This is a genomic window from Acinetobacter sp. YH12106 (genome assembly GCF_013418995.1).
Taxonomy (GTDB): Bacteria; Pseudomonadota; Gammaproteobacteria; order Pseudomonadales; family Moraxellaceae; genus Acinetobacter; species Acinetobacter pseudolwoffii.
This window is the reverse complement of the sequence record NZ_VPAV01000007.1, coordinates 1-57,671: the sequence shown is the minus strand read 5'-3', so window position 1 is coordinate 57,671 and position 57,671 is coordinate 1. Positions and strand designations below refer to the sequence as shown.

The following is a 57,671-nucleotide window of genomic DNA, read 5'->3' as shown; positions in this document are numbered from 1 at the left end:
AATTACCGCGGCATATCATGCATGAAGAACGTGGCATCAAGCCGGTCAATGATCTGTGTGATCGCTTAAAAGTACCGACCTATACCAAGCAACTGGCGTTGGCAGTATGTAAAGAGCATCTGAAATGTCATCAGGCATTTAATCTCAAACCCGGTACTTTATGGCGATTATTGCAGCGTCTGGACGTTTTACGTCGTCCCGAGCGTGTCGAAGCTTTTGTACAGGCCTGTGAATGTGATTCACGTGGCCGTTTAGGACTGGAAGATCGTGCCTATCCACAAGCACAATATGTACTTGATGCCATGCAGATAGTACGTGCCATTAAAGCACAAGACCTGCCTGCCGATATTCAAGGCCCGGATATTGGCGAAATGCTGATTGAACGGCGTATTCAGGCACTGGGTGAACTTAAAGCCCAACAAACTGTATCTATTGAATAAAGACAAAGCACCCGAGGGTGCTTTTTTATTGCTTCAATCATTTAGTGCAGAGACCCAGCCCTCTAAAGAGCTTAAGGAAAATCAAATCCCGATCAGGAAATATCCGCCGGGAAACTAATCACTTGCTCCAGTTTCATCTGATTGGTCGCGATCATAAGCAAGCGGTCAATTCCCAAGGCAATCCCTGAACATTCCGGCATATTCGGTAAAGCCGCCAGTAAATACTCATCAATAGGCATGATATACAGCCCAAGTCTGGCCCGCTCTGCATTATCCGTCTCAAAGCGTGAGCGCAAAACTTCAGCATCAATCAGCTCATCATAGGCATTGGCCAATTCTAAACCTTCGATATACAACTCAAAACGTGCAGCGACCAGTTCCCCATCTTCATCGATTCGGGTTTTCGCCAAAGAGGCCATTTCAGGCGGAAAATCGGTCAGGAATACTGCGGTATCAAAACCGAGACTCGGCTCCACCATATGTGAAAATAACAGGTCGATATAGCCGAGCCGATCCTCACCCAAATCCAGATTTAGACCGACACGGCGACAGCAGTCTTTCAGTTCCTGCAAGGTCGCTTGCAATGGATTAATATCCAGACGATCCATAAAGGCATGTTTATAGCTCAAAATGGTTGGACGGATTTCAGCAAAACGTGCTTTAAGCGTCACATTAAGCAGATCGGCTACTTCGAACATCAAATCTTTTAAGCTAAAGCCCGGGCGATACCATTCCAGCATGGTAAACTCGCTATTGTGCTTACGCCCATGTTCATCATCACGGAAGACTTTACAAATCTGGTAAATAGGCCCGCTGCCACTGGCCAATAAACGCTTCATGGCAAATTCAGGTGAGGTCTGTAAATAATGCGTATATGCTTTAGCCAGTACATGGCGCTGCGCCTGTACTGAAGCCAAATGCACATCGGTCACACCGGCTTGAGATAAAATTGGTGTTTCGACTTCTAATACATCCCGCTCAGCAAAAAATTGACGGATTTGTGCATATAAGGTGGCACGTGCACGCATGGCATTCAGGTCACACGTCGGCTGATAAGTGCTATTCATGCTTTTGGCCCACCATGTGCAGCCCATTCACGACGCAGCGGATAGGTTTTTCTTAAATGATCAAAAGCCTGCTGATCCACTTTGCCATCCTTGACACAAGCACGCAGATTTTGATCATCACGGGCAATATCATAAATTTGCGTTAAATATTGCTTTAGCACCATTTTTAAATTCTGATTTTGGAAAAACTGCTCGCAGACCGGAAGCTGGGTTTCGAACTGTTTATGTGCTGCAAAAGCAAAAGTTTGACAGAAAGCGTCATAGATCATTTGAGTACCACGCGCCTTGCCTTCCAGGCTATAACCGGCAATATGCGGCGTCACCAGCGTCAGCAGATCCAGAAGCTCTGCTGAAATAACCGGTTCGTGTTCAAAAACATCTAAAATCACGGTTCGTTGTGTCGCTTTAAGATCCTGGATCAGGGCGGCCTCTTCAATCACTGGCCCACGTGCAGAATTAATCAGAATTGCATCAGGCTGCATTTGCGCCAATGTAGCCGTATTGAATAAATGGTAAGTTGGATAAAGACCCGTTTGAGTTAAAGGGACATGAATCGAAATCGCATCTGCTTGCTGCAACAATTCATTAAATTCAACTTGATCAACCTGCGTTCTTTGAACCAAAGGATCATAGCCAATCACGCGCCAGCCCAAAAGTTTTGCCATATAAGCCAGACGGGTTCCAACATTACCCAAACCGACTATACCCAGGCTAAATGTTGCATTGGCATCTACTAACTCAGGACGTACATGCAGTAATGCGGTAATGACATATTCAGCCACAGCTTGTGCATTACAGCCGGCTGCATTGCTCCACTGAATCCCATGCTGTTCCAATGCAGCAATATCCAGATGATCTGTACCAATAGTGGCACTGCCTACAAACTTGATCGAACTATTCTGTAGCAGTGCTTCATTGACCTGAGTCACTGAGCGTACCAATAATGCATCTGCATCCTGAACATCCTGTGCCATTAAGCTACGGCCTGGACAATGACGAATGTCTGCAAATTCAGAAAAGAAATAATCGGTAAATGCCAGATTTTCATCTGCGACAATTTTCATAATGAGATCCATATGATGCTTGGGCATATGATAGCGCGTTGATGTCTCTGACTCTATATTTGGCACATGCGTCCATTTTTCAAGTTTTAAGCTATGAGCTGGTTATTGATGAATAAAGTATTGAATCATTGCTGCCTAAAAAGAAAAACCCCAATCTTTCGACTGGGGTTTTTAGAATTTGGCGGAAGCGGTGAGATTCGAACTCACGGAGGACTCACACCCTCGTCGGTTTTCAAGACCGGTGCATTAAACCGCTCTGCCACGCTTCCTTGGCCGCCATCATATAAATAAATCGGATTTTTGGCAATAAAATTTAGCAAAACTTTTAGCAAAAGCTGTTCATTCAGTTAAAAATCAGTCGAAACAAAAGCTGAAATGTATTTTTATTTAAAGAAGTTAATACTTAAACGATGCCAAGAGGTATTTAATTCAAGATAAAGCAACGACATGAATCAGAATTAGCTTGATAATGAATATAAAAATAAAGGCATAAAAAAACCCAGTCAATTGACTGGGTTTTTAGAATTTGGCGGAAGCGGTGAGATTCGAACTCACGGAGGACTCACACCCTCGTCGGTTTTCAAGACCGGTGCATTAAACCGCTCTGCCACGCTTCCATGGCCGACATGATATAAACAAAAATCACGCTTGGCAAATATTTTCATGCTTTCACTGCATCAATTGCACAAAATAAAATCAATTCCATTAATTTGCTGAATTTTCTGGTTTTTCATAACGAATTGAATTGATGAACCAGCGTTTCTTTCCAGAAGGTGTCAGCACTTCAGCCTCATCATCTACCTGCTTGCCCAACAACGCACGTGCCATGGGCGAACTGATCGAGATATGCTGCGGATGATGATCATAAATTTCATCGACTCCAACAATACGTAAATTTTTCTGCTCGCCTTCTTCATTTTCAATCTCGACCCAAGCTCCAAAATAGACCTTGCCTTCCTGCTCTAGAGAAAAATCGATGATTTTTAGCTCTTCAAGACGCTTGCCTAGGTATCTGACACGGCGGTCAATCTTACGCAAAATTTGCTTGTTATATTGGTAATCGGCATTTTCCGAACGGTCGCCGAGACTCGCTGCCCAGTTCACTTTTCTGGTGATTTCCGGACGCTCTTCATGCCAGAGATTCTTAAGTTCTGCCACCAATTTATCGTGTCCACCACGGGTGATTAAGTTGGATTTCATACGTCGTGCTGATCAAATTTTCAGTGTATTAACTTACAAACAGCTTATTTTATTTACCATTTCAAAACAATGAAAAAATTCAAAAAAAAATCACATTATATTTCAGTATCTTAAAATTATTTTTAATAATAATTTGTGTACAAAATTTGACAATCGTTTTTTAGATCATTAATATGCCACCTACTTCCGGAAATGCTTACTTTTTAATCTATGTAGTTTTTCTACATAATGATGCGTAAATCTCTTGTCATTTTGAATGACGTCATGACTGCCCAACCCTTATTGAATTTATCAAACTGTTAAAATTTCTGGCTATGTTGGCTGTGATTTTTAGGGCATAAATTACTTGTAGCGGAGACAACATGCACAGTAGTTCATCCACTGGGTCGAGGCTTTGCCTACGATCTGTAATTTCTTCTCTCCCTTTGAAAGCACTTGTACTGAGCACTGCATTTATTCCCTTTCACAGTATCAATGCAAGTAAGACCACACTTCAGTTTGATCATGTGGTCAATAGCAATAAGCTGACCGTGGTTGCAGTCGAAAATCCGACCACCGTATTTCAGGATGGACAACATCTGCATGGCTTCGGTTATGACCTGGTGCGCAACTATGCCAACAGTCTGAATGTGAAACTGGATTTTAAAATTGTCCCGAATAATGCCACTGCACTGCAATGGGTTGCTCAGGGCAAAGCCAATCTGGCCATGACCACCACCGATTTAGGTGAAATTGAAAATAAGCGCCTGACTTCATTCTCCGCCACCTGTGGTGATCAGTCTATTTTGGTGAGTAATGGCTTGAATACCAATTTAAATCTGGTATTTAAATCTGCCACAGATCCCTTGAGCCAGACTGCTAGTGCTTTTATCTGTAAAGGCAAACAAAGTGGTGCCATCAAGCAGCTTGCTTCATTTTATAATCAGAATGTGGTGAAAGAGGAATCTTGGACAGCCATTCAACGTGATTTGAGCAACCGGTTACCGATCTATAAAGCAAGCTTTAAACAGACAGCGCAGCAATATGATCTAGATTGGCATTTATTAGCTGCCATTGGTTATCAGGAATCTTATCTGAAACCGAACTCAGTCTCTCCGACAGGTGTTCGCGGTTTGATGATGCTGACCAATAGCACTGCTAAAGCAATGGGTGTGAGCAATCGTACCGATCCAGCCCAAAGCATTCAGGGTGGTGCCAAGTATTATGATCAAATGCTGAGCCGCTATGAGCATATTCCTTATCCAGATCGCAACTGGTTTGCACTGGTCGCTTATAATATGGGCCCAGGTGCAGTGAATCAGTTACAAAAACGCATTCAGTCACAAGGCAAGAATCCAAATAACTGGGTCAACCTCTATGCCTATCTGGATCAGAATAAAGCCAATAACGGCCGCTATCGTCAGGCAGTACAATATGTAACCCGTATTCGTGCTTATCTGGAACACATCAAGACCACACCACAATTGGTGAATATCTAAGGTCTGATGAGCTGGATTTTATTCTATCCGGCGATAAAAAAGCTTACCTCAAAGGTAAGCTTTTTTTGTGCTCATTTCAGCTGATGTTCAGCAAAATTAAGCCGTCGTATTTTCAAGTACTTTCTTGAATAGATCTTTTTGTTCCTGACTCGGTTTGGCAGTTTGAAGTGCCATCAATTGAGACATATCACCCTGTACTTTGATTTTACCGGTCATAAATGCCTGCATGGCTGCGGCCATATCAAACTCCAGAAAAACTTTACGTAACGTTTCGCCGTCCATATTCAAAGTCGTTTTGGCATTTGAAGACAAACCTTTTTTAATTGCTCCACCATCTAAAGATAGTTCAGTATTACCTGTAGTGTCCGCTACAACCAAATTAATCGCCAGGTTCGCCAAAGCTGGTGGCAAGTTTAAATCGCCAGCTTGCGCAGTAAGTGTTTCTACAGTTGAAAACCAATCATCAGTTAAAAAAGCAGGCATGATCTTTCCTCAAATTATTTGTTCATTTGTGTCGACTATCCAGACGACATCATGTTGAAGCTATTATGCTCGTGCTTTGTTATATCATGATCATTAGCGCAAAGGCTAACGAATTTTGTACGCGTCGTTCAATTTTTGTAGTTCTATTTTTATTTGTTTTTCATACAGACATCAACCCGAAGGCTGATATCTGCGTACTGAAATTATTCTGCGGCAAAGCCCAGATTGACCATATTAATCCGGCGTTTCTCGCCTTCCAGCGCTTCTTCAGTCGAACAGCTGTCTTTGAAATCAAATTCGCGCTGGCTGTCCAGCACTTCAAAGTCAAACAATTCACGATCGACCAGCTGTGATGGCGAGACATTTTGCAATGCACCAAAAATACTGTGCAGACGTTTTGGATGTGCCTTATCCCAATCACGTAACATGTCATTGATAATTGCGCGCTGCAGGTTCGCCTGAGAGCCACATAAATTACATGGAATAATTGGAAATTGACGCATTTCTGCATATTTGATGATGTCTTTTTCTTCCACATAAGCCAGTGGACGAATCAGAATGTTCTTTTTGTCAGAAGACAACAGTTTTGGTGGCATGGCCTTCAAGCTGCCGCCATGGAACAGGTTCAGGAAGAAGGTCGCCAGAATATCATCACGGTGATGCCCCAGCGCAACCTTGGTCGCACCAATTTCCTGGGCAAAGCCATACAAAGAGCCACGGCGCAGACGCGAACAGACGGCGCAATAAGTCTTACCTTCCGGGGTCAACTTTTTGGTGATGCTGTAGGTGTCTTTTTCCAGAATGTAATACGGAATGTTATTTTCTTCTAAATAACGTGGTAATACATCTTCCGGGAAGCCTGGCTGTTTCTGATCCAGATTCACCGCCACGACATCAAAGTTGATCGGTGCGATACGCTTGAACTGCAACATGATATCTAACAGGGTGTAACTGTCTTTACCACCTGAAATACACACCATGACCTTATCGCCTTCTTCAATCATTTTGAAGTCACGAATGGCATGTCCGACCTGGCGACGCAGCTTCTTCAACAAACGATAGTAGGCTGAGCTTGTTGGCAGTTCAGGTTTGAAATTAAATCCTTGTTCGGACTCAACTGGCGAGTACATAGACGAGATTCACCCATAAATAAAAATACCGCGCAATTTTAGCCGATTCAGGCCCGCATCGCATCAAAAGAATTTATTTTCATGCAAATGTCATATTAGTTTCATTTTCATGTTTTATTTAGATTGATATATTGAACGTTTCAGTTCAATTAATCAGCAAGATGCCTAGTTTTTGGACTTTTCCACAGTTGTCCACAAAAGTTGTGGATAACTTTGTGGATTGAAACGCACTTGACAAGTTCTTCGTCTCAAAAGATAAGGCTTTTCTTTAAATTGATCACTTTTTAACCAATTTAATTATTAATAAAAATCAACTAGTTAAACCTGTCAACCCTAAGGTTTTAAATTAAATCATATTTTTTTTCTAACTCTAAAATGTAAAAAATGGCTTGCACTTACAAACTCGTTTATAAATGCAGCGTACAAGTCTTTTCATTCCGTAATTTTTTGTTAAACTCATCATTAAATTTTTCTCGATTGTGTTTACCTAATATAAACAATGAAAATAAATTTGCGTGTTTTGGGGTGTCATGGGATCAGTGCTGTGCTATTGGCGAGTTGTTGCCAGTTGGTCTATGCCGGTCAAACCATTTATCAGTTGCGCGATAGCAATGGCAGCACCTTATTAACCAATAAGAAAAGTCGCTATAACCATCTTCAGGTTGAAAAGAAGACCTATTATCCAGACAGTAATATTCATAGTTATAGCAATTGGGGTTCCAGTGAAGCTTCGGTCTTGCCGAGCTATAGTAGAAATAAAAATGCTTATGATTCGATTATTCGCCAGGCAGCGCAAACCTATGGTGTCTCTGAAGGCCTGATCAAAGCCGTGATGCATACCGAGTCCGGTTTTAATGTACAGGCTCGTTCTCCAGTCGGTGCACAAGGCCTGATGCAACTCATGCCGGCGACAGCACGTCGTTTTAATGTCAGCAATGCCTATGACCCGCAGCAGAATATTATGGCTGGGGCCAAATATCTGGCCTGGTTATTGAAACGCTTTAATGGCAATACCACCTTGGCACTGGCAGGTTATAATGCCGGCGAAGGCAATGTGGCCAAATATAAGGGTGTGCCACCTTTTCGTGAAACTCAGGACTATGTCCGCCGTGTCAGCAGCCGTTATCAGAACTTGTACGCACAGGGACTGGGCAGCACCAGTGGTACATATACCGCTTCTTCTGATACTGGTCGTGTCATTGCCAGCTCTGCCAATTATTCAACTGAAACCACGACGGCGTCCAATGTTCAGGCAGCAAAATATCAGCGTCAGATCATTGCACGAGCAGATGGTAGCTTCACTGATGCACCGATGGGTTCTTATGCCACTGCCAATGCGACAGCATCTGCAAAAATATATTTAAGTGAGTAATTTTGAAACAGCTTTGTTTTTAAAGACCTATCTTTCAATATGGACAAAAAACATACTGTCTTTTTGTAGCGAATTGCTATTTTTTTCTTGAAATCTTATCGATTTCACCTCATATTGATTTCAATGATTTACATTCAATAATCAGATTATTTTTCTGTAATAAGAGGATTTCTCAATGATGCGGATTGGTTTGTTCTTGCTAACCAACCTCGCGGTACTGGTTGTAGCTGGCATTATCTTGTCACTCTTCGGTGTCGGTAGTTACCATGGCGCAGGTGGCTTGAATCTAGGCAACCTGTTGGTCATCTGTTTCGTGTTCGGTATGGTTGGCTCAATGATTTCCCTGTTCATGTCTAAATGGATGGCGAAAAAGACCACGGGTACTGAACTGATTGACCCGAATGCACCTCGTAACCAAGCTGAAGCCTGGTTGCTCCATGAAGTTGCACAACTTTCTCAGCGTGCAGGCATTAAAATGCCGGAAGTGGGTATTTTCCCATCTTATCAATCCAATGCCTTTGCCACTGGCTGGAATAAAAACGATGCTTTAGTAGCCGTATCGACTGGTCTGCTTGAGCGTATGAACAAAGACGAGCTTCGTGCAGTATTGGCGCATGAGATTGGTCACGTCGCCAATGGTGATATGGTCACTCTGGCACTGATTCAGGGTGTTGTGAACGCCTTCGTCATGTTCTTCGCACGTGTCGCGGGTGATTTTATTGACCGTAACGTTTTTGGTCGTGAAGAAGGTGAAGCACCGGGTATTGCCTATTTTGTAATTACCATCGTACTGGATATCGTATTCGGTATTCTGGCGTCGTCGATTGTGATGTGGTTCTCCCGTCAGCGTGAGTATCGTGCCGATGAAGCAGGTGCGCGCTTGGCAGGTAAACAGGCTATGATTTCAGCATTATTGCGCTTACAGGCAGAGTCTGAAATGCCAGATGCCATGCCGAAAGAAATGAAAGCATTTGCGATTTCTGCGGGTAAAGAAGAAGGTTTTAGCCTTGCTGCATTGTTCCAGACGCATCCAAGCATCGAACAGCGTGTCGCTGCATTACAACAGCTTGATTGTGCTTAATCTAAAACATGCACAAGTAATACCCATATTAATTCAAAAAAGCCTGCAGTAATTGCAGGCTTTTTTATTGGATTCATTCGCGTATTCTTTAGCTCAATTTAATCAGCTGATCCATTGATACAGCGCCATAATGCCCCATCCGATCGCGAAAACAAACAGGATCAGGAATATGGTGCCCAAAATATCCGGGATATGAATCCAGATCCAGGCCACTACAGGATTGCGCCAAAATACAGATTGCTGCTGTTTGCGTTCTAGGCTTTCATGCAAAAAAGGGTGTACCACATGTCGATCACTGTGAATCTGATATTCTTCACGAATATGAACATGCACCACATCAAGCGCCTTGCGACTGGGACGAATAAAAATATCAAAAATGGTGCCTGCCACTGGAATAAATCCAACCACCGCATCCATCACCGCCAGTTTCATGACCGGATTCAGCTTGGCACTCGGCACCCCAATCTGTTTGGCCTTATGAATGGCATAACAGGTCAATACAAAACCGGCGATATCTCCAGCGACCGGAATCGTACTCAGCGCGGCATCTGCCCCTACCCCTTGCTTGGTAAATGGAATACGTACCACTGAATCCATCATGTTGGCAAACTTGGCCAGATCACGTTCCAGACGAATGACCTCTTGTTGACTCAGTTTTGTTTTTTGTCCAGGCTCAGGCATATGTGATTCCAAAAATAGGGCTGACTTTCATCAGCATAAATTATTTTGAGACCAAAGTTGTAGCAATCTGTGAATTAAAACAATAATTTGGAAGCAACAAATAGATAAATAATCACACCGGTGGCATCACAAATAGAGGTCACCAAAGGTGCAGAGGCACTGGCCGGATCCATCTTAAACTTGTTCAGAATAAAAGGCAGACTCATGCCGATCAGGCAGCCCATCAGCACAATGCCGAGCATACTGATCGCCAGAACCACAGCCACCATGATATCCCCTCGGACATAACCCAACACCGAGACAGCCAGTGCCATGGTACCACCCAGACACAACGCCACCAAGGTTTCCCGGCTGAGCAGGCTAAACCAGTCTCTAAACTCTACATCACCGGTGGCCAAAGCACGCACCATCAAGGTCGCCGACTGCGAGCCGGCATTACCACCACTGCCCACCAGCAATGGCAGAAAAAAAACCAGAACAATATGCGCGGCAATGGTCTCTTCATAATGTGCAATGCCAATGCCGGACAATAGACTGCCAAAGACCAGAATCACCAGCCAAGATACGCGCTTCTGGTACAATGTAAAAATAGGCGCAGTTTTTAAACTTAACTCAGTTAAGGGCTCAACCGCCCCTGACTTTAAAATATCCTCGGTGGTTTCGGCTTCCATGATGTCCATGGCATCATCATAAGTGACAATTCCAAGAATTTTTTTATGCTCATCGACAATCGGCAAAGCCATAAAATCATAATAGGTTAAAGTTTTTGCGACGTCTTCTTGGTCATCCCCAATCTTGGCGTAAATCACATCTCTTTGCATGATCTCGGCAATGCTGGTTTCAGGACTGGCCTGAATCATCTGCCTTAAAGAGACTACCCCGATCAGCTGGTCCTGCTCATCAACAATATAAATCAGATACAGGGTTTCCTGATCTGCGGCCACCACACGCAACATTTGGATAGCGTCATGAATCGACAGATCCTGATGCAAAGAAACAAAACTGGAGCTCATCAGCGCACCAGCAGTCCCTTCAGGATAAATCGCCAGATCTTTTAGGGTTTGCCGACTCGCTTCGGACAATTTTGCCATGAGCTGCTGCTGCAGCTGTGGAGAACATCGTTTATAAACATCGACAAAGTTGTCCGAATCGAGCGCATTTAAAATCGCAATAATCTGTGCGACCGGTAATTGCTCAGCCAGACTGACTTGTTGGCTGAGTGGCATAAACTCGAATACCCGGCTCGGTTCTTTGAGTTCCTGAAAAATCCGGATCTGTTCTTCTAACTTCAAACCTTTTAAAATACTGGCCTGATCGGCGACATTCAGCTCATTTAATAAGCCAATCGCCATAGCATGGTTTTCAGAACGGATCTGCTGTTGAATATGCTGTATTTTTTCTGAAATTTTCGGCATAGGCAGTCCATGGTTATAAGCGCAAAGGCGTGGATTTTAGCATCATCCTCCGAACATTACCCCTGCTCTCAGTGCATCTAAATCATCACAGCCGGATTGAGTCAGGCTATGGATTGTTTTTCTGAGCGCACGATCATGAATCAACCGGTTCTTTTTTAGCCATTAAACTTCGAATCATCACATACATAAAGGGAATAAAAATTAGCACCAGCACGGTTCCAAAAATTACGCCGCCGAATACACTGACACCAATTTCCTGACGGCTTACCGCACCTGCTCCCGTGGCAAAGACCAAAGGTAAAATTCCGGCGCCAAAAGCCAAGGAAGTCATCAGGATCGGACGCAGACGCAGGGAAGCACCTTCCAATGCTGCCTCCACCACCGATTTTCCCTGTTGCTGTGCCAGCGAAGCAAATTCCACAATCAGAATGGCATTCTTACAGGACAAGCCAATGGTGGTCAGCAAGGCAATCTGGAAATAGATATCATTCGGGAAGCCAGCCAAATAACTGAAAATAATATTGCCGCCAATACCAAGAGGAATTGCTGACATTACCGCCGTTGGAATACTCCAGCTTTCATACAATGCGGCCAGACACAGGAAAATAAAACCTATCGAAATCAGATACAGCCAGATGGCCTGATTATTGGACTGTTTTTCTTCAAAGGATAAACCGCTCCAGACCACATCTACACCGTCCTGTTCAGCAATCAGCGCCTCTACATCCTGCATGGCCTGACCGGAGCTGCTGCCTTGAGCCCGATCTGCTTCCATCTGTAGTGCGGTATAGCCCATGAAACGGTTGACCACTTCCGGACCACCACTCCAGTCCACTTGCGAGAAGTTACTAAAAGGCACCATTTGATTCTGGTCATTGCGGACATGCCATTGTGCCAGATCTTCCGGCTTGGAACGAAATTCGGCATCGCCCTGCATGATCACCCGTTTAATCCGGCCGCGATCAATAAAGTCATTGATATAACTGCCACCCCAAGCGCTAGATAAGGTGCTGTTAATTGCCGTTTGGGTCAGACCATTGGCCATGGCCTGTTTTTGGTCAATATTGACGCGTAGTTCGGCTTTTTCAGGATTAGAACGTTTACCCAGATTTTCAAAGCTTGCATAATTGCCAGCCTGAGCTTCCAGTGCCTGAAATTGCTGTTCCAGATACTGCCGGCCATTACCATTGATATCCCGAATCCAGAAATCCAGACCATCGGTTTGTCCCAGACCATTGACTGACGCGGGCATGGATACGTTGATTTGTGCATTAGGGTTACTTTGAAAATGCTTCAAAGCCCGTTCACGAATCGCGGGTGCGGTATTGTCCTGACCGGAACGTTCATTCCAGTGTTTTAATGCCACAAAACCGGTGGCCAGATTCTGGCCAGTTCCCGAGAAATTGCGGCCATAACGAATCATCACCAGACTGACATTGGCCTGTTCCTGATCCAGAAAATATTTACGAACCTCTTCTCCGACCTGAATGGTATTTTTCATCGGAGCACCTTCCTGCACTTTGATTTGCAGGCTTAAAATCCCCTGATCTTCACTCGGCAAAAAACTGGTTGGCAAAGCACGGTAAAACAGTGCAAAGACACAGATCAAGCCGGCAAAAAGCAGTAAACAAATGACCTGATGCTGAATCGTGACTTTGGAAAGATGCAGATAACGATGCTTTAAATGATCCAGCTTCTGGTTAAACCATGCCGCCCATTTTGCCGGTTTCGGATTCGGTTTCAGAATGAGCGCACACAGTGCTGGGGTTAGAATCAAGGCCACCAATAAGGATAAGGACATGGCCGCAACCAAAGTGATGGAGAACTGTCGGTAGATCACCCCGGTAGAACCGCCAAAGAACGCCATCGGAATAAAGACTGCGGTTAGAACTAAGGTAATTCCGACCAATGCCCCACTAATTTCCTGCATGGACTCTAACGCCGCCTCTTTGGCAGACAAATGCTGTTCATGCATCAGCCGTTCCACGTTTTCTACCACCACAATCGCATCATCAACCAATAGTCCAATAGCCAGAACCAAAGCGAATAAGGTTAAGGTATTGATACTCATGCCCAGTGCATACAGCACTGCCATGGTTCCCAAAATCACCACCGGCACCGTTACGGTAGGAATCAAGGTGGCACGCCAGTTCTGCAAGAAAATGAACATCACCATGATAACCAGAATGATCGCTTCGATCAGGGTTTTGACCACCTCTTTAATCGACTCTTGTACAAAGGGCGTATTGTCTCGTGGATAGGCAATTTTATAGCCTTCGGGCAATTGCTGGGAAATACGGGCAACTTCAGCTTTAATCAAGTTTGAGGTGGCAATGGCATTGGCACCTGAGGCCAGAGAAATCCCAAGACCTGCCGAAGGATAACCATTGTTGGTGCTATAAGACTGATAACTTTCAGCACCAAGTTCGACCCGTGCAATATCTTTTAAATAAATAAAACTACCGGCACGATCCGATTTGACAATAATATTCTGGAATTCTTCAACGGTTTTTAGACGGGAACCCGAGGTGACTTTAGCATTCAGGTATTGTTCATCCACTGCCGGCAAATCCCCAATCGCGCCCGCAGCCACCTGAGTATTCTGAGCTTCAATGGCGGCACGAACATCGCTTGGCATCAGCTTATACTGTTTGAGTTTTCCTGGATCCAGCCAGATCCGCATCGCATATTGAGAACCAAAAACATCGACTTCACCAATGCCTTCAATTCGGGAAATGTCCTGCTCCAGATGTGTCATCAAGTAATCAGAAAGTTCAATATTGTTACTGCGGCCGGACTCATCATACAGGCTGATCACCATATGGGTATCGCCGAGAGATTTAAACACGTTAACGCCCTGGCGTTGGACATCTTCCGGTAAACGGTTCAATACCCCATTAATCGCATTTTGTACCTGAACCTGTGCTGTATCGGGGTCGGTACCATTTTCAAAGCTGATGCTGACCCGGCTGCGCCCTGAAGAATCACTACTCGAACTAAAATACAGTAAATGGTCAATCCCTTTAATCTGCTGCTCCAGCACCTGGGTCACGCTTTCTTCCACAGTTTCCGCAGAAGCGCCACTATAGGTTGCTGCCACCGTTATCCGTGGCGGGGCAATATCCGGATAACGTTCCACTGGCAGGTTCATCACTGCGAACAGGCCAATCGCCATCACGACAATCGCCAATACCCCAGCAAAGATCGGGCGGTGGATAAAAAATTTAGACAGCATAAGTCCGAGTCACTTTTTAATTAAATAGGGATGAATTTAGACCAAATACGAGCAAGCTATATCTAAGTATTCAGTGACATAGCAGTAAAATGCAAGAATTAAACACATAATAACTGTGATAAAAACCAATCATGGAGAAATTATGGATGATCTTACTTGAATACTTTCTTGAGGTTGCCATTTCCTATTTATTAATAGCATTTTTCCAAATAAAAAACCCTGCAGATGCAGGGTTTTTTGGTGAATCAATTCAGCAGATTAAGCACTGAACTGGTTCATTGTGTTTTTAGCGTCATCACCAGCTTTCAATGCATTGTCACCAGCGAAGATTTCTTTGTGGTCATCACCGATGTCAGAACCAGCCATTGCCTGGTGTTTAACACATGCGATACCGCCGCGGATTTCTTTACGTTGTACGCCAGCAACATAAGCCAACATGCCTTCAGAACCGAAGTAACCTTGAGCAAGTTCATGCGTAGAAAGTGCAGCTGTGTGGTAAGTCGGAAGTGTGATCAAGTGATGGAACACACCCGCTTCACGCGCAGCATCTGCTTGGAAGGTACGAACTTTTTCGTCAGCTTCAGCAGCCAGTTCAGTTGCATCGTACTCAGCGCTCATTAACTTAGCACGGTCGTAAGCAGAAACGTCTTTACCTTCAGCAACCCAACGGTCATACGCTTGTTGACGGAAGTTAAGCGTCCAGTTGAATGAAGGTGAGTTGTTGTATACAAGTTTCGCATTTGGAACTGTTTCTTTCACACGGTTTACCATGTGAGCGATTTCAGCAACGTTTGGTGTCGCAGTTTCGATCCAAAGAAGATCAGCACCATTTTGCAAGCTGGTTACACAGTCAAGTACAACGCGGTCAATTTGCGTGCCTTCACGGAACTGGTACAAGCCAGAAGCAAGACGTTTAGGACGGTGAAGTTTGCCATCACGTTTGATCAGGATTTCATCTTCTTGTGCATCAGCGATATCAATTTCAGATGTTTCCAAGTAGCTGATATATTGAGAAGCGATGTCGCCTGGCTCTTTAACCACTGGGATTTTTTGAGTCAGGTCAGCACCTTCAGAGTCAGTACGTGCAACGATGATACCGTCGTCAAGACCCATTTCAAGGAATGCATAGCGAAGTGCGTGGATTTTCGCGATGAAGTCTTCGTGTGGCACAGTTACTTTACCAGCTTGGTGACCACATTGTTTCGCGTCAGACACCTGGTTTTCGATTTGTAGTGCACATGCACCCGCTTCGATCATTTTCTTAGCTAAAAGATAAGTCGCTTCTTCGTTACCGAAACCCGCATCAATGTCCGCAATAATTGGCACAACGTGAGTTTGGAAGTTGTCGATTTGTGAAGTCAATTCAGCTGCTTTAGCAGTATCGCCTGCTTCTTGTGCTTTTTTAAGTGCACGGAACAAGTCGTTCAATTCTTTCGCGTCAGCTTGACGTAAGAATGTGTAGATTTCTTCGATCAATGCAGGAACAGAAGTTTTTTCGTGCATAGATTGGTCAGGAAGTGGACCAAATTCTGAACGAAGTGCTGCAACCATCCAACCAGAAAGGTAAATGTAGCGACGTTCAGTCGTACCGAAGTATTTTTTGTTGGCAATCATTTTTTGTTGTGCGATGAAACCATGCCAGCAACCTAATGATTGAGTGTATTTGCTAGAGTCTGCATCATAAGCAGCCATATCACGACGCATAATTGCCGCGGTATATTTCGCAATGTCTAAACCAGTTTTGAAACGGTTTTGGATTTGCATACGCGCAGCATCTTCAGGACTGATGTCTGCCCAAGTGTTACCGAATTTCGCTTTCAATTCGCGGATTGCATCAATCGCTGTTTGGTATGTAGTCATGATATTTTCCTGTAATAATATTAGGATTTTTCTGCAACGAACCGTTCAAATCACACCCTCAGTAACTTGTTTAGATTTTCGCCGGTCCGTTGGGATAGCTAAAGATTAGTGGGCTTATGAAAATTAATCCAATAGTCTGCAAGAATCTTCAGTATTTATTTAAAAAATGAGTAGATGAAAGTCTTAGTATAATCCTGTGATTTTAAAATAAGATATTGTTTTATTTTATATTTTACTAAAATAAAACTGATCGTTTTTCACTCATACTGCTTAAAAATACTTCATTAGACTTAAGTCTGGGCTTGGCTCAAATCCACTTTTATTAAAAAATAATCATGATTTTGAATTATTTCTTAGGCTGAAGCATTTATCAAGATAGCATACTTTTCACGCAATTATTCACGCACTCACACCTGTATTTTTAAAGTTTAAAGCTTGGTTATGGAGCTGTTGATCTGCATACATGAAAATACTGAATCTTTGCTTAGCCCGTGCTTCTACTCAGTCGAATAAAATCGTTAATTATTCAGCTTAAACCTGCATAAATTCCCTAGATTTTATCTGCTTTATCATGGCTTTTTTTTCATCGGCGCTTTACACAAAGCCCGGCAGTTATGGCATAATCAGCATAATTTCTTGTATTTATTCTCGGTATTTCTTTTATGAATCTGGAGCGGGTCGATCTCAATCTATTAATTTATCTTGATGTACTTCTTCGCGAAAAAAATGTCACCCGTGCAGCCGAACAATTGGGCGTTACCCAGCCTGCCATGAGTAATATTTTACGCCGATTACGCAATTTATTTAATGATCCTCTCCTGATCCGTTCTTCTGAAGGCATGACACCAACAGAACGTGCACTTGAGTTACAGCCACGTATCCGCGATGCGCTGGCTGACTTGTCCATGATTCTGGAACCGCGTACCGAGTTCCGTCCTTATACGTCAAATCGTGTCTTCCGGATTATGACCTCGGATTATGCCGAAGCGACACTGGTTCCTCGGCTGGTCAAAGCCTTACGTTCAGAAGCACCGAACGTGGTCTTGGACTTTCTAACCCCGAGTGATGTGTCTTATCGCGACATGGAACAAGGCAAAGTTGATCTGGCGATTAACCGTTTTAATGAAATACCGCAAAGTTTTCATCAGGTTCTGGTCTGGCGTGACAGTTTTTCCTGTTTATTAAACAATAAACACCCGGCTGCAACCAACCTGAACTTAAAAAGCTATCTGGATGCACAGCATATCTGGGTCTCTAAAACCGGTATGGGTGTCGGCTTTGGGGTCAACCCGGAGAAACAGGCCGGTTTAGGCTGGATCGATCAGGCTTTGGAACGTATTGGCCAGAAACGTAAAATCTCGGTCTTTACCCGTCATTATCAAATGCCAGGCTTATTGGCCTCCAATGTCGATCTGGTGGCAACCCTGCCTTCACGGATCGCACGCCTGCAAGCCAAGAATCATAATTTAATTCTGAAAGATCCACCATTTTATATTCCCGAATTTGAACTCAAAATGGCATGGTGCCCTCTATTGCATCATCACCCTGCACATCGCTGGTTACGTCAGCTGATTTTGTATGTTGCGCGTCAAATGATTGAGGAAGAAAATCGTGAATTCCTGAGCAATAATTCTCAATTTTCACACTATTAAACTCAAATTCTTCTAAATTCTTATTTTTTAAGATTATACTTTGAAGGCTTGAGAGGTAGTTTTTACACCTCAAGCCTTTTTTTGTGTTAAAAATATCCCAAGATACTATTCATCCACAGGTGGATTTGTGAGCCTCTTACAAAATATCGTGATTATCTTAATACTCATCGCGGGGGCCGGTTTTTTATCTTTAACAGAAATCGCCCTCGCAGGTGCCCGTAAAGTCAAACTGAAAATTCTGGCTGAATCGGGTGAACATCGCGCTCAAAAAGTTTTAGATCTACAAGAAAATTCTGCTGACTTCTTTGCAGCCTCTCAAATCGGTTTAAATGCAGTCGCCATTCTTGGCGGTATTTTAGGTGAAGGAGCCTTCCGTCCTTATATTTTTAATTTTGTTTCCCGCTTTTACCAGGGTCCTTGGGCTGAAAATATTAGCTTTGCACTTTCCTTTACTGTCGTCACTTCTTTATTTATTCTATTTGCAGACTTGATGCCGAAACGTTTGGCCATGATTGCGCCAGAAAAGATTGCAGTCTCGGTCATTGAACCCATTCAGATTTTCATTAAAGTCTGTAAGCCTTTGGCCTGGCTCATTAATGTTATTGCCAACATGCTGTTCCGTCTGTTTAAAGTGAATACCATTCGTGATGATAATATTACCTTTGATGATATTTCCGCAGTGATGGATGCAGGTGCACAAGCTGGCGTACTGCAAAAACAGGAACATCATTTCATTGAAAATGTATTCGAGCTGGAAGAGCGTAATGTACCTTCGAGTATGACTACCCGTGAGAATGTGGTGTTCTTTACCTTAAATGAACCAGAAGAAAGTATTCGGCAAAAGCTGGCGGAATATCCCTATTCCAAGTTTCTGGTGTGTAGCAATGACATCGACAGTGTGATTGGCTATGTCGATGCCAAAGATATTCTGGTGCGGATTCTGAATAACCAGTCGCTGCTACAGTTAAATGAAAATACCATCCGTAATGTCCTGACCATTCCGGATACTTTAACTTTATCGGAAGTTCTGGACCGTTTTCGCTCGACCAAGGAAAAATTTGCCGTCGTCATTAATGAATATGCGCTGGTGGTTGGGGTGATTACCCTCTCCGACATTATGATTACTGTAATGGGCGACTGGGTGACACCAATTGAAGCCGATCAGCAAATTATTAAGCGTGACAATAATTCCTGGTTGATTGAAGGCAGCACGCCAATTGAAGACATGAAACATGCGCTTGAAATCGACTCAATGCCAGATGAGGAAAATTACGAAACACTGGCTGGTTTTATGATGTTCAAGCTGCGTAAAATTCCGCGTCCTGCCGATACCGTCATTCATGCCGGTTATAAATTTGAAGTCGTCGATGTCGATCATTTCAAGATTGACCAGTTGCTGGTGACTCGGATCATTGAAATCAATCCATTAATTCAGGAAGAATCAGAATAATCTGATTCTTCTTCTATTTTAAAATAAAAATCATAAGGATAGAGTGATGTCCATTTCTGCGCTATTGGCTTGTTTTAGTTTTTATTCAGGACTGTATTTAATCTATTTCTTTTTTGCTCAACAACAAAATCCGCTGTTTTTGTTTTTAGCGATCATTTTATTGATTTTTGCTTGCATCATTACCCCTTATGGTTACCAGCGTCACCGTGGCCATTATGGCCGAACCATGAGTTGGGGACAGTATTTAGCCATACCTTTGATTTTATGGGGACGACTATTTATCGTTCCTATCAGTTTTATTTTAAGTTTGTTTTATTCAAACCAGTAAATTCAATCATAAAAAAGCACCTAACGGTGCTTTTTTACATCTATTGAGGTGCTTAGATCTTTGTTAACAATGCATCTAAAACAGCTTGATAGTGAATCTGGATATCATCTTCTAGAATCTTGTAAGCATTGTCGAACTGCACCATAGGCCAGCCTTCTTTCCAGAATGGGAAAATATTATGCAGGTCATGGGTAACAATCGCGTCTTCACGCACAATTGCTTGGGCAATTTGTGACAGTACCTGTGCAGTTTCAGCACCATCAATCGCCATATAATCAATTCCGCGCGCTTTTAAAATACGGACGCGGTCTTTTTTATAACGGATTTTTTTGATTTGTGCCGTATTCAGGCCCAAAGCCAAAGATACCGCTTCGACAAATTTGTCTTCAAATGACTGATTCAATGCCACTAACGCTTCTTTATGCGCTTCCTGACGACCAGCTTTACCACCCTGACGAATCACTTCTTTCGCCTCAGTATTTAGTTCATCCTTTTTCATGCTTTGCAGGATGTCTAAAATTTCGATGTCGCTTAACGCCTCAGGAGATTGATCAGTCATAAACTGTCCTTAAAAAAATAAATCTTGAATCGGCTATTTTCGCATAATTCGTGGCTAGAAAACTAAAATCTTCGTGATTAAAGCAATGATAAGCGCTGAAAATGGATTTGTCCTGTGATTCTGCGTCAAATCGACTATAGTGCCTGTGTCTATTTCTGAATCAATCTCTGGATGATGCCCACTACCCAAGTGACTTTGTTGCTGCAGCAACTTCAACAACAGTATCCGACTGCATTTAAAGGCAATTACCTGTTCTATAGCCAGATCAAAATCCGTGGGATCTGGGATAAAGCCAAGCTTTTGATTCCCTGGGTCTTGGCGGCCATGATTTTTATTCCCGTCAGTTTGATGTTCGGTGACGTCATAAAGCAATCTTTTGTGCAAGTGAGCGAATTTCAGGCGCAAAGTTATGCCATTTTGGCGATACTGTTGTTCCTGATGTTGAGTCTCACCTTAATTCTGCAACAGGTTCAGCATTCTTCTTATTCGCTATATCAGTTATTACGCCATACCCCAATCAAGATGGCTGTGGTGATTATACTACAAACCTTAAATCTGTTTTTTGTACAAAGTAGCCTGCTGATGTGGAGTTTATTCTTTTTTGGAGTCAGCTTTGGCTTTATCCGTTTTTATCGGGAAAACTTGTTCCGGGAAAACAGCCAAAATACTGAACATTATCAGTTGCAACAATTACGTAGAATCTGCTTCTGGGCTTATAAACAGACCTGTATGCTTCGACTAAAATTACGTTTTTGTTCAAACAATCATCCTCAGCATGCCGAACTAAAACAGCAATTAAATCACTATGCCGAGTTATATATCCAACTGCTGAAACATGAGCATCAATACTGTAAAACCATCAAGCATCTGGATGTCGACAGTTATTTGGACGAGAACTCATAGTGCTCTATTATTTTGATTAGCCATCTTGAATATTTCTAATAAGGGGCCTTAAAAACAGATTGATCTGCTAATTTTTTAGAGAGAAGCCACGGAATTGCTTGAAAAGAAAGCAATCATTTAGAAATGTGCTTGCCAAGCTTTATTTCGTCCTCTATTATTGCGCACATGCCCGAGTGGTGAAATCGGTAGACACAGGGGATTTAAAATCCCCCGCCCACAAAGCGTGCCAGTTCGAGTCTGGCCTCGGGCACCATTTTAATCTTTATTAAAATGGTGCAATAGAAAACCCAGCATTAGGCTGGTTTTTTTGTGCCTGAATTTTATTCTTTTAGCGCGAAATCCTCATGTCAGAATTAAAATACTTCGATCTCGCCACATTACAATTACGCCATCCAGACGCTTTTTTCCTGAAGCTGCGTTATAGCCGCTTCAAATTTAATGCCCTGCAAAATCTCCAGTTTGTGATCGCGATTAATTTACTGTCTCTTTTAATCTGCGTGGCCTGTAGCATCCGCTCAGTACTTCTGGAATATTATTTTTTCCAGAATGCCACGATCGCCTTTAATGTCACCTTGATCATGTTAATGGCCCTACTTTATCCCTATATCTGGTATGCACAATATCAGGCACAATTCAGCTCCAAAGCCTATAGTCAGCGTTTGCAGAACTGTCTGTATCTGCAAATTCCGATTTTTCTGGTTTTATTGCTGAATCTGTATGTAATTCATTCAGATATGCTGGTGATCATCAGCATGATCATTTTAGCGCTTTCCTCTTTTGGCGCTGTCACCTTAGAACCTTTATTTAAAAGTTCTTGTAGTGCAATTGATCAGATCAAACTGCAAAAACTGCGGCAGCTGGCCTTTTGGGCCTACCAACAGTCCAGATCCAAAACACCGCAACCGATTCAGGACCAGTCAAATCTGCAAGCTTATTACCAGAATCTTTATCAGCAATGCATGCATGAAGAGCAAAAATTACTCAGCTCGATTCGCTTTAAAAGTTTTAAAGACTATTTCTACAAATAATAAAAAACCCTGCAGTAGCAGGGTTTTATCGATCACCATTCACGATTGGTAATCAGCTCTTCCATTTCAATCTCGAACAACCCGTGCTCTTGCACCACCATCATCATGGCTTCGGCAATATAATCTGCAGCGGTATCATCCAGAGATGAATCCAGATCTTCAAACTGCGGTTTCATGGCATTAATATCAGCAACGGTCAGATGGGCAAGCTGGTAAATTTCTTGATCTGACAAAGCTGATTTAGCGACTTTTTGGGCAAAATGTTCGATGTGCTGTTTGATTTCAGCAACCAGAATATCGGGATAATACGCATCATCGAACATGGGGAGAAGTAAATCTGCAAACATTACAGGCACTCTAAAAGATGACAATTTAATCTAAGCGTGCCTATATAGCACATTGTTGCCTGAAAGCCAAACAACATTGCCAGATGCTTACTCTCCCGCCATCAATGTCTACGCCATCTGCATGGCTTGCCAGACTCTAATCGCATCCGCTGTCGCTTTCACATCATGTGCCCGTACCATACAGGCGCCCTGCTGAATACTGAGCAAATGTGCTGTTGCCGAACCCACCGCACGCGCCTGTGGTTCTGCGCCATCTAAGACAGCCCCAATAAAGCGTTTACGTGATAAGGCAGATAAAATCGGATAACCCATTTCTGTCAATTTATAAAATTCTTGAAGCAGCTTGAGATTTTGCTGAGCATTCTTGGCAAAACCAAACCCCGGATCAATCATGATATTTTCGGCTTTTACTCCTACATCCAAGGCATCCTGAACACGTTGAGATAGTTCGCCAATCACCTCGGTAGTGACATCCTCATATTGATCCAGATTGTTCATGGTGGTCGGCTCACCACGCATATGCATAATGATTACCGGAATATTTAATTCAGCGGCCGTTACTAAGGCATTGGGGCGGGTCAACGCACGGACGTCATTCCAGATATGCGCTCCGGCCTGAACCGCTGCACGAATCACTTCTGGTTGTGAAGTATCAATCGAGAGAACAACATCATGTTTTGCCAAGGCTTCAACCACAGGCACCACGCGGCGGATCTCTTCCTCTACGTCTACCACAGCGGCACCCGGACGGGTCGATTCCCCGCCGATATCAATTACGGTCGCACCTTCAGCCATCATCTCCAGCGCACGTGCAACTGCATCTTCTTTTTGATTATGCCGACCACCATCACTAAATGAGTCGGGGGTGACATTGAGAATTCCCATCACATGCGGCTGAGATAAGTCCAGTTTTAACTCACCAAATGTCCATACATGTGGTCGTAAAGGCATCAGCTGCATGTTTCCATTCTCGTTCACAATAATTCGAATATTGTCTTATGGATAGAGCAATAAAGCAAAGCTCGATAAGACATTTGCCCATTAGTTTTGAGTTAAATATAGCATTCAGAAAATTATCATAAAAATGACTGACATAAAAAAACCACCCGAAGGTGATTTTTTATTTAACTTAGTTGGCTGGCAATGGCGGTGGCGTTAACGGGCCATCATCTGGGGTTACATCAATCACAGGATTTTCTGCAACATAGACTTTTGGCGGTTGAGGCTCACGACCTTCCATAATGTCACGGATTTGATCACGATCAATAGTTTCCCATTCCATCAAGGCTTTGACCATCGCATGGGCAACATCTTTTTTACTTTCCAAGATATCGCGTGCGACTTTATATTGCTCATCCAGAATACGACGGATTTCACGATCGACTTCTAACTGGGTCGTTTCAGAAATACTGCGACTGCCAATACTACCCATAAACGATTGCTGTGCATCTTCTTCATAGACCATGACGCCCATTTTGTCAGACATACCGTATTTGGTCACCATCGCACGTGCCATTTTAGTTGCACGTTCGAAGTCGTTTGAAGCACCTGTCGACATTTGGTTAATGAAGACTTCTTCTGCAATGCGACCACCAAACAAAATAGAAAGTTCATTCAACATTTTGTCTTTATAATGGCTGGTTTGGTCAAATTCAGGTAGCTGCCAGGTCACGCCCAATGCCCAGCCACGCGGCATAATGGTGACTTTATGCACAGGGTCTGTACCCGGCAAACTTTCAGCAACAATCGCATGACCTGCTTCATGATAAGCCGTCGCACGACGCTCTTCATCACGCAGCACCATCGACTTACGCTCAGGCCCCATATACAGTTTGTCTTTTGCATCTTCGAAGTCATGCATATCGACAGTATTCTTGTTACGGCGTGCAGCAAATAAAGCAGCTTCATTCACTAGGTTGGCCAATTGCGCACCCGAGAAGCCCGGTGTACCACGTGCAAGTACTTTAACGTCGACCCCTGTGACTGAAGGCAGTTTTTTCAAATGCACATTCAGGATTTGTTCACGACCTTTGATGTCTGGCAAACCAACCACAACTTGACGGTCAAAACGGCCTGGACGAAGTAATGCTTTATCCAGTACATCTGCACGGTTGGTTGCAGCAATCACGATAATACCTTCATTGCCTTCAAAGCCGTCCATTTCCACCAGCATCTGGTTCAGCGTCTGCTCACGTTCATCGTGACCACCGCCTGTACCTGAACCACGGTGACGACCGACTGCATCAATCTCATCAATAAAGATGATACATGGTGCATGACGTTTTGCCTGTTCGAACATGTCACGCACACGCGATGCACCAACACCCACAAACATTTCCACGAAGTCAGAACCTGAAATACTAAAGAATGGCACTTTAGCTTCACCGGCAATGGCTTTGGCAAGCAAGGTTTTACCTGTACCTGGAGGACCGACCATCAAAACACCACGTGGAATACTTGCACCGAGACGTTTAAATTTCGTTGGGTCTTTCAGGAAGTCGACAATTTCAACCACTTCTTGCTTGGCTTCATCACAACCGGCAACATCGACGAAAGTGACTTTAATCTGGTCTTCAGACAACATTTTGGCTTTAGACTTACCAAAACTCATTGGGCCGTTTTTACCACCTGCACCGCCACCCATGTTGCGCATAAAGAACATGAATAACAAAATGATTAAAAGCACAGGGAAACTTGCAATAAGCAACTGCATGAGCAAGCCTTGACGTTGTGGTGCTTCACCTTCGACCACAACATTATTTTTAATGAGGCTTGGCATCAGCTCAGGATCCTGAACTGCCGGACGAATACTTTCAAACTCTGAACCGTTTGATTTTTCGCCACGAATTCTTTCGCCGTCAATAACAACTTGTTTAATTTGGCCAGCATTGACCGCGGCAACAAACTCTGAGTAGTTCATTGTAGTCGGTTGATTGCGGTCACTGACGTTGCTGAAGATTAACACCAGCACACCCAGTATTACGAGCCACAATACGGCATTCTTAAAAAGATCGCTCAAAGCTTTATTCCCATTCCAATCTAATTTGATCATGCCCTGTTCAGGGTGACCTTAATACTTAAGCTGTAAATTAACTTACAATTATCTGAAAACGTACAAAATGCACAATTTTTAACGACTTGGCAAGTAGACTTATTTTAAAGCCTTCTTGCGTCCCTGCCCGATCAGGAAAACTTCTTTAGAGCGAGCACGTGATGCCAAGGGTTTAGATGTTTTCAGAATATCAAAACTATCAACCACTTGCTTACGGAATTCATCAAAACCTGAGCCTTGGAAAACTTTTACCACAAATTGACCTTTGGGGCCTAGCACCTTATTGGCAAAATCCAGTGCAAGTTCACACAAGTAAATCTGACGCGGTTGATCTACAGCCTTATTACCTGATGTATTGGGGGCCATATCTGAAATTACAACGTCTACAGTACGACCATCTAAAATTTCTAGCAGTTTTTGGAAAACTTCTTCTTCACGGAAGTCACCTTGCAGAAAAGTGACATCTGGTAAAGCATCCATTGGTAAAATATCAGATGCAATCAATAAACCCTTATCGCCAACAAGTTTACCGGCAATCTGTGACCAGCTGCCTGGCGCTGCGCCCAGGTCGACCACAGTCATACCAGGTTTAATGATTTTATACTTTTCTTGCATTTCTAAGAGCTTATATGCTGCACGCGCACGATAGCCTTCCTTTTGTGCCTTTTTTACATAAGGATCGTCTAAATGCTCTCTCATCCAATCACGACTACTTTTAGATAACTTTTGGTTGGTAATGCGTGTAGCCATAACTCTCTAAATAAAAAAATGTCTTATTATTAATTGTACGTGAAAAAGACTTATTTTGCAGTATACATGTGTATCTAAATCTAAGGCTTTTGCTCTCTCCGTGGACAGATTGAATATGATTATTTCCTGATAATTTACAGCGTTTATTTTTTGCTTTTGCTATACTAAGCCGTTTTAAAATTCAGGTTATCTCTCATGGCGGCTTTATCTATTCAGGAACGTAAGCGTTTACGTCAAATCGGACATACACTTAACCCAGTCGTGATGCTAGGTGACAAAGGTCTGACGGAAAATGTCATTGAAGAATTAGCGCGTGCTTTAAACGATCACGAACTGATTAAAGTTAAAATTGTCGCTGAAGATCGTGAAGCGCGTGCAGCGCTGATTGCTGAAATTTCAGAAGCGACTGGTGCTGAAGTGGTTCAAACTATTGGTAAAATTGCACTTCTTTATAAGAAAGCGGCAAAACAGAACCAAAAATTGTCCAATCTTGTTCGTTTCGCTCATTTGTCTAACTAAGTACAGGACTTATGGCAAGTTACGAACTTAGCGCATTTGATCGCCGTTTTCAGGCCATCTCTCTGGTTGCTGCCATTGAACAGCAAGGTCCATGTAGTTTAAATGTGGGCTTCTGGATCCGCGATCCCAATCATTACATCCTGTGGCCAGACATGGTAGCTGCACATCCCCGTCAGGATTTCTTGTGGGAACAGACCTGCTTTGAAATTTTTATTGGGGTTCAGGGTGAAGATTTTTATCGTGAGATTAATCTCTCCCCTTCTCAGGCTTGGCAGGCTTATCAATTTGAAGAATACCGCTATCCTGAAGATATGCCACCACAAGCTGCAGATGATATTGAACTGAATCAGCTCAAACGTACCCATTATGGTCTCAATGTCAGTGTGGATCTGACCGATTTTATGGCAACACATAAACTCAAATGGGAAAACTTATTCCTGGGTTTATCTGCTGTTTTAAAAACCTCGCAAGGTGACCAGTACTACGCAATGCAGCATAGTAGTCCTCAGGCAGATTTTCATAATAAACGTGACTGGTTGCATGTGTTTTAAATCAATCAAACCTGTATATCCTCTGTCTGAATCTGTAATAGGCTGATAAAACGTGAGACTTGAAGTCTCACGTTTTTGTTTGTCTCTAGACAAAGTAGTTAGCTGTGTATGGTTATTTTGCATTTTCTTGTTTTTGAACATCTTAGAGTAGCATTTTAATGAGGTAACTGATGCTGGCTCCGAATGGCTTTCACTGCAGCATAAAGAATAAAAGTAAAAGTGAGTACCATGAGCAGAACAGTCCCCAAAACCAGCCCCAGTACGCCCAAACATAACACAATCACACCCAGATAAAGTATGCGCCCCAAGCCGCTTTCCAGATTAAGCAGCATAATCAATATCAATAAAACAAGCACACCTACCAAATAATGCCGTGGCATCGTAACCCCTTCTGATTATTATTGTGAGTCCGTTTTGCTACATAAAGACAAAGGAGAACATGTGATTGTTCTCCTTTTAAAGAGCAGCCTTTCAACGCAGCTTAACTTTTCAGCTCAGGCTTTTTGTCTGAACTTTCTGCTTTCACTACCGGCTTGACTTTTTTCAGCACTTCAATGGTGCTGTCTTTAGAACGTTTTAAGGTATCGGTCAAATGCTCTTTATGTTTGGTCGAAATCTGACTGACATCCTCTTTCAGTTCCTTGCCCAGACTGGACAAGTCTTCGATCACTGCATTGAATTCTGTTTTGATAAAGCTCTTCAATTCAGTTAATTCTTTTTGTGAACCGAAGATCTGCTCCTTTAAAGTGTCAATTCGCTGCAACACCTCCTGCTTAAATTGGCGCAATTGTTCCTGTACGGTATCGGTCAATTGCTTGGCTTCAACTTCAAGCTTTTCTTTACTTTCTTCGATGCTTTCAAGTGCTTGATCTTTCGCCTCTACTGCTACTTTTTCAAGCTTCTCGGCAGTTTCTGCCACGACGCTCGGGCTGGCTTTTTGGGATTGGGTAGATTTTGATGCTGTAGTCATTTGTCTTGTTCCTATTTTTATATTGACTGAGCTATAGTAGTAGACTTGATAAAATTTAAGATTTGATTTGTCTGACAATTATTAATTGCTTACATTTTTTCATCCTGTTTACAAAACAGACTTCCATTCAAAAAGCAAGGCATTTATCTTATACTTTCGCTGCAAAGCCATTGGACTTCAAGCATCATTCTGCGTATAATGCCGTGTTAAGTTCAAGCGAGCAGACATAGGAGGGTAGGTTTAAAAATTAGCCTTCCTTTTTTTTCGTCTTCTCGCTTTTTTACAGCCTAAATTTCAGGAGCTTTGGTTTGAGCACCCCAGCAATTTTAGCCCTTGCCGACGGAACTATCTTTAAAGGTACTTCGATTGGCGCATCGGGTAGTACGACTGGTGAAGTCGTTTTCAACACTGCCATGACTGGCTATCAAGAAATTTTGACTGACCCGAGTTATGCACAGCAACTTGTGACACTGACTTACCCGCATATCGGTAACACAGGCTGCAATGAAGAAGACGCTGAATCAGGTCGTATTCATAAAGTTTGGGCCAACGGATTGATCATTCGTGACCTGCCTTTATTGCACAGTAACTTCCGTTCAACCCAATCATTAGCTGAATATTTGGTACAACACAATGTTGTGGCAATTGCGGATATCGACACGCGTAAATTGACACGTATCCTACGTGACAAAGGTGCGCAAAATGGCTGTATCCTTGCTGGCGAAAATATCACTGAAGCAGAAGCGCTTGAAAAAGCACGTGCCTTTAGCGGTTTAAACGGTTTAGACCTGGCAAAAGAATGTTGCGATCCTGAGGGCTTTGAGTGGACTGAAGGCTCTTGGGCATTAGGCAAAGGTTTCTCTCAACCTGAACTTAAATTCCATGTTGTTGCATACGATTACGGTGTCAAAACCAACATCTTACGTATGCTCGCAGACCGCGGTTGTAAACTGACTGTGGTGCCTGCGCAAACTCCTGCTGCTGACGTACTTGCTCTGAATCCAGATGGCGTGTTCCTGTCGAACGGCCCTGGCGATCCAGCTGCATGTGACTACGCAATTGAAGCTGTAAAAACAATTGTAGAAACCACTGAAATTCCAGTATTTGGTATCTGTCTGGGTCACCAGATCCTTGCACTTGCAAGTGGCGCCAAAACACTAAAAATGCCTCACGGTCACCACGGTGCCAACCATCCTGTGCAAAACCTTGAAAATGGTACAGTGATGATTACTTCTCAAAACCACGGCTTCGCAGTTGATGAAAGCAACCTGCCGGATGTATTGCGTGTAACGCATCGCTCACTGTTTGATGGTACTAACCAAGGTATTCATCGCACAGACAAGCCTGCGTTCAGCTTCCAGGGTCACCCTGAAGCAAGCCCTGGTCCACATGACTGCGCACCATTGTTCGATCATTTCATCGAACTTATCGAAGCATCTAAGAAGTAATTAAGGAAGCATCATGGCTAAACGTACTGACATTAAAAGCATCTTAATTATTGGTGCGGGTCCGATTGTCATCGGTCAGGCATGTGAGTTTGACTACTCAGGTGCTCAAGCATGTAAAGCCCTTCGTGAAGAAGGCTACCGCGTTATTTTGGTCAACTCGAATCCGGCGACCATCATGACCGATCCTGCAATGGCAGACGCAACGTATATCGAACCGATTACCTGGCAAACTGTTGCACAAATTATTGAGAAAGAACGCCCAGACGCAGTTCTTCCCACCATGGGCGGTCAAACTGCATTGAACTGTGCCCTTGCCCTTGATGAGCACGGCATTCTAGAAAAATACAATGTTGAATTGATCGGCGCGACCAAAGAAGCGATTGAAAAAGCTGAAGACCGCAAACTCTTCGACCAGGCAATGCGTAAAATTGGTCTTGAATGTCCAAAAGCAGATATTGCCGAGTCAATGGAAGAAGCTTTAACTATTCAAGCACGCTTCGGCTTCCCTGTGATTATCCGTCCATCATTCACGATGGGTGGTTCAGGCGGCGGTATCGCATATAACCGTGAAGAGTTCATTGAAATCTGTGAACGCGGTTTCGATCTTTCTCCGACCAAACAGTTATTGATTGATGAATCTTTAATTGGCTGGAAAGAATACGAGATGGAAGTTGTTCGTGACAAAAACGACAACTGTATCATCGTCTGTACCATTGAAAACTTTGATCCAATGGGCGTGCACACCGGTGACTCCATCACTGTTGCACCTGCACAAACGCTGACAGATAAAGAATTCCAGTTACTTCGTAATGCATCTTTAGCCGTACTTCGTGAAATTGGCGTAGAAACAGGCGGTTCAAACGTTCAGTTCGGTATCAACCCGAAAGACGGTCGTATCGTTGTGATCGAGATGAACCCACGTGTTTCTCGTTCTTCTGCCCTTGCATCTAAAGCAACGGGTTTCCCGATTGCGAAAATCGCGGCGAAACTGGCTGTAGGTTATACCCTTGATGAGTTGAAAAATGACATCACGGGCGGTACAACACCGGCTTCATTCGAACCTGCGATTGACTACGTTGTAACGAAAATTCCTCGCTTCAACTTCGAGAAATTCCCGCAAGCAGATGCAACTTTGACGACTCAGATGAAATCTGTCGGTGAAGTCATGGCCATTGGCCGTAACTTCCAGGAGTCTATGCAAAAAGCGCTTCGTGGTCTTGAAGTCGGTGCTTCTGGCTTCGATGAAAAAATCGAAATCGGTGCTGAAGGTGCGAAAGATAAAATTCTTCAAGAACTTAAAGTGCCAGGTCCTGAGCGCATCTGGTTCATTGGTGATGCATTCCGTCACGGCTTTACACTTGATGAAGTATTTGCTGCAACCAATATCGACCCTTGGTTCCTGATTCAAATCGAAGACATCATTAAAACTGAAGAACAGATTAAATCTTTAGGTTTTGGTGATTTGAACGCGGACAACATCCGCAGCTTCAAACGTAAAGGTTTATCGGATCTTCGTATTGCAGACTTGATGGGCATTTCACAAAAACAATTCCGTAAACACCGTTGGAACCTGGGCGTAACCCCTGTTTACAAACGTGTCGATACATGTGCTGCAGAATTCGAATCTGATACAGCATACATGTACTCAACTTACGATGAAGAATGTGAAGCAAATCCATCAACGCGTGACAAGATCATGGTGATTGGTGGCGGACCTAACCGTATTGGTCAAGGCATCGAGTTCGATTACTGCTGTGTACACGCAGCGCTTGCAATGCGTGAAGATGGTTATGAAACCATCATGGTCAACTGTAACCCTGAAACGGTTTCTACAGATTACGACACATCAGACCGTTTGTACTTCGAACCAATCACATTGGAAGATGTGCTTGAAATCGTACGTATCGAGAAGCCTAAAGGCATTATCGTGCAGTACGGTGGTCAAACACCTTTGAAATTGGCTCGTGCTTTGGAAGAAGCCGGTGCGCCAATTATCGGTACATCTCCAGACGCGATTGACCGTGCAGAAGACCGTGAACGCTTCCAGCAAATGATTCAGCGTCTGCAACTTCGTCAACCGAACAACAGCATTGTAAAATCTGCTGAAGAAGGTATGGCTGAAGCAGCGAAAGTTGGCTATCCACTCGTTGTACGTCCATCATACGTTCTTGGCGGTCGTGCCATGGAAATCGTCTATAACGATGACGAATTGAAACGCTACTTACGTGATGCAGTTCAAGCATCAAACGAAGCACCGGTTCTTCTTGACCGCTTCCTTGATGACGCGATCGAAGTTGACGTGGACTGTGTATCTGACGGCAAAGACGTTGTGATTGGCGGTATCATGCAGCACATTGAACAAGCGGGTATCCACTCTGGTGACTCAGCATGTTCGATTCCTCCTTACTCGCTTTCTCAAGAAGTACAGGACGAAATGCGCCGTCAAACTGTTGCAATGGCAAAAGAACTGGGTGTAATCGGTTTGATGAACGTTCAGTTTGCAGTAAAAGGCACTGACGTTTACATTCTGGAAGTGAACCCACGTGCATCACGTACTGTACCGTTCGTTTCTAAATGTATCGGTGAGTCTTTAGCAAAAGTTGCTGCACGTTGTATGGCAGGTCAATCTCTAGAATCTCAAGGATTCACTAAAGAGATTATTCCTCAGCACTTCTCTGTAAAAGAAGCGGTGTTCCCATTCAACAAATTCCCGGGTGTTGACCCAATCCTTGGCCCTGAGATGAAATCGACTGGCGAAGTCATGGGTGTTGGTAAATCATTTGGTGAAGCGTTCTATAAAGCTGTATTAGGCTCGAACGATCGCTTACCAGGTAAACCAACTGAAGGCGAAGTAAAACATGCATTCCTGTCTGTTCGTGATTCAGATAAGCCGCATGTCGCGCGTATCGCTCAGCAACTGGTAGACTATGGCTTCAAGTTGCTTGCAACGGGTGGCACATACAGCGTGATTACTGAAGCGGGTATTGCATGTGAACGTGTGAATAAAGTAACTGAAGGCCGTCCTAATATTGTGGACCGCTTGAAAAATGGCGAAATTCACCTCATTATCAATACATCTGAAGGTAAACAGGCTCAGCAGGATTCGTTCTCGATCCGTCGCTCTGCGCTACAAGGTAAAGTGTATTACACGACCACCTTGAACGGTGCTGATGCTGTATGCCAAGCTTTAGCAATCAAATTGCCAATGGATGTATATCGCTTGCAAGACCTAACTAAAGGTTAATTAAGTTTCCAAGAAGTCCCGCTACCTTCTTGGTGGCGGGCTTTTTTTTATTTATAGATTTTATATCTTTCAACTGACTTTTGAGGGACAACATGCAACGTTATCCTATGACTCCTGAAGGCAAAATTGCCTTAGAGAAAGAATTACATCAACTGAAAACCGTTGACCGTCCTCGTATCACGGCTTCGATTGCGGAAGCACGTGAACACGGCGACTTAAAAGAAAATGCAGAATATCACGCAGCGCGTGAACAGCAAGGCTTCTGTGAAGGCCGTATTCAGGACATCGAAGGGAAACTGGGCGCTTGCCAGGTCATTGATGTGAAAGAACTTGAGCAATCAGGTCGTGTGGTTTTTGGTGTGACAGTGACAATTGAAAACCTGGATACTGAAGAGCAAAAAACTTACAAGATTGTAGGCGATGACGAAGCAGACTTTAAGATCAACAAGATCTCTGTGAACTCACCAATTGCACGTGGTCTTTTAGGTAAAAACGAAGGCGATGATGTGAAAATTACGACACCAAATGGTGAAGTTGAATACGAAATTGTGAAAGTTGAATATATCTAAGCTTTAGATATTTACAACAATTAAAGCCCCTCAATTGAGGGGTTTTTTATTGCAAAACTATTGATTTAGCTTTAATTTATGAGCAAATAATAAAATAGATAACAAAAAATGGATGATCGCTTCATACACGCTTTTTACTATGCACTTGGCGGTTTGATCCTTGGTGTTGCCATCGCGATCAACTGGTCATACTTCATCGACATGCATACCAGTTCTGTCCTGATTATTTCAACCGCGATACTCAGCTGCGCAATTCTGGGCTTTCATTTTCCCAATTGTATTGCTCGTATTTTTAGTATCTTTTGGAATTTGTTCAGATAAAATTTTTCATAATTTAAATTATATTCTTCACCCCCTTGTACACTCAGCATATATTCTGAGGATGTTATTCCATAGGGACACAAAGCCATCATTACAAATCAAAATTCACAATAAAATTGCCTTTCCTTTTAGGAAATGAAGAACACTACTCGACAAAGGAGAGGCCTTGTTTAAGAATCTCCCCAAAATCCCACTTTTTCAAAGAGGGACTTTTGTTTGCTATAATCCCCCAACCTTCAAAACGCCATATACGCATGTCTGAAAAGTTAATTAATTCCCCTGTCAAACACTGGTGTGAGTTCGAATTCATCTCAAAAACGGTGAAGAATCCAAATATTCATATTAAGGGGAATTATTCTTACTATTCCGCTTATTGGGATCAAGGGTTTGAGCGTTGTGTTGTGCGTTATCTACATGACAAGTCCTCTACTCCAGATAAACCCATTGATCAGCTCTATATCGGCAATTTTGTCTGTTTTGGCGCAGAATGCGTGATTATGATGGGTGGTAATCAATTACACCGTACAGACTGGATTTCAGCCTTTCCCTTCGATACACGCAGCTTTGTGCCTGCTGGCGACACAGTCATTGGCGATGGTTGCTGGATTGGCTCACGTGCCATGATTATGCAAGGTGTAACGCTTGGCGAAGGTGCTGTGGTGGCAACAGGTGCCGTGGTCACCAAAGACGTTCCATCATACGCAGTGGTCGGTGGCGTGCCTGCCAAAATTATTAAATATCGTTTTCCTAAAGCAGATATAGAAAAACTGCTTTCTCTTAAACTCTATGACTTAGATGAAAAGCAGTTTTTAAAAATGCGTGAGCAGTTGCAAACAGATGATGTTAGATCACTGCTACATGCCTTTACTGCGCTTGAATAAAAGGGATTAACACCAAACTCCGCTGTTTATATTCGTCGATTTTATTATTTTTAAGCCAGTTTATATTCAAATAACTTAAACGCCATTCATAATAAGCCAATCCTACATCTCTATAGCTGATCTTAAGTACGGTCTCCTTCTGATCATCACAATAATTATTCTTTTTATCTTTCATATCTTTGTAGCAGGAAAGTCGATTCTGGTATTCGTAAAAAGGTAAATGCTCGAAGACCAGTTTTGTCTTTCCTTTTGGAAGTAATTGAATAAACTGTGCATTCTGTTCACCTGCATCATTTGAAACCCAGCCATGAATTAAGGCAATAGCATAACTATGCCGATTGAGTGGGTATAAGGCAGGATATATAAATTCTATACCACTCTTATCCTCTTTAAGCGCATAAACCTGTTGATACGTGGTTAGATCCCAATAATCAATGATTTGATATTTTCCAAGATTTTTTGAAAGCTGAATAATTTGTAAATTTTCATCAATTAAATAATATTTTTCAGCTTCAGCAATTTTAACTACCCAAAGTTTTGCATCACGCTCATCACAACTAAATTTTACTTTTTGACAAATTGATCTTATTTCTGCTTTGGAAATATTTTTTTCTTTAAAAGGAAATGACTTAATTGAATCTGCAGCAAAAACAGGCAAAGCCATAAATAAAATTAAAGTTGATAGCATTAAATTTTTAATCATCATACATATTCTTGTTATTTGTTTTATTTTAACTATTGTAGTGCTTTTCAGATTTTCCACCAACATCATCACCAAATATCAGACATAAAAAAACCCACTCAATCGGAGTGGGTTTTTTCAGAATATGGTGGCTATGACGAGACTTGAACTTGTGACCCCCGCATTATGAGTGCGGTGCTCTAACCAACTGAGCTACATAGCCTTAAACTGTGCGCGCATTATGAGATTTTCTTTAAAGAGCGTCAACCCCATAATGCACTGTTTGATCAAAATTTGTTGAAGTGAGCCGATAAGCCGGGTTCTGTCGTGAACGATCATTCCTCTAGGCGCACAATCACTCATGCGCTCAAGCGACCTACCCGAATCCAGCATGGGCCATGCCTAATGGATTCCTATTTGGTCTTGCTTCCGGTGGGGTTTACCTCGCCATGAACTGTTACCAGCCATACGGTGCGCTCTTACCGCACCCTTTCACCCTTACCTCCGATTCCGATTGCTCGAAAACATACTGAAGGCGGTCTTCTCTCTGCTGCACTTGCCGTCGGTTTACACCGCCCAGGCGTTACCTGGCACCTTGCCCTATGAAGCCCGGACTTTCCTCCCCTGCTTCAATCACGGAGATCTCCACAGCAGCGATCGTCTGGCTCACTTCGAGCGGCATAGTACCAAATATCGAGACTAATTGCTTGATGTTTTTTGAGCAGTCAGTTTTTCATACTTGGCTTGCAGCTGCTCCTGCGTTTCCGCATGGTTCGGATCCAGTGGAATACAATCCACCGGACAGAACAGCTGACATTGCGGTTGATCATGATGTCCGACGCACTCTGTACATAAATCTGGATGAATCTCATAAATGAGTTCACCCATATAAATGGCCTCATTCGGGCATACAGGTTCACAGACATCACAATTAATACATTCATCGGTGATATATAAAGACACGCTACCAACCTTGTTGAAGTTTACGCCCGAAGGCAGCAACCACGTTTGGTGGTACAAACTTGGTCACATCACCTCTTAATCGAGCAATTTCACGCACCAAAGTGGATGAAATAAAAGAATATTGCTCTGAAGGAGTTAAAAATACCGCTTCAAAGTGGGAGTCAAGCTGACGGTTCATATTGGCCAGCTGAAATTCATACTCAAAATCGGACACTGCACGCAAACCACGCAGTACAGCCGTCGCTTTTTGCTCACGAAAGAAATTGACCAGCAAACCATCAAAACCTACAAATTCAACATTGTCCAAATGACTCAATGACTCTTTTGCCAGGGCAACACGCTCTTCCAGACTAAATACCGGATTTTTATGATGACCGATGGCAATCGCCACAACGACCTCATCAAACATTCGCGCTGCGCGGGTTACCAAATCAATATGTCCATTGGTAATTGGATCAAAAGTCCCCGGATAAATCACACGAGTTTTAGACATCCATTTGTACTCTGTTTGTTATGTAGAATCTTATTTTAGCAAAAACTTGTTTTTTTGGTGAATAATCCTCATTAATTTAAAAAACTTCACCTTATTTCTAGTTGCGGTACAATAGCAGCACGTTTGGAAGTATCAGATTATGGCGAAAGCATCTATTGTAGTAAAAAAAAATAATGGCGGTACCATTGCACTGAATAAACGTGCCCGCCACGATTATTTTATTGAAGAGAAATTTGAAGCGGGGCTGTCATTAAAGGGCTGGGAAGTCAAATCAATGCGTGCCGGTCGTATGACCATTGTAGAAAGCTATATTACCTTTAAAAATGGTGAAGCTTTCCTGTTTGGTGCGCAAGTTCAGCCTTTGCTGAGTGCTTCAACACACGTGGTGCCTGAAGCGACCCGTACCCGAAAACTGTTGTTGAATCGCCGTGAAATTGAAAAGCTGATGGGCGCGATTAACCAGAAAGGTTATTCCTGCGTGCCACTGGCCTGTTACTGGAAAGGCCCACATGCCAAGCTGGAAATTGCACTGGTCAAAGGTAAGCAGCTCCATGACAAACGTGCCACTGAAAAAGACCGTGACTGGCAACGTGATAAAGCGCGAATTTTCCATAAATAATGGATCAATACTTGAATATAAAAACCTCCAGCATGTGGAGGTTTTTTTATCACTGACTAAGCTGGATGATTTAAGCGCGCCAGTGTCAAAGCAATATATTCGCCAAACCAGAGCGCGGTTTTTAAATCCCCTTCAGGTGGGGTGACTTCTACCGGTGCATTGTCCGACTGGGTCATCAGCCCCAAAAAGCTCGACATACGATTCAGATCAGTCACGGCACGACCTGTCGGCATCAAGGGCAAACCGCTCCACAACATACCATGCTGCATCGCAAACAGGTTGATTTGCTGCAACACTGCCAGTTTGTCGCCACTAAGTCCGCCACCATTGGTAAAAGCTGCTGCCAGTTTGCCCTGCCAGCTACGCGCCAGCCAGCGCTTGGATGACTGCTCCATAAACAGCTTCATGGCAGAGGTCAGGCTTCCCATATAGGTCGGACAACCAAAGACAATCGCATCTGCGGCATCTAGCACATCCCAATCAATATGTTCGACATTCATCATATGCACCTGAACACCGGTTTCCCGTGCACCATCGGCAATAAAATTTGCCACTTTAGCCGTGTGTCCATAAGGACTGTGATAAACAATCGCAACAGATTTGGAAGATAGGGACATAATGCTCAAAAGCCAAAAAATTCAGTTAAGTTTAACATTTTCATGCCATAAACACGAATGTCGCCATACGACCCGTTTTAGGCTCACGGCGATAAGAAAAATATTCATCCGCCTGACGATAAGAACACTGATCCCCGCCCAATACGGTATGTATCCCATGTTGTCGCAAGATATAACGCGCAATCGCATACAGGTCGGCATAATATTTACCCGCCTGCTCGCCCACCTGAAATGCACTGTCCAGTTCAGGATATTTACTGCAAAAAGCCACTTTCACCTCAGTGCCAATTTCAAAACAGGGCTGACTGATGGCTGCACCAAGCCAGGCCCAGGTCGGCGGAGTCTGCATGGCCGCAATGGTATTTTCGATAATACCACCGGCCAGACCACGCCAACCGGCATGCAAATTGGCAACTTCCGTACCATCGGCATTACCTAACACCACCGGCAAACAGTCTGCGGTCATCATCATCAGGGCATGCGCTTTGCGCTGCGTCACCAGACCATCGCCGACCAATGCCTCAAAGGGTATCTGTTCATTAATGCTATGACAGATGGTGCTATGCGTCTGGGTCATCCAGGTAATTTTATCTACGCCAAAGGCAGCGAAATCTTGCAGTAAAGCCATACGATGCTGTTGTACCCGCTGCGCATCATCCTGCACATGCAAGGCCAGATTAAAACCTGCAAGCTCAGGCTGCGTGGATGGCTGTACTTTCGCATGATGAACGCGGGTCTGACCCACATACACACCTTGTGAAAGTCCTGGTACAAATTGCATCTCGATTCCTTGCTTTGACGCGAGCTAAATAAAAAAATTAATAGGCTTTGTTTTCGGTGCGCAGCACTTCAATCAGATTGGCAAAATCTTCCGGCCACGGCGCTTCAAAGGTCATTTCTTCTTTGCTACGCGGATGGGTCAGACCAAGTTTTGCTGCATGCAAGGCCTGACGTTTAAAGCCACGTAAAGTATCATCTAATAATTGTGATGCACCTGCCGGCATACGTACACGCGGCATATACACCTGATCACCAATCAGGCCAAAGCCGATATAGCTAAAATGCACACGAATCTGGTGGGTACGTCCGGTTTCCAGACGGGCTTGAACACGGGTGAAATGCTGGAAGCGCTCTTTAACGTTATAATGCGTCACGGCATCTTTACCGCCCGGAAGCACAGTCATTTTCACGCGATCCACCGGATGGCGTTTGATCGGTTCGTCAATGGTACCGCCAGCAATAATATTGCCATATACCACCAGATCATACAGGCGATATACTGATTTTTTCTCAAGCTGTTTGCTAAGAGAGAACTGTGCTTCCAGATTTTTCGCGACGACCAACAGACCACTGGTGTCTTTATCAATACGGTGTACCAGACCGGCACGCGCCAGTTCAGAAGATTTCGGATAGTGATGCAATAAAGCATTCACCAAGGTGCCAGAACTATTGCCAGCGCCCGGATGCACCACCATACCGACAGCTTTGTTAATGACGATAATGTCATCATCTTCATAGATGATGTCCAGTGGAATGTCTTCTGGCAGGCTGCGCGTTTGCGCTTCAAGCTCGACATTTAAGGTCAGGATTTCAAAACCATCACTTTTAAATTTCGGCTTGACCGGTTGACCATTCACCAATAAATTTCCATCTTTGATCCATTGCTTTAATTTTTCTCGGGAAAAATCGCTCCAGACCATCGCGGCAATCTGGTCGATCCGTTGTCCGATATAAGTTTCATCCAGTTGAAATTGCAACGATAAACGTGTTGCAGTTGCTTCTGAAGTATGGTTATCTGCATCCTCAGAATCTTCAAGTAAATTGAAATCAGTATCAGGGATATTAGAATTGGAAGATTGTGCTTGACTCATTTGCTCATTCAGACAAAAGTGGTTTAATAGTGCAATTGTAGCTCATTGCCCGTATTAACAGAGGAATTTTTATGTCGCTACCACATTATAAAATGACAATGCTTGCCCTCACGATTGGCATTGCATCGGCAATGGTAGGCTGTAGCAGTAATCCCAAAAAAGAAGTCGTGGATAAAGGTCCTGAATCTAGCGAGCAAGTTTATATTCAAAAAGCACAGAAAGCGCTAGATCGTAATCAATATACCGATGCCGCAAAACAGCTAGAAGCACTGGAAACCTATTTCCCGACCAGTCAGTATGCTCCGCAAGCGCAGCTTGAACTGTTATATGTAAAATTTCAGCAAAAAGATTATGAAGGTGCAGTGGCACTGGCAGAGCGCTTTATCCGTCTGAATCCACAACATCCAAATGTCGACTATGCTTACTATGTACGCGGCGTATCCAATATGGAGCAGAACTATAATGGTCTGCTGCGTTATACCTCGCTGAAACAGTCGCATCGTGATGTCAGCTATCTGAAAGTGGCTTATCAGAATTTTGTCGATTTCATTCGCCGCTATCCGTCTAGCACCTATGCGGTCGATGCAGCGCAGCGCATGAAATTTATCGGTCAGGAACTGGCTGAGCATGAAATGAATGCGGCACGCTTTAATTTAAAACGTAAAGCCTATCTGGCTGCGGTTGAACGTGCACAATGGGTGGTGGAACATTATCCACAAACCCCTCAGATTCCAGAAGCACTGGCAACGATTGCCTATGGCTATGATCAACTGGGTGATAAAGCAACCTCTCAGCAATATGTTGATGTGTTAAAGCTGAATTATCCAAATCTGGTGAAATCTGATGGTACGGTCAACTTGCGTGCAGCACGTAGCGAAAGCAGTTTCTTTAACCGTGCCACACTGGGTATTTTTGGTAAAGAAGCCAAGACGGTGACTGACAACAATGCAGAGTCGGATGCGCCAGAAACTGAAAAGCGCAGCCTGACCAATCGTGTATCTTTTGGTTTGCTTGATCGTCCTAAAAATACCGAAGCAGAGCAACCTGAACCGACTGCCGAATAAGCCGACTGTCGCAGGTGCATTTTCTTTAAGGGCAAGGTATCATACTTGCCCTTTTGCTTTGTCCCGGCCAGGCTTGAACAAATCGTGCAAAAGGTATACAAAGGAAGTTAAAAAAGAATCGACCTGAATCAGTTGAATCCTATTGATTCAATCACTTAAACCTTAGATACGCAGCACGAGAAGCTCAGCAGATTATGGCAATTCCTCAACATACGATTGATCAGATTCTCGATCGCACCGATATTGTCGATGTGATTGGTCAATTCGTGAAACTGAAAAAAACTGGCCGTACCTATTCGGGCTGCTGTCCTTTCCATCAGGAAAAATCGCCCTCTTTTCACGTCTATCGTGACAAACAATATTTTCACTGTTTTGGCTGTCAGGCCAATGGCAACGCCATCCGTTTTTTAATGGACATTGGTAGCCGTAATTTCGTCGAAGTGATGAAAGACCTGTCCAGTCAGACCGGCATTGAACTGCCAAAAGACAATACTGATTCCAATAAATTAAAATACAAACGGGAAGCCGCCAAACCGAAAATAGTCGCTGCGACCAAAGTTGAGAATACGCAAGCTCCGCAACGCCCAGCACAAGAACATTCTGTGTCGGATGCTTCTTTTGATCCATTTGCAGAGTTTCAGGCCTCCGAACAGGATTTCTACGGCGACCCTTTTGCTGCTTTTGAGCACATGCCAATGGCCGAAGTTCAGCAAGACGGCAACTTATACGACCTGCTGGAAAATATTGCGCAGTTCTATGAACGCCAGTTACCCAACAGTTCCAGTGCACAGCAATATTTCAAGCAACGTGGCCTGACTGCAGAAACCATTGCCTATTGGCGCTTAGGTTATGCACCTGAAGACTGGCAACATCTGGAAAAAGCCTTTCCTCAGGATATCGAAGGCCTGAAACTACTGGGGCTAATTCGTACCAGCGACAGTGGCCGTGATTTCGACCTGCTGCGAGAGCGGGTAATTTTCCCGATTCGTGATACCAAGGGTCGTGTGGTCGGCTTTGGTGGCCGTGCGCTCAATGACGAGATCAAGCCCAAATACATCAACTCGCCAGACTCTGAAGTTTTCCATAAGAACCAGTTGCTTTATGGGCTGTATGAAGGCAGAAAGCAGAAAGCCCAGGAATGGCTGATGGTCGAAGGCTATATGGATGTGATTGCATTGCAGCAATACGGCATTCATGGCGCAGTCGCGACACTGGGAACTGCCAGTAATACCGACCATCTGAACATTCTGTTTAAGCAGAACAACCGGATTACCATTGCCTTTGATGGCGATGCTGCCGGTCAAAAAGCCGCACGCCGAACGCTGGACATTGCCCTGCCATTACTCAGTGATGGCCGTGAGCTGAAATTCTTTGTTTTGCCTGCTGACCATGACCCGGACTCCTTGATCCGCCGTGAAGGCATCGAAAACTTTAGACGCTTGCTGGATCAGGCGCCGCTGATGTCGGACTTCGTGTTTGCCCATCTGACCCAAAATCAGGACATCACTACCCCTGAAGGTAAAAGTCAGGTCATGGGTGAACTGAAAAATCTGACCGAATTATTGCCTAAACATGGCTCATTCCGCTATTTGCTGCAGCAATTTTTCCGCGAAAAACTGGGCTTTAACCGTAAATGGCAACCCAAGGTTAATACCGATGCATCCTTAAGTTTTAGCACCAAAATTGATGCTGAAGAATATGTGATTGCAATTTTGATGAATCATCCCTATTTGTATATTCATTTTGAACCACTGCGTGCGCTGGTATCTGAAGATCAGCTGCTGTTTAAAATCCTAAATATTCTGAATGTGATTTTTGATGACCTGCCGGATGATCCTGAACTCTCGATCTATTATGTTTTAGGTGCCTGTGCAGTACATCATCATGAATTACAGCATATTCTACAACATGCCAATGTGAGCGATTATACCTCTTCGCCTGAACAGGCCGACAAACTGGCGGCAGACTTCTCGACCAAGCTGCAATATCAGTGTCTGAAAAACAAGATAAAATCGAAAAAATTTAGCAGCATTGCAGAAATGAAGAATCTGAAAATGCAGATTTACGAAATTGATAAAAAACGCTCCATGACCTTATTGGACGATTAACAGTTTTAAATCGCTTCAAATAAAAATAAGGCGTTTATCTCTAAACGCCGTTCTTCAAAATAGCTATTGTTAAAGAGCTCGCTAATGTTTGGTCTTGCGGCGTGTATCAACTACCTCTTGCAAGGTATCGCGCATCATTTCAAAACAGCTTGGATCTTCCGCCTTGGCCGCCTCACGCAGCACAATAGAAGTCGGATGTAAGAGTTTCTGTGTCAGGCGGTGCGAAAACTCAGCCATAACCATTTCTGCTTTTTCACCCTGGGCAATACGTTGCAGCGCCAATGCCAGTTCTTCCTGCCGCAACTCTTCACCATGGTCACGATAAGCATGAATGGTGGCCCCGGCCTGCTTGACCTTTTGCTGGGTCATCAGTTCTGTTGCGAGCTGATTCACCATAACTTCGGCTTCAACCGCAGCCTGACGACGATGCGCCAGATTTTCCTCAATCACGCTTTGCAGATCATCGACGCCATACAGATATACCCCATCAAGTTTTTCAACTTTAGGATCGATATCACGTGGCACGGCCAGATCGACTAACAACATTTGCTGGTAACGGCGTTTTTTCAGTGCCGCTTTGATATCTGCAAAATGAATCACCTGATGCAGACTGCCGGTACAACTGGAAATCACATCGGCGCGATGCAGATTGTCTGCCAGCTGGTCAAAGTCAATAATTTCTACTTCTACCCGATGCGCAATTTCCTGCGCCAGAATGTCTGCACGTTCTCGGGTACGGTTACAGATAATAATCTTGCCCACACCCATTTCTGCGAGATGCTTGGCGACCAGACTGTTCATCTCCCCGGCTGCTACCACCATAATGGTGAGCTTGTCTGGATGACTAAATACCTGTAGGGCCAACTGTGCGACCGCATAGCCCATTGATACCGCATGACTGCCGACAGCGGTCTCGGAACGAACCCGTTTGGCCGCATAAAAGGCATATTCAAAAATTCGGTTTAAACTGCGTGACACCGTCTGGGAATCTTTGGCAAGAGAAAGAGCATTTTTGACTTGTCCCAGAATCTGCGGTTCACCCAGCATCAGTGAATCCAGACCACTGGCGACACGCATCAAGTGCGTCACGGCTTGGGCATTTTCATAACGATAGACATGATTTTGCAGCTGTTTGACATCCACCCCATTTTTTTGGGCGAGCCAGTTCAGCACCATGTCGACATTGTCAGACATCGCGTAAACTTCGGTTCGGTTACATGTAGACACCACCACCATGTCGTTTAATTCAGGGTGTTGGCTTTGCTCGGCAAGAATGGCACTTAACTTTTCAGGGTTAAACGCAACTTGTTCCCGCAGTTCTACAGAGGCAGTTTGATGGTTGACACCCAATGCAAAGAAAGACATATCAGGTCATCATTTCAATAAATTTATGCTATTGTGCAATATCGGTGTCATAAAAAGCATTACTTGGATCAAGAAAAATTGCGTCAAACAATCAGCCGTATCAACGGCCCTACAATTAAGCAATATTCTACCACATTCCTATTGGTGGGTAGCATGGCTTCAACTGCTCATCTTTATGCAGCGGAAGCAGTTTACCATGCAAATCAAAATTATGATGCCATAAAACAAAGTATGATGGCCGAGTTTGCCATTGCCGCACATGACATTCCGACTGCTTTGCACAACTATACAGTTCTGGCAATCAAGAGCAACTCCACCACGGTCAAGCAGCGTGCACTGAATGTTGCATTGGAACATGATGATTTACAGGCAGCCCTCGATATCTCGACCCACTGGGTGGTACAGGAGCCGCAGGATGTCCCCGCCTTATTTTATTTATCCCATATTGCCCTGAAAGCGCATGAGTATGAGCTGGCGGCAGAGACCTTAGAGAAAATCCTGCAAATTGATGACAGTGCCGATCTGGAAGAAATTCTCGCTGGGATTTCACCTGAAGGCACAGAAGACCGCAGCTATCTGATTCAGGCTTTAAGCACCACCAAAGCCAGAGACAATCCATCTATTCTGGTGCTGGTGGCCGGTCTGGAAGCACAAAATGGTCAGCTGGAACAGGCTTTAAATACCATTAACCGTGCTCTAAAAAAACGTCCGAATGCGACTGGTTATATCCTGATGAAAGCCAATCTGCTGAATGCTCTCGACGATCCAGAGGAAACCCTGCAATGGTATGAAAAATCCAGCCGTAAACACCGCAATAATCTGGATGTGCGTCTGGCCGAAGTCAAATATCTGGTCAAGCTCAATGAATCGACTTTAGCGCTAAAAAAACTGCAGGATATTCTAAAAAAATGGCCAACGGCTGAAGAAGCCTTGTTTATTGCCGGACTGACCAGTATTGATCTGGAAGAATACGAGAAGGCCGAAAAACATCTGGTCGAACTGCGTTATTCTGCACAGTATCAAAATGAAGCCTATTATTATCTGGCAGTGAATGCTGAACGCAAACAGCATTATGAAACCGCCAAAGCCTATTATCGTCTGGTCGATGGCAGTCTGTACACCGTCTCGCGTCGTAACATGATCTCGATTTTTGCCCAGCAGGATAAGCTGCATGATGCGCTGCGTTTCTTGACTCAGGAACGGGTGAATTATCCGCAACATGCCAGCTTTTTATATCTGGCCCAGGCAGATATTTTAACGCGTATGCAGAATAAAAAAGCCGCGATCCGCCTGCTAGAAGAAGCCAGCAAAAACCTGCCGGATGATCCGGAACTGGTTTATGCGCAAGTGCTATTGCTAGATCCACATCAGGATCGCAACAAGCTGGATGAATTGCTGGCAAATTTACTCAAGATTGAACCGAATAGTCCGACCTATCTGAATGCCTATGCCTATACCCTGGCAATGCAGAACCGGCGTCTGGAAGAAGCGCGCCGCTATGTCGAACAGGCACTGGAATATGCACCGGAACAGGCTTCCATTCTGGATACTTATGGTTATATCTGTTATTTACAGAATGACTTTGCCACGGCTGCAGATGTCTTATACAAAGCATATCAACTCAATCCAAGCGTGAAGATTGGGGTACGTTATGCGCGTTCGTTGTACATGAATGGTGATATACAACACTTCCATCAAGTGTTACAACAATTACAACAAAACCATCCAAATGACCCCGAATTAAAACAACTTAATTCGCTATTGTTAGCACCACAAAACCAAACGAGTTAATTCTTTTATGCGCAATTTAAGCCAATTGGGCTGCTGTGCCTTTGCAGCAACTGCTTTATTCTTAACTGGCTGTCAGCAGATGATCAATCCGCAAACGCCAGTGACACCTTCTGTACAGGCAGATAATCAATTCCAGCTGCAAGGTAAAATTGGTGTGCGCACACCGCAACAGACCGGCAGTGCATTCTTTACCTGGGTACAACAGCAAGAAGAATTTGATATTGAGCTGAGTGGTATTTTAGGTGTGGGCAAAACCCAGATTTCCGGCACGCCCGGCCAAGTCACATTAAACAGTGCTAAAACAGGTGTGATTCAGGCGGCAAGTGCCGAAGAATTACTGCAACGCGCCACAGGCTGGCAAGCACCGATCAGCTATTTAGTGGACTGGGTACAGGCCCGCCCTGCGACAACGACTGCCAAATTGCAAAAAGATGATACACAGCGGATTAGCCAGATTATTGAACAGGGCTGGACGGTCGATCTCAATTACAATGCGCAGGCCAAAATGCCAAACCGCTTAATTTTAAAGCAGTCACTTGAAAATGGTGCGGAAAACCGTATTACAATGATCATTGAAAACCGTTAATTGACCTGATGTTAGCCCATGATGATTCGTGTTCCCTCGCCTGCTAAACTGAATTTGTTCTTACATATTACCGGTCGCCGTGAAAATGGCTATCACGAGCTGCAAAGTATTTTTCAGCTGATTGATCTGTATGACTGGCTGGAGTTTGAACAAACAGATAATCAACACATCCAGATTGAAGGGCTGGCCTCAGTCGATCTGGAACAAAATTTAATCTATCGTGCGGTACAACTGTTGAAGCCCTATGCTCAAACACTGACCGGGCTAAAGATTCGTCTGGAAAAAAATATACCGATGGGTGCTGGACTCGGTGGCGGTTCGTCGAATGCAGCCACCACCCTGATTGTGCTGAACCAGCTCTGGCAGTGCGGTTTAAATATCGAGCAACTGGCAGATCTCGGAGTCAAGCTGGGTGCAGATGTACCGATATTTGTACATGGTCGAAATGCCTGGGCTGAAGGCATTGGCGAACACTTAACATTCATAGACTTAGATCAAAAACAATTCATTGTGTTAAAACCTGACTGTTTTATCAGCACTCAACTGCTTTTTTCGCAAAAAGCATTGACAAGAGACACGAAGAGCACTAAATTTTGCGCCTATCAGCAAACGCCATCTGATTTTGGAAATAACTTTGAGCCACTGGCTCGATCCTTATATCCTGAAGTCGATGAAGCGATGCAATATCTCGACCAGTTCGGTATTGCAAAACTTACAGGTACAGGTGCTTGTGTGTTTATTGAAGTCACTGAAAATCTGAATATCGAAGATATTCTTGCAAATGCACCATGTAAAGCTTACCTGGTCAACAGTTTACAAGAATCACCTTTAGTTCAGTTTAAAGTGTAGATAGGGGTATCGCCAAGTGGTAAGGCACCGGGTTTTGATCTCGGCATCCGTTGGTTCGAATCCAGCTACCCCTGCCATTTTCACCTGTAGATGTACTGTATTAGGGGTATCGCCAAGTGGTAAGGCACCGGGTTTTGATCTCGGCATCCGTTGGTTCGAATCCAGCTACCCCTGCCATCTTACAGTTCATCAAATTTAGGGGTATCGCCAAGTGGTAAGGCACCGGGTTTTGATCTCGGCATCCGTTGGTTCGAATCCAGCTACCCCTGCCATTTTCTCGAAAAAAGACAGAACACTCATTTGCTGTAAGACTGTTAATTTACCTTGACACTTTACCGTAAAAATATTAAAGTTCTGCCGCATTAGGGGTATCGCCAAGTGGTAAGGCACCGGGTTTTGATCTCGGCATCCGTTGGTTCGAATCCAGCTACCCCTGCCATCTATTCCCATATATCCCAACCGCCAAGGGTGCTTCATGCCCAATCTTGTCGTTTTTAGTGGATCTGCGCATCCACAATTCGCTCAAAAAGTCGTAAGTCACTTACATATTCCTCTAGGCGCTGCCTCTGTAGGTCAGTTCTCTGATGGTGAAATCGCTGTCGAGATTACTGAAAACGTTCGTGGTAAAGACGTATTCGTCGTGCAACCTACTTGTGCTCCTACTAACGATAACCTGATGGAAATCTTAGTCATGGCTGACGCTTTGCGTCGTGCAAGTGCAGGTCGTATTACTGCCGTGATTCCTTACTTTGGTTATGCTCGTCAAGACCGTCGTCCACGTTCAAGCCGTGTGCCAATTACTGCTAAAGTCGTTGCAGACATGCTGACGACTGTAGGTATTGACCGCGTTGTGATGATTGATCTTCATGCTGACCAGATCCAAGGTTTCTTCGATATCCCTGTAGACAACATCTACGGTACACCAGCGCTACTTGCTGACTTACGTCAGCAGTCACATCACAACCTGATGGTGGTTTCACCTGACGTCGGTGGTGTGGTTCGTGCACGTGCTGTTGCGAAACAAATGGGTGATATCGATCTTGCAATCATCGATAAGCGTCGTCAAAAAGCGAATGAATCACAAGTGATGCATTTGATTGGCGATGTGAAAGATCGTGATTGTGTCATCGTCGATGACATGGTAGATACTGCAGGCACTTTATGCAAAGCAGCTGATGCATTGAAAACTTTCGGTGCTCGCAAGGTTGTTGCTTATGCAACGCATCCAGTACTTTCTGGTAAAGCATTAGAAAACTTAAGACATTCTGTGATTGATGAGTTGGTGGTTTGTGACACCATCCCACTTTCAGATGAAGCTTTAGCACTGGGCAAGATTCGCCAGGTTTCCGTAGCCAGCATGGTTGCCGAAACGATTCGTCGCATTAACAACGAAGAATCTATTAGCGCAATGTTCGATTCTTATCTATAATAGAGCGCTGAATTTTCAAAGCCCTGCCATTTGGTAGGGCTTTTACTCACTAGACTGGTCGCAAGTCTGGTTCATTTAACTTAAATAGGATGTCTATCATGGCAAACTTCGTATTAAACGCAGCAGCACGTGAAGAAGCAGTTCAAGGGAAAGGTTCGAGCCGCCGCCTTCGTCTTCAAGCTAAAGTTCCTGCAATCATCTACGGTGGCGAAGCTGCTCCTGTAGCTGTTACTCTTGAGCTTCGTCAGCTTGTTAAATTCTTAGAAAATAACTCTTTCTTTGAAGAAGTTATCGAAATTGATGTAGACGGTAAAGTTGAAAGCGTGAAAATCCAAGCCTTACAACGTCACCCAGCTAAAAACACGCCTATGCACGCTGACTTTAAACGCGCATAAGTGTTAATGGTGTAATTAGTGTCAAATATTTCACTGATTGTTGGTTTGGGCAACCCAGGTTCTGAGTATGCCCAAACCCGCCATAATGCAGGGGCCTGGTTCGTAGAACGCCTTGCAGAGCAATATGGCATTACCCTCAAGAAAGACCCGAAATTCAATGGATTTAGTGGTCGTGGCAATATCGAAGGTCAAGACGTTCGTCTTCTTCTACCTACAACCTTTATGAACCTTTCCGGTAAAAGTGTTGTTCCTTTCGCCAAATTCTACAATATCGCACCTGAATCGATCCTGATTGCCCATGATGAACTGGATATGAATCCTGGTGTCATTCGCCTGAAAACGGGTGGTGGTCACGGTGGCCATAATGGTCTACGCGATATCGTGCCGCATATTGGTTCAAACTTCCATCGCCTGCGTATTGGAATCGGTCATCCTGGTACCAAAGACCGTGTTTCTGGTCATGTGCTCAGTAAAGCGCCCAGCAGCGAACAAAAGTTAATGGATGATGCAATTTCACATGCGCTCGCACGTACCAAAATGCTGGTGAATGCAGAAGTACAGCAAGCCATGAATCAAATTAATGCCTATAAGCCTAACTGATCATTCAAAAATCGCTGGACAATTCCGCTTGTCAGAAAGATCATTTAAGCGCAAAATGCGCAAGCCTACCCACTTATCCAGTGTCGTAGAAATTGATTCAACCATATGATGATCAAAGTCTTAGTTCAACTCAGGGGACGCTAGCCATGCTATCTCGTTTATTAAAATGCAAAATTCACCGCGCTCACGTTACACATGCAGAATTACACTATGAAGGTTCATGTGCAATTGATGGCGTTTTGATGGATTTAGCTGGCATTCGCGAATACGAAGAAATTCATGTGTGGAACGTGACCAATGGTAAACGTTTTGCAACTTATGCCATTCGTGGCGAAGATAATTCAGGCATCATTTCAGTCAATGGTGGCGCTGCACATCAAGCCGATGTAGGCGATATCATCATTATTGCAACTTTTGGTGATTTCACTGAAGCTGAAGCAAATGCACATCAGCCACGCTTGGTCTATGCAAATCCAAACAATACCGTCAGCCATACTGCCAACTGTATTCCGGTACAAGTCGCTTAAGTCGATTCGACCAGATTCCCAAAGCTCGCACCTCGCGGGCTTTTTTATGGCCAGAATGACTAAATATAATTAACTGCCCTGCCGCCAGCTTTTAGAACTTTCACAATTTAGGGGCTTTAAATGGGAGTCAACAAGATTAACCAGTAAAGCCTTTCCATTTTCCTTAAGCTTAAGTTCGGCAAATTTGGCACTGCGATAACACGGCTCCAGGCCTTCGGCGAATAAAAAACTATTGGCCGCCGGATATAAAGCTTCAAAACTATTGCGTGGATTCTTTAACAGCAGTTTTGCGGAAGATGCCGGATGAACTTGTAACAGACGCGGATCAAAACTGCTTCGTATCACCCGTCGTTGTGCATCCAAGCGTACATAGCTCACGATCTGAGACCGATCTTTAAAATCCTGAATAGTGATATCTGAACCTGTTTGATTCAGGGCAGTTTCATCAGTATCTAGACCAGCAAAATGCAACTGATAGTTCAGCGCCATATAATCGCCCTGCAAAATCGAACGCGGGTCGACGGGCGCCAACTTAACAAAAATACTCTGACTATTTCTTAAATGCCATTCATGCTGGATAATTAAGCCCACAAATAAGGCAATACTAAAAATACTCAGGTGTAGCACCCAAAACTTTTTCATGAGGCCACTCCTGTTTTCGACTGAAATTTCGGTGAGCTCAACACATAAGCCAGAAGCAAAACCAGCAGACCTGAAGCAAGGATACTGACACTCTTAAATAAAAAGCTGAGTCCCAGATTGTAATACAGCAACCATAACCAGAAGATCAGTAACAGAACCAATAAGGCCTGCATCAATCGCTGTTGATTGACCATCGCCCAGGCCATAAGTACCAGAATGATGAAAATTTCAAAATAGCCCAGTGCAATCAGTAAAATGCCTACGGCAGGAATCAGCCAGAGTGGTGTCAGCGAAAATTGCTTCAGATGTATTCCGATAAAACTCAGCAGCCATACTGCGGGTAAAATATAGAAAACAATTGCTTCATCTATGCCGCGCGGATGCAGTTGCTGCGCTACGCCAAATTGCAACAGACATTGAAAAATAGCCGTTGCTGCAAAAATACTGATCATCCACAGATTCACACTTTTGGCATAAGCTGAAGCAAGCCAGTGTCTTGCAGTGAGTAAAGCCACGGTCAGCACACTGTAATTCAACAGCATGATCCATGTGATCAGGCGATGGTCATGAGAAAATGGGTGCTGCTCGATTAAAACTGCAATTCCCAACGCATGAGCCAGTAATAACTGTAATAGCAGCACCAGCCAATGCATGCGATTCATGATACTTAGCAACGTAATACCGATTTGTATCAGCCAGATCAGCAATAAACTATCTGTCAACAATTCGGTATGAATCAGGACAGCAGCCTGACCGCAGACCCACAAACAATAAGCCAATTGCCGCAGAAAAACTGAAGGCTTGCTATGAATCAACCACCAGGCAATCCCGATAAAGATTAGCCCCATCAGGATGGATAAACTTTCCCAATAGGTCAGCAACAGTATGGCCAGTATCACACCAGCAATCCATGCGCCCAGCGCCAGTGGAATGACCGAAAACCGGCTCTGGGGTAACAGCTTTATCAGCAGCGCACTAATCGCCGCAAACCAGCCAAAGATGAGCAAAGCCAGCACCAATAAGCCTGCAGCTGAATTTTGCAAATATTGGTCTGTGAGATCAAAAATCAGAATGCTAAAACTCAGTGCCAGCCCTGCAACCAGCAAACTGGTTTCCAGCTGTTGCTGCCGAGTATAGAAATAAGCACTAAATAACAGTGCTAAGACCAGTACCGAAGCCAAATACCAGATCGAATTCGAGTCGATAAATCGAAACATGCTAAATACCGAAATGAGTACCACCACGGCAATCAACAGATAGCGCAAAACCGGATAATAGCGTAATGCATAGATCAGACTCAGTCCGGTCAACAGATTAAGACTGAGCAGATAGGCAGTTTCAGCACGTACCAACCAAAAGCTTTGTTTAAAATAAAAATAAAGCGCCAGCTGGCTGACCACGCAAAATAATGCAAACACACCAATATTCGGTCGATACAGCCAAGGCAAAAGTAACAAGGCCCAAAGCAAAAACAATTGATAACTGTCAGCACCGGTCTGATAAATCTGCCCAATCACCGCCAGACTTAAGCCCAGCATTAAACCCGATACAGTATCCAGACTTTGTCTTAACTTTTCTCGCGCAGCGAAATGCACACTCAGCAATGCCGAACCCAGCAATAAAACTTGCGGCATAAACAACTGGACAAATTTCGGCAGCATCCACCAGTTTGCTGCCAGCAGATATACGATACTGACAGCGATCAGCGCGAGTCCAATGATTTGAAGAATCTGAAAACAGCAGGTTGAATAAATAACAGCGGTGAGAATGGATGATCGGGCTTGGGTACTGTTTTAGACATGCTGATCTGTTCAATTTTTATTTGATTTTACCTTAGCATGATTTTTAGCGCATATGCCAGGCAGGAATCTTACAACTGTGCAGTACTTTTTTAAATCAGGATCTGATAAATGCCGTAAAGAGCAATGATCAGCAGAATGAGACCACACAAGGCCAGCAAATGCGGATACAACCGAGAACGGGATAAACGATTAAAACCCAAATACACCACTGACAGGGTCAGGAAATCCAGCACGATCCAGCTCAGGGTTAAGATTATGAGACTTAAATCGAGATCAGATGTAATACCAATAAACTGCGGGAAAAAAGCCGCAAAGAAAATAATATCTTTGGGATTGGAAATACCGACCAGAAAACCCTGCTGAAAGCCGCCACGTACCGGAGATAACTTCTTTTGAGCTGACTCTGCTTGCTGAAAAATCACCTCCCGAAATATTTGCAGCCCCAGATAACCAATATACAGACAACCCAGCAACTTGATGGCATCCAGCCACTGTTCATTAATGACCAGCAAGCCTTTCAGGCTTAATATCGATAAAGCAATCAATATCAATGAAGCAAAATTGGTGCCAAAAATAGTTCTTAAAGCCGCAGCATAACCGCCTTTTAGACCGGAACTCGCCACCAGCAACATCACCGGACCAGGCGTGGCGATCATTACCACAACAGCCAGACAATACAAGAGATACTCACTGATATTCATGCTCTTCCCTCAGCTGTTGTTATTTTTCTGCATAAAAAAAGAGGACTTATTCCTCTTCCTGCAGATGAATCAGATGTTGACTGATACCATCCGCCCGCAGAAAAGCCAGATCATAACTGGCAGTGGCCAAAGCCAGGATCCGGCGCTCAAATTCATCCCAGAGTGGACGTACCTGCTTATAATGAATCCCCAAACCACTATCATCGGTAAAATGCCGATTTTTTTCACAGAGCTTTAAAGCATGATACAGCTTACGCCCTTTGGAGGCATCGTCACGTAAACGTACCCGTTTTGACAGCACAAAGGCTTGAACCTTGACGATATCTGCATGTGGCAACAACGGCACTAAAATCTGATCCAGCTGTGCATCCAGACGCCGCCATACGGCATGATGCTGATCAGCGCCATAAGTGTTCCAGTGAATCACCTCATGATTGAAACGGCGGCAACCACGACATACCGCATCACCAAATACGGTCGAGCAACGCCCAGCACACGGGGTTAAAGACGCAATACGACGATCTGAACTCAAAACACACTCCAAAGATACTGCAACTTCCAGTACCTGCATCACTGCATAAAACTTTACAAAATTCCGGGTCGGGCATGACTATACACGCTCTCCCCCATGAATTGAAGCCTGTTAAAAGGCAAGTGTTTTACTCGCTTATTCACTCGAATCACGCTAAAATATGCGCCTTTAAATTATCATGCTACGTTGGAGTATTCCATGAACGCTACTGTAGAACAGCTTGCACCTGTAGAACAGCAAGCGACCTCAGGTTGGGTTGTTGCCGCACTTTATCAATTCAAAGAAGTTCAAGATCCTGCCGATCTTCAACAACGTCTTTTAGACTTGGTAAAAACAATCAACCTTTGTGGAACACTCATTGTAGCGGGTGAAGGGATTAACGGTACGGTTGCAGGTGACCGTGCATCGATTGATCAAATTCACCAGTTCCTTCTCAATGAAGGCTTTGTTGAGATGGAATATAAAGAGTCAGACAGCTCTGACAAGCCATTTCGTAAAATGAAAATTAAATTAAAAAAAGAAATCGTGACTTTAGGAGTAGAAGTGAAACCACGTGATCTGGTCGGTCACTATCTTGATCCTCAGGAATGGAATGAACTGATTGCGCGTGATGACGTGATTCTGGTTGATACCCGTAACGATTACGAATACAAAGCAGGAACGTTCAAAGGCGCGATTGACCCGAAAACTGAAAGCTTCCGTGAATTCCCTGAATATGTGAAAAATAATCTGGAACAGCACAAAGACAAGAAAATTGCCATGTTCTGTACCGGTGGTATTCGCTGTGAAAAATCAACCTCTCTGCTTCTGCAAGAAGGTTTTACAGAGGTGTATCACCTGAAAGGCGGTATTTTAAAATACCTGGAAGAAACTCCGGCTGAAGAAAGTATGTGGGAAGGCGAATGCTTCGTATTTGATGGCCGTACAGCAGTAACACACGGTGTCGAAGAAGGTCAAAACACCAAATGCCATGCCTGTGGCTGGCCTTTGCTTCCTGAAGAAGTGGCGCTGCCAAGTTATGAACATGGTGTCTCTTGCGTGTACTGCATTGACAAGACCACAGAGAAACAAAAAGACGGTTTCCGTATGCGTCAGTCCCAAATTCTGGCAGCAAAACGTAAACGTCTCTAAGCCAGCCGCTTTGTAAGAAAATATATAAAAACCCTCTTCGGAGGGTTTTTTATTTACATAAAAATTACAACAGTAATAAAACTCTCACCAATTCATTACCAAGAACCTTATTTTTTTCCAAGCAAGATTGCTAGTCTATTGAAAAGTCTATCTTAAGCCAAGTCTTTCATTATTAACTTAAATTTTAAAATGAAAAGGAATATAACATGACCAGTTCACTTGCTCGAGATCCAGATAATCTGGTTCAGTTTCAACCCAAAGAGAATATAAAACAACAACGACTTCATCAGGTTAATGACGAGCTTGAGAGCCAGTCACATGTGTTTGTGGTCATCTTGGGAACTGTGATTGGCGCGATTTTAGCGCTGTTTATTGGTTATCATCTTAATACCAGTGTCATTCATTTTATGCTGCTGAGTGTTTTACCTGTCTGTTTGGCCTATGGCTTACGCAAAGTCTATATTTATACGCTGACACATAGCTGATTCTGCCTGCTCATTTATATTCCAAGACTTTACCGCATAAAAAATACTGCTTAGGATACAGGCAGTATTTTTTATTTTGACCATCTTATGAATTTAACTGAATGGATTATTTCCGTCATGGAACAACTGGGCTACTGGGGTATTGCCCTGCTCATGTTTCTGGATAATGTCTTCCCACCCATCCCTTCCGAAATCATTATGCCTTCTGCGGGCTATTCGGCCTCTCAGGGCGAGTTAATACTGGTCGGGGTGATCATGGCCGGTTGCATTGGCTCATTACTAGCAGCAGCCTTGCTGTACTGGGTGGGTTATAAATTCAATCACGATTCCATTTTCAAGTTTGTCGACCGTTATGGCAAATATCTGTTTATCAAATCCAATGATGTGAAAAAATCACTGAGCTGGTTTGAACATTATGGACATCGGATTGTGTTTTTTGGCCGCATGGTTCCTGCCGTCCGCTCACTGATCAGCATTCCTGCCGGCATGAGCCGTATGCCCTTCTGGAAATTCATGTTCTATAGCACACTCGGAACCATCATCTGGACCACGTTTTTGGCCTGTGTCGGATTTTACTTTGGTGAAAACCAAGAGTTGATGCAGCAAATTTTCAGTAAAGTCAGTTATGTGATTATTGCGATTGTTATAGTCATTATTGCCTGGGTTATCTACCGTAGACAGCAGCGTAAAAATCGTCCATCCTGAATAGACCTCAGCATGAAGGAGGCTAAAACGATGTCGCACTATCTTAAATATTTTGCCACCGTTTATCTTAGCTTGGTTCTATTCGTGGGCGTACTCATTTATGTATTCAATCTGGGCGCGATTCTCCTGATCCCGGCCCTGATCGCGTCGGCCTTTCTCAGTGCCCGATACTTTGTGAAGAGAGAACAACGTTTACCCAGCAAGGAAGAGAAAAGCAAACTGGTATGGGGTTCTACCATCATTGCGATTACATTTGGGTTTATTTTTATATTTGTTGTGATCTGGATGCATCCACAGACTGAAGCCATCTTCAACAACATGGCTTATACCGGAAGGGGCCCGAATTCATTTCTGATGGCCGCTGTGATTGCGGTGCATGGTTTGATCTTTCATATTGCCTATAATAGCTATGCCCGCTACAGTCTGAGCAAACGGGTCGGTATTGAAAGAAAGTAAAATCCCTTCGATGCTTTGATAAAAGTCCAAAGCTAAAAAAAGCACCGTGCGGTCACTGCTGTCCCATAGTTTGCTTTAAATAAAAAAACCTGAGTCCTAACAGTTAAAATATGAGTGCAAACAAACACTTTAACGACCAGGATTCAGGTTTTGTCACATCAGAATACCGTATTTCATGAG

General features: G+C 43.8%; 55 protein-coding genes, 8 tRNA genes, 1 other RNA gene and 1 pseudogene (1 of these 65 running past the window's edge). 34 read left to right on the top strand and 31 right to left on the bottom strand.

Annotated elements, in window-relative coordinates:
• Positions 1 to 440: the 3' end of a multifunctional CCA addition/repair protein gene (locus tag FTU45_RS07820; RefSeq protein WP_074383390.1), read on the top strand. The gene continues 796 nt to the left of window position 1, outside the view; only the last 440 of its 1,236 coding nucleotides appear in the window; its start codon lies off the left edge, out of view; it ends in the stop codon at positions 438 to 440.
• Positions 441 to 532: 92 nt separating this feature from the next.
• Here FTU45_RS07820 and epmA read toward each other — a convergent pair whose 3' ends face one another.
• The 5 genes from epmA to greB all read right to left on the bottom strand — a co-directional run bounded on the left by epmA (position 533) and on the right by greB (position 3,771).
• Positions 533 to 1,507: an EF-P lysine aminoacylase EpmA gene (gene epmA / locus FTU45_RS07815; RefSeq protein WP_180076226.1), complete on the bottom strand. Its 975-nt coding sequence runs from the start codon at positions 1,505 to 1,507 to the stop codon at positions 533 to 535.
• Positions 1,504 to 2,571 carry a 4-phosphoerythronate dehydrogenase gene (locus tag FTU45_RS07810; protein WP_180076225.1) on the bottom strand — a complete coding sequence of 356 codons (1,068 nt, stop codon included), beginning with the start codon at positions 2,569 to 2,571 and terminating at the stop codon, positions 1,504 to 1,506. Before FTU45_RS07810 ends, epmA begins: the two co-directional genes overlap by 4 nt.
• 179 nt (positions 2,572 to 2,750) lie before the next feature.
• Positions 2,751 to 2,840: transfer RNA gene (locus FTU45_RS07805), tRNA-Ser, on the bottom strand.
• 258 nt (positions 2,841 to 3,098) lie between these two features.
• Positions 3,099 to 3,188: transfer RNA gene (locus tag FTU45_RS07800), tRNA-Ser, on the bottom strand.
• Between the two features lie 88 nt (positions 3,189 to 3,276).
• Positions 3,277 to 3,771, bottom strand: a complete 495-nt coding sequence (greB, locus tag FTU45_RS07795) for a transcription elongation factor GreB (protein WP_180076224.1) — start codon at positions 3,769 to 3,771, stop codon at positions 3,277 to 3,279.
• 362 nt (positions 3,772 to 4,133) lie between these two features.
• Between greB and FTU45_RS07790 the strand changes: the two genes are divergently transcribed.
• Positions 4,134 to 5,249, top strand: a complete 1,116-nt coding sequence (locus FTU45_RS07790; RefSeq protein ID WP_005097690.1) for a transglycosylase SLT domain-containing protein — start codon at positions 4,134 to 4,136, stop codon at positions 5,247 to 5,249.
• Between the two features lie 96 nt (positions 5,250 to 5,345).
• Here FTU45_RS07790 and FTU45_RS07785 read toward each other — a convergent pair whose 3' ends face one another.
• Positions 5,346 to 5,732, bottom strand: coding sequence for an SCP2 sterol-binding domain-containing protein (locus tag FTU45_RS07785; protein ID WP_004280536.1), 387 nt, complete (start codon positions 5,730 to 5,732; stop codon positions 5,346 to 5,348).
• A gap of 203 nt (positions 5,733 to 5,935) precedes the next feature.
• Positions 5,936 to 6,862 (bottom strand): tRNA 2-thiocytidine(32) synthetase TtcA, encoded by a 927-nt coding sequence (ttcA, locus tag FTU45_RS07780; RefSeq protein WP_005097691.1) that lies wholly within the window; start codon positions 6,860 to 6,862, stop codon positions 5,936 to 5,938.
• A gap of 499 nt (positions 6,863 to 7,361) precedes the next feature.
• Here ttcA and FTU45_RS07775 point away from each other — a divergent pair, with 499 nt between their 5' ends.
• Both FTU45_RS07775 and htpX read left to right on the top strand, forming a co-directional pair.
• Positions 7,362 to 8,234, top strand: a complete 873-nt coding sequence (locus tag FTU45_RS07775) for a lytic transglycosylase domain-containing protein (RefSeq protein WP_005097692.1) — start codon at positions 7,362 to 7,364, stop codon at positions 8,232 to 8,234.
• Positions 8,235 to 8,409: 175 nt separating this feature from the next.
• Positions 8,410 to 9,315, top strand: coding sequence for a protease HtpX (gene htpX / locus FTU45_RS07770; protein ID WP_005097694.1), 906 nt, complete (start codon positions 8,410 to 8,412; stop codon positions 9,313 to 9,315).
• Positions 9,316 to 9,417: 102 nt separating this feature from the next.
• Here htpX and FTU45_RS07765 read toward each other — a convergent pair whose 3' ends face one another.
• From FTU45_RS07765 to FTU45_RS07750, 4 genes are all read right to left on the bottom strand, one after another.
• Positions 9,418 to 9,996, bottom strand: coding sequence for a DUF4112 domain-containing protein (locus FTU45_RS07765; protein ID WP_180076223.1), 579 nt, complete (start codon positions 9,994 to 9,996; stop codon positions 9,418 to 9,420).
• A gap of 74 nt (positions 9,997 to 10,070) precedes the next feature.
• A complete protein-coding gene (gene mgtE / locus FTU45_RS07760) occupies positions 10,071 to 11,411 on the bottom strand; it encodes a magnesium transporter (protein WP_005097697.1) in 1,341 nt (446 codons plus the stop codon).
• Between the two features lie 133 nt (positions 11,412 to 11,544).
• Positions 11,545 to 14,646 (bottom strand): multidrug efflux RND transporter permease subunit, encoded by a 3,102-nt coding sequence (locus tag FTU45_RS07755; protein WP_100534864.1) that lies wholly within the window; start codon positions 14,644 to 14,646, stop codon positions 11,545 to 11,547.
• Positions 14,647 to 14,904: 258 nt separating this feature from the next.
• Positions 14,905 to 16,506, bottom strand: coding sequence for an isocitrate lyase (locus FTU45_RS07750; RefSeq protein ID WP_005169883.1), 1,602 nt, complete (start codon positions 16,504 to 16,506; stop codon positions 14,905 to 14,907).
• 662 nt (positions 16,507 to 17,168) lie between these two features.
• Here FTU45_RS07750 and FTU45_RS07745 point away from each other — a divergent pair.
• The 3 genes from FTU45_RS07745 (at position 17,169) to FTU45_RS07735 (ending at position 19,936) form a co-directional block, all read left to right on the top strand.
• The gene (locus FTU45_RS07745; protein ID WP_005097703.1) at positions 17,169 to 18,158 is read left to right on the top strand and encodes a LysR family transcriptional regulator; all 990 of its coding nucleotides are present in this window, start codon (positions 17,169 to 17,171) and stop codon (positions 18,156 to 18,158) included.
• A gap of 127 nt (positions 18,159 to 18,285) precedes the next feature.
• Positions 18,286 to 19,608 (top strand): hemolysin family protein, encoded by a 1,323-nt coding sequence (locus FTU45_RS07740; RefSeq protein WP_005097704.1) that lies wholly within the window; start codon positions 18,286 to 18,288, stop codon positions 19,606 to 19,608.
• A 46-nt stretch (positions 19,609 to 19,654) separates the two neighbouring features.
• Positions 19,655 to 19,936, top strand: a complete 282-nt coding sequence (locus tag FTU45_RS07735) for a hypothetical protein (RefSeq protein ID WP_180076241.1) — start codon at positions 19,655 to 19,657, stop codon at positions 19,934 to 19,936.
• 52 nt (positions 19,937 to 19,988) lie between these two features.
• Here the strand turns inward: FTU45_RS07735 and FTU45_RS07730 are convergent, their stop codons facing one another.
• Entirely contained in the window at positions 19,989 to 20,495 is a 507-nt protein-coding gene (locus FTU45_RS07730) for a hypothetical protein (protein WP_074383395.1), read from the bottom strand.
• A gap of 174 nt (positions 20,496 to 20,669) precedes the next feature.
• Between FTU45_RS07730 and FTU45_RS07725 the strand changes: the two genes are divergently transcribed.
• The 3 genes from FTU45_RS07725 (at position 20,670) to FTU45_RS07715 (ending at position 22,426) form a co-directional block, all read left to right on the top strand.
• Positions 20,670 to 21,398, top strand: a complete 729-nt coding sequence (locus FTU45_RS07725; protein ID WP_100534866.1) for a hypothetical protein — start codon at positions 20,670 to 20,672, stop codon at positions 21,396 to 21,398.
• A 167-nt stretch (positions 21,399 to 21,565) separates the two neighbouring features.
• A tRNA-Leu gene (locus FTU45_RS07720) sits at positions 21,566 to 21,651 on the top strand.
• Positions 21,652 to 21,742: 91 nt separating this feature from the next.
• The gene (locus FTU45_RS07715) at positions 21,743 to 22,426 is read left to right on the top strand and encodes a hypothetical protein (protein WP_180076222.1); all 684 of its coding nucleotides are present in this window, start codon (positions 21,743 to 21,745) and stop codon (positions 22,424 to 22,426) included.
• 32 nt (positions 22,427 to 22,458) lie between these two features.
• Here the strand turns inward: FTU45_RS07715 and FTU45_RS07710 are convergent, their stop codons facing one another.
• The 4 genes from FTU45_RS07710 to rlmE all read right to left on the bottom strand — a co-directional run bounded on the left by FTU45_RS07710 (position 22,459) and on the right by rlmE (position 26,575).
• Positions 22,459 to 22,773: a DUF5713 family protein gene (locus FTU45_RS07710; protein ID WP_005169878.1), complete on the bottom strand. Its 315-nt coding sequence runs from the start codon at positions 22,771 to 22,773 to the stop codon at positions 22,459 to 22,461.
• A gap of 108 nt (positions 22,774 to 22,881) precedes the next feature.
• Positions 22,882 to 23,733, bottom strand: a complete 852-nt coding sequence (gene folP / locus FTU45_RS07705; protein WP_159138239.1) for a dihydropteroate synthase — start codon at positions 23,731 to 23,733, stop codon at positions 22,882 to 22,884.
• A 169-nt stretch (positions 23,734 to 23,902) separates the two neighbouring features.
• On the bottom strand, positions 23,903 to 25,792 hold the full coding sequence (ftsH, locus tag FTU45_RS07700; protein WP_100355633.1) for an ATP-dependent zinc metalloprotease FtsH: 1,890 nt from the start codon (positions 25,790 to 25,792) through the stop codon (positions 23,903 to 23,905).
• Positions 25,793 to 25,924: 132 nt separating this feature from the next.
• Positions 25,925 to 26,575 carry a 23S rRNA (uridine(2552)-2'-O)-methyltransferase RlmE gene (gene rlmE / locus FTU45_RS07695; protein WP_005097715.1) on the bottom strand — a complete coding sequence of 217 codons (651 nt, stop codon included), beginning with the start codon at positions 26,573 to 26,575 and terminating at the stop codon, positions 25,925 to 25,927.
• 195 nt (positions 26,576 to 26,770) lie between these two features.
• On the opposite strand from rlmE, the gene yhbY reads away from it, so the two are divergent.
• Together yhbY and FTU45_RS07685 are read left to right on the top strand one after the other, a co-directional pair.
• Complete coding sequence (yhbY, locus tag FTU45_RS07690) at positions 26,771 to 27,094, top strand: ribosome assembly RNA-binding protein YhbY (protein ID WP_005097716.1); 324 nt, start codon at positions 26,771 to 26,773, stop codon at positions 27,092 to 27,094.
• A gap of 11 nt (positions 27,095 to 27,105) precedes the next feature.
• A complete protein-coding gene (locus tag FTU45_RS07685; protein ID WP_005169863.1) occupies positions 27,106 to 27,645 on the top strand; it encodes a DOMON-like domain-containing protein in 540 nt (179 codons plus the stop codon).
• Between the two features lie 155 nt (positions 27,646 to 27,800).
• Here the strand turns inward: FTU45_RS07685 and FTU45_RS07680 are convergent, their stop codons facing one another.
• Both FTU45_RS07680 and FTU45_RS07675 read right to left on the bottom strand, forming a co-directional pair.
• Positions 27,801 to 28,025, bottom strand: coding sequence for a hypothetical protein (locus FTU45_RS07680; RefSeq protein ID WP_005169862.1), 225 nt, complete (start codon positions 28,023 to 28,025; stop codon positions 27,801 to 27,803).
• Positions 28,026 to 28,126: 101 nt separating this feature from the next.
• Positions 28,127 to 28,615 (bottom strand): hypothetical protein, encoded by a 489-nt coding sequence (locus FTU45_RS07675; RefSeq protein ID WP_005097720.1) that lies wholly within the window; start codon positions 28,613 to 28,615, stop codon positions 28,127 to 28,129.
• Between the two features lie 308 nt (positions 28,616 to 28,923).
• Between FTU45_RS07675 and carA the strand changes: the two genes are divergently transcribed.
• The 4 genes from carA (at position 28,924) to FTU45_RS07655 (ending at position 35,078) form a co-directional block, all read left to right on the top strand.
• Positions 28,924 to 30,063, top strand: a complete 1,140-nt coding sequence (gene carA / locus FTU45_RS07670; RefSeq protein ID WP_005097721.1) for a glutamine-hydrolyzing carbamoyl-phosphate synthase small subunit — start codon at positions 28,924 to 28,926, stop codon at positions 30,061 to 30,063.
• Positions 30,064 to 30,076: 13 nt separating this feature from the next.
• The gene (gene carB / locus FTU45_RS07665) at positions 30,077 to 33,307 is read left to right on the top strand and encodes a carbamoyl-phosphate synthase large subunit (RefSeq protein WP_005097722.1); all 3,231 of its coding nucleotides are present in this window, start codon (positions 30,077 to 30,079) and stop codon (positions 33,305 to 33,307) included.
• A 92-nt stretch (positions 33,308 to 33,399) separates the two neighbouring features.
• Positions 33,400 to 33,876, top strand: a complete 477-nt coding sequence (gene greA / locus FTU45_RS07660) for a transcription elongation factor GreA (RefSeq protein WP_005097724.1) — start codon at positions 33,400 to 33,402, stop codon at positions 33,874 to 33,876.
• Positions 33,877 to 34,451: 575 nt separating this feature from the next.
• Positions 34,452 to 35,078 (top strand): CatB-related O-acetyltransferase, encoded by a 627-nt coding sequence (locus FTU45_RS07655; RefSeq protein ID WP_180076221.1) that lies wholly within the window; start codon positions 34,452 to 34,454, stop codon positions 35,076 to 35,078.
• On the opposite strand, the gene FTU45_RS07650 is transcribed toward FTU45_RS07655, so the two are convergent.
• The 5 genes from FTU45_RS07650 to coaD form a co-directional block, all read right to left on the bottom strand.
• On the bottom strand, positions 35,062 to 35,784 hold the full coding sequence (locus tag FTU45_RS07650) for a hypothetical protein (RefSeq protein WP_180075254.1): 723 nt from the start codon (positions 35,782 to 35,784) through the stop codon (positions 35,062 to 35,064). The two genes, FTU45_RS07655 and FTU45_RS07650, sit on opposite strands and share 17 nt — an antisense overlap.
• 122 nt (positions 35,785 to 35,906) lie before the next feature.
• Positions 35,907 to 35,983 (bottom strand) — tRNA-Met (locus FTU45_RS07645).
• A gap of 72 nt (positions 35,984 to 36,055) precedes the next feature.
• Positions 36,056 to 36,433: RNase P RNA component class A (gene rnpB, locus FTU45_RS07640), an RNA gene on the bottom strand.
• 26 nt (positions 36,434 to 36,459) lie between these two features.
• Positions 36,460 to 36,723, bottom strand: coding sequence for a YfhL family 4Fe-4S dicluster ferredoxin (locus FTU45_RS07635; RefSeq protein WP_005097729.1), 264 nt, complete (start codon positions 36,721 to 36,723; stop codon positions 36,460 to 36,462).
• Between the two features lies 1 nt (position 36,724).
• A complete protein-coding gene (gene coaD / locus FTU45_RS07630; RefSeq protein ID WP_180076220.1) occupies positions 36,725 to 37,216 on the bottom strand; it encodes a pantetheine-phosphate adenylyltransferase in 492 nt (163 codons plus the stop codon).
• Between the two features lie 139 nt (positions 37,217 to 37,355).
• Between coaD and smpB the strand changes: the two genes are divergently transcribed.
• Positions 37,356 to 37,835: an SsrA-binding protein SmpB gene (gene smpB, locus FTU45_RS07625; protein WP_004280586.1), complete on the top strand. Its 480-nt coding sequence runs from the start codon at positions 37,356 to 37,358 to the stop codon at positions 37,833 to 37,835.
• Positions 37,836 to 37,891: 56 nt separating this feature from the next.
• Here the strand turns inward: smpB and FTU45_RS07620 are convergent, their stop codons facing one another.
• The 3 genes from FTU45_RS07620 to rluD are packed head-to-tail and all read right to left on the bottom strand — an operon-like array spanning position 37,892 to position 40,323.
• Entirely contained in the window at positions 37,892 to 38,452 is a 561-nt protein-coding gene (locus FTU45_RS07620) for a flavodoxin family protein (RefSeq protein ID WP_005097730.1), read from the bottom strand.
• Positions 38,453 to 38,492: 40 nt separating this feature from the next.
• Positions 38,493 to 39,233, bottom strand: a complete 741-nt coding sequence (gene pgeF / locus FTU45_RS07615; protein WP_180076219.1) for a peptidoglycan editing factor PgeF — start codon at positions 39,231 to 39,233, stop codon at positions 38,493 to 38,495.
• 37 nt (positions 39,234 to 39,270) lie between these two features.
• Positions 39,271 to 40,323, bottom strand: coding sequence for a 23S rRNA pseudouridine(1911/1915/1917) synthase RluD (gene rluD, locus FTU45_RS07610; RefSeq protein ID WP_100355887.1), 1,053 nt, complete (start codon positions 40,321 to 40,323; stop codon positions 39,271 to 39,273).
• A 71-nt stretch (positions 40,324 to 40,394) separates the two neighbouring features.
• On the opposite strand from rluD, the gene FTU45_RS07605 reads away from it, so the two are divergent.
• Both FTU45_RS07605 and FTU45_RS07600 read left to right on the top strand, forming a co-directional pair.
• Complete coding sequence (locus FTU45_RS07605; protein WP_005097733.1) at positions 40,395 to 41,387, top strand: outer membrane protein assembly factor BamD; 993 nt, start codon at positions 40,395 to 40,397, stop codon at positions 41,385 to 41,387.
• 194 nt (positions 41,388 to 41,581) lie between these two features.
• The gene (locus tag FTU45_RS07600; protein ID WP_005097734.1) at positions 41,582 to 43,495 is read left to right on the top strand and encodes a DNA primase; all 1,914 of its coding nucleotides are present in this window, start codon (positions 41,582 to 41,584) and stop codon (positions 43,493 to 43,495) included.
• A gap of 81 nt (positions 43,496 to 43,576) precedes the next feature.
• On the opposite strand, the gene hemA is transcribed toward FTU45_RS07600, so the two are convergent.
• Positions 43,577 to 44,860, bottom strand: coding sequence for a glutamyl-tRNA reductase (gene hemA / locus FTU45_RS07595; protein ID WP_005169843.1), 1,284 nt, complete (start codon positions 44,858 to 44,860; stop codon positions 43,577 to 43,579).
• A gap of 78 nt (positions 44,861 to 44,938) precedes the next feature.
• Between hemA and FTU45_RS07590 the strand changes: the two genes are divergently transcribed.
• The 11 genes from FTU45_RS07590 to panD all read left to right on the top strand — a co-directional run bounded on the left by FTU45_RS07590 (position 44,939) and on the right by panD (position 51,037).
• Entirely contained in the window at positions 44,939 to 46,651 is a 1,713-nt protein-coding gene (locus FTU45_RS07590; RefSeq protein ID WP_100329191.1) for a tetratricopeptide repeat protein, read from the top strand.
• Positions 46,652 to 46,658: 7 nt separating this feature from the next.
• Complete coding sequence (gene lolB, locus FTU45_RS07585) at positions 46,659 to 47,237, top strand: lipoprotein insertase outer membrane protein LolB (RefSeq protein ID WP_005097737.1); 579 nt, start codon at positions 46,659 to 46,661, stop codon at positions 47,235 to 47,237.
• Between the two features lie 21 nt (positions 47,238 to 47,258).
• A complete protein-coding gene (gene ispE / locus FTU45_RS07580) occupies positions 47,259 to 48,086 on the top strand; it encodes a 4-(cytidine 5'-diphospho)-2-C-methyl-D-erythritol kinase (protein WP_035337985.1) in 828 nt (275 codons plus the stop codon).
• A 2-nt stretch (positions 48,087 to 48,088) separates the two neighbouring features.
• A tRNA-Gln gene (locus tag FTU45_RS07575) sits at positions 48,089 to 48,163 on the top strand.
• Positions 48,164 to 48,188: 25 nt separating this feature from the next.
• A tRNA-Gln gene (locus tag FTU45_RS07570) sits at positions 48,189 to 48,263 on the top strand.
• Between the two features lie 20 nt (positions 48,264 to 48,283).
• Positions 48,284 to 48,358 (top strand) — tRNA-Gln (locus tag FTU45_RS07565).
• Positions 48,359 to 48,450: 92 nt separating this feature from the next.
• Positions 48,451 to 48,525, top strand: a tRNA-Gln gene (locus FTU45_RS07560).
• Between the two features lie 36 nt (positions 48,526 to 48,561).
• Complete coding sequence (locus FTU45_RS07555; RefSeq protein WP_005097740.1) at positions 48,562 to 49,515, top strand: ribose-phosphate pyrophosphokinase; 954 nt, start codon at positions 48,562 to 48,564, stop codon at positions 49,513 to 49,515.
• Positions 49,516 to 49,613: 98 nt separating this feature from the next.
• Positions 49,614 to 49,910, top strand: a complete 297-nt coding sequence (gene rplY / locus FTU45_RS07550) for a 50S ribosomal protein L25 (RefSeq protein WP_005097741.1) — start codon at positions 49,614 to 49,616, stop codon at positions 49,908 to 49,910.
• An 18-nt stretch (positions 49,911 to 49,928) separates the two neighbouring features.
• On the top strand, positions 49,929 to 50,510 hold the full coding sequence (gene pth, locus FTU45_RS07545) for an aminoacyl-tRNA hydrolase (protein ID WP_180076218.1): 582 nt from the start codon (positions 49,929 to 49,931) through the stop codon (positions 50,508 to 50,510).
• A 146-nt stretch (positions 50,511 to 50,656) separates the two neighbouring features.
• Positions 50,657 to 51,037 carry an aspartate 1-decarboxylase gene (gene panD / locus FTU45_RS07540; RefSeq protein WP_005097743.1) on the top strand — a complete coding sequence of 127 codons (381 nt, stop codon included), beginning with the start codon at positions 50,657 to 50,659 and terminating at the stop codon, positions 51,035 to 51,037.
• 69 nt (positions 51,038 to 51,106) lie between these two features.
• Here the strand turns inward: panD and FTU45_RS07535 are convergent, their stop codons facing one another.
• From FTU45_RS07535 to FTU45_RS07520, 4 genes and pseudogenes are all read right to left on the bottom strand, one after another.
• A complete protein-coding gene (locus FTU45_RS07535; protein ID WP_180076217.1) occupies positions 51,107 to 51,679 on the bottom strand; it encodes a GDYXXLXY domain-containing protein in 573 nt (190 codons plus the stop codon).
• Positions 51,676 to 53,480: pseudogene (locus tag FTU45_RS07530) on the bottom strand (DUF2157 domain-containing protein). Before FTU45_RS07530 ends, FTU45_RS07535 begins: the two are co-directional and overlap by 4 nt.
• Positions 53,481 to 53,570: 90 nt before the next feature.
• Positions 53,571 to 54,182: a LysE family translocator gene (locus tag FTU45_RS07525; protein ID WP_100329105.1), complete on the bottom strand. Its 612-nt coding sequence runs from the start codon at positions 54,180 to 54,182 to the stop codon at positions 53,571 to 53,573.
• Between the two features lie 46 nt (positions 54,183 to 54,228).
• On the bottom strand, positions 54,229 to 54,714 hold the full coding sequence (locus FTU45_RS07520; RefSeq protein ID WP_035337988.1) for a DUF1289 domain-containing protein: 486 nt from the start codon (positions 54,712 to 54,714) through the stop codon (positions 54,229 to 54,231).
• A 198-nt stretch (positions 54,715 to 54,912) separates the two neighbouring features.
• Between FTU45_RS07520 and FTU45_RS07515 the strand changes: the two genes are divergently transcribed.
• The 4 genes from FTU45_RS07515 to FTU45_RS07500 all read left to right on the top strand — a co-directional run bounded on the left by FTU45_RS07515 (position 54,913) and on the right by FTU45_RS07500 (position 57,491).
• The gene (locus FTU45_RS07515) at positions 54,913 to 55,845 is read left to right on the top strand and encodes a rhodanese-related sulfurtransferase (RefSeq protein WP_005097749.1); all 933 of its coding nucleotides are present in this window, start codon (positions 54,913 to 54,915) and stop codon (positions 55,843 to 55,845) included.
• A 206-nt stretch (positions 55,846 to 56,051) separates the two neighbouring features.
• A complete protein-coding gene (locus tag FTU45_RS07510) occupies positions 56,052 to 56,330 on the top strand; it encodes a hypothetical protein (RefSeq protein WP_005097750.1) in 279 nt (92 codons plus the stop codon).
• An 87-nt stretch (positions 56,331 to 56,417) separates the two neighbouring features.
• Positions 56,418 to 57,035 (top strand): DedA family protein, encoded by a 618-nt coding sequence (locus FTU45_RS07505; RefSeq protein WP_074383408.1) that lies wholly within the window; start codon positions 56,418 to 56,420, stop codon positions 57,033 to 57,035.
• Between the two features lie 30 nt (positions 57,036 to 57,065).
• Positions 57,066 to 57,491 carry an ABZJ_00895 family protein gene (locus FTU45_RS07500; RefSeq protein ID WP_180076216.1) on the top strand — a complete coding sequence of 142 codons (426 nt, stop codon included), beginning with the start codon at positions 57,066 to 57,068 and terminating at the stop codon, positions 57,489 to 57,491.
• Positions 57,492 to 57,671: the final 180 nt, after the last annotated feature.

Coding starts and splice junctions, on each gene's coding strand:
- epmA (WP_180076226.1), bottom strand. CDS start 1,507: ATGAATAGCACTTATCAGCCGACGTGTGACCTGAATGCCATGCGTGCA.
- FTU45_RS07810 (WP_180076225.1), bottom strand. CDS start 2,571: ATGAAAATTGTCGCAGATGAAAATCTGGCATTTACCGATTATTTCTTT.
- greB (WP_180076224.1), bottom strand. CDS start 3,771: ATGAAATCCAACTTAATCACCCGTGGTGGACACGATAAATTGGTGGCA.
- FTU45_RS07790 (WP_005097690.1), top strand. CDS start 4,134: ATGCACAGTAGTTCATCCACTGGGTCGAGGCTTTGCCTACGATCTGTA.
- FTU45_RS07785 (WP_004280536.1), bottom strand. CDS start 5,732: ATGCCTGCTTTTTTAACTGATGATTGGTTTTCAACTGTAGAAACACTT.
- ttcA (WP_005097691.1), bottom strand. CDS start 6,862: ATGTACTCGCCAGTTGAGTCCGAACAAGGATTTAATTTCAAACCTGAA.
- FTU45_RS07775 (WP_005097692.1), top strand. CDS start 7,362: ATGAAAATAAATTTGCGTGTTTTGGGGTGTCATGGGATCAGTGCTGTG.
- htpX (WP_005097694.1), top strand. CDS start 8,410: ATGATGCGGATTGGTTTGTTCTTGCTAACCAACCTCGCGGTACTGGTT.
- FTU45_RS07765 (WP_180076223.1), bottom strand. CDS start 9,996: ATGCCTGAGCCTGGACAAAAAACAAAACTGAGTCAACAAGAGGTCATT.
- mgtE (WP_005097697.1), bottom strand. CDS start 11,411: ATGCCGAAAATTTCAGAAAAAATACAGCATATTCAACAGCAGATCCGT.
- FTU45_RS07755 (WP_100534864.1), bottom strand. CDS start 14,646: ATGCTGTCTAAATTTTTTATCCACCGCCCGATCTTTGCTGGGGTATTG.
- FTU45_RS07750 (WP_005169883.1), bottom strand. CDS start 16,506: ATGACTACATACCAAACAGCGATTGATGCAATCCGCGAATTGAAAGCG.
- FTU45_RS07745 (WP_005097703.1), top strand. CDS start 17,169: ATGAATCTGGAGCGGGTCGATCTCAATCTATTAATTTATCTTGATGTA.
- FTU45_RS07735 (WP_180076241.1), top strand. CDS start 19,655: ATGTCCATTTCTGCGCTATTGGCTTGTTTTAGTTTTTATTCAGGACTG.
- FTU45_RS07730 (WP_074383395.1), bottom strand. CDS start 20,495: ATGACTGATCAATCTCCTGAGGCGTTAAGCGACATCGAAATTTTAGAC.
- FTU45_RS07725 (WP_100534866.1), top strand. CDS start 20,670: ATGCCCACTACCCAAGTGACTTTGTTGCTGCAGCAACTTCAACAACAG.
- FTU45_RS07715 (WP_180076222.1), top strand. CDS start 21,743: ATGTCAGAATTAAAATACTTCGATCTCGCCACATTACAATTACGCCAT.
- FTU45_RS07710 (WP_005169878.1), bottom strand. CDS start 22,773: ATGTTTGCAGATTTACTTCTCCCCATGTTCGATGATGCGTATTATCCC.
- folP (WP_159138239.1), bottom strand. CDS start 23,733: ATGCAGCTGATGCCTTTACGACCACATGTATGGACATTTGGTGAGTTA.
- rlmE (WP_005097715.1), bottom strand. CDS start 26,575: ATGGCTACACGCATTACCAACCAAAAGTTATCTAAAAGTAGTCGTGAT.
- yhbY (WP_005097716.1), top strand. CDS start 26,771: ATGGCGGCTTTATCTATTCAGGAACGTAAGCGTTTACGTCAAATCGGA.
- FTU45_RS07685 (WP_005169863.1), top strand. CDS start 27,106: ATGGCAAGTTACGAACTTAGCGCATTTGATCGCCGTTTTCAGGCCATC.
- FTU45_RS07680 (WP_005169862.1), bottom strand. CDS start 28,025: ATGCCACGGCATTATTTGGTAGGTGTGCTTGTTTTATTGATATTGATT.
- FTU45_RS07675 (WP_005097720.1), bottom strand. CDS start 28,615: ATGACTACAGCATCAAAATCTACCCAATCCCAAAAAGCCAGCCCGAGC.
- carB (WP_005097722.1), top strand. CDS start 30,077: ATGGCTAAACGTACTGACATTAAAAGCATCTTAATTATTGGTGCGGGT.
- greA (WP_005097724.1), top strand. CDS start 33,400: ATGCAACGTTATCCTATGACTCCTGAAGGCAAAATTGCCTTAGAGAAA.
- FTU45_RS07655 (WP_180076221.1), top strand. CDS start 34,452: ATGTCTGAAAAGTTAATTAATTCCCCTGTCAAACACTGGTGTGAGTTC.
- FTU45_RS07650 (WP_180075254.1), bottom strand. CDS start 35,784: ATGATGATTAAAAATTTAATGCTATCAACTTTAATTTTATTTATGGCT.
- coaD (WP_180076220.1), bottom strand. CDS start 37,216: ATGTCTAAAACTCGTGTGATTTATCCGGGGACTTTTGATCCAATTACC.
- smpB (WP_004280586.1), top strand. CDS start 37,356: ATGGCGAAAGCATCTATTGTAGTAAAAAAAAATAATGGCGGTACCATT.
- FTU45_RS07620 (WP_005097730.1), bottom strand. CDS start 38,452: ATGTCCCTATCTTCCAAATCTGTTGCGATTGTTTATCACAGTCCTTAT.
- pgeF (WP_180076219.1), bottom strand. CDS start 39,233: ATGCAATTTGTACCAGGACTTTCACAAGGTGTGTATGTGGGTCAGACC.
- rluD (WP_100355887.1), bottom strand. CDS start 40,323: ATGAGTCAAGCACAATCTTCCAATTCTAATATCCCTGATACTGATTTC.
- FTU45_RS07605 (WP_005097733.1), top strand. CDS start 40,395: ATGTCGCTACCACATTATAAAATGACAATGCTTGCCCTCACGATTGGC.
- FTU45_RS07600 (WP_005097734.1), top strand. CDS start 41,582: ATGGCAATTCCTCAACATACGATTGATCAGATTCTCGATCGCACCGAT.
- hemA (WP_005169843.1), bottom strand. CDS start 44,860: ATGTCTTTCTTTGCATTGGGTGTCAACCATCAAACTGCCTCTGTAGAA.
- lolB (WP_005097737.1), top strand. CDS start 46,659: ATGCGCAATTTAAGCCAATTGGGCTGCTGTGCCTTTGCAGCAACTGCT.
- ispE (WP_035337985.1), top strand. CDS start 47,259: ATGATTCGTGTTCCCTCGCCTGCTAAACTGAATTTGTTCTTACATATT.
- FTU45_RS07555 (WP_005097740.1), top strand. CDS start 48,562: ATGCCCAATCTTGTCGTTTTTAGTGGATCTGCGCATCCACAATTCGCT.
- rplY (WP_005097741.1), top strand. CDS start 49,614: ATGGCAAACTTCGTATTAAACGCAGCAGCACGTGAAGAAGCAGTTCAA.
- panD (WP_005097743.1), top strand. CDS start 50,657: ATGCTATCTCGTTTATTAAAATGCAAAATTCACCGCGCTCACGTTACA.
- FTU45_RS07535 (WP_180076217.1), bottom strand. CDS start 51,679: ATGAAAAAGTTTTGGGTGCTACACCTGAGTATTTTTAGTATTGCCTTA.
- FTU45_RS07525 (WP_100329105.1), bottom strand. CDS start 54,182: ATGAATATCAGTGAGTATCTCTTGTATTGTCTGGCTGTTGTGGTAATG.
- FTU45_RS07515 (WP_005097749.1), top strand. CDS start 54,913: ATGAACGCTACTGTAGAACAGCTTGCACCTGTAGAACAGCAAGCGACC.
- FTU45_RS07510 (WP_005097750.1), top strand. CDS start 56,052: ATGACCAGTTCACTTGCTCGAGATCCAGATAATCTGGTTCAGTTTCAA.
- FTU45_RS07505 (WP_074383408.1), top strand. CDS start 56,418: ATGAATTTAACTGAATGGATTATTTCCGTCATGGAACAACTGGGCTAC.
- FTU45_RS07500 (WP_180076216.1), top strand. CDS start 57,066: ATGTCGCACTATCTTAAATATTTTGCCACCGTTTATCTTAGCTTGGTT.